At 76.8% G+C, this 56358-nt stretch carries 54 protein-coding genes (1 of these 54 only partly in view); 29 read left to right on the forward strand and 25 right to left on the reverse strand.

Annotated elements, in window-relative coordinates:
* A partial coding sequence (locus tag ACI780_RS04835; protein ID WP_457001153.1) for a helix-turn-helix domain-containing protein occupies positions 1–951 on the reverse strand: 951 nt, incomplete at its 3' end.
* Between the two features lie 49 nt (positions 952–1000).
* Between ACI780_RS04835 and ACI780_RS04840 the strand changes: the two genes are divergently transcribed.
* The 6 genes from ACI780_RS04840 (at position 1001) to ACI780_RS04865 (ending at position 5267) form a co-directional block, all read left to right on the forward strand.
* A complete protein-coding gene (locus ACI780_RS04840) occupies positions 1001–1891 on the forward strand; it encodes an alpha/beta fold hydrolase (protein ID WP_456868805.1) in 891 nt (296 codons plus the stop codon).
* 32 nt (positions 1892–1923) lie between these two features.
* Positions 1924–2556 (forward strand): class I SAM-dependent methyltransferase, encoded by a 633-nt coding sequence (locus tag ACI780_RS04845; protein WP_456868804.1) that lies wholly within the window; start codon positions 1924–1926, stop codon positions 2554–2556.
* Positions 2553–3110, forward strand: coding sequence for a hypothetical protein (locus ACI780_RS04850; RefSeq protein WP_457001155.1), 558 nt, complete (start codon positions 2553–2555; stop codon positions 3108–3110). The genes ACI780_RS04845 and ACI780_RS04850 overlap by 4 nt, the downstream gene beginning before the upstream one ends.
* A complete protein-coding gene (locus ACI780_RS04855; protein ID WP_456868802.1) occupies positions 3107–3487 on the forward strand; it encodes a DUF4267 domain-containing protein in 381 nt (126 codons plus the stop codon). The genes ACI780_RS04850 and ACI780_RS04855 overlap by 4 nt, the downstream gene beginning before the upstream one ends.
* 218 nt (positions 3488–3705) lie before the next feature.
* Positions 3706–4113 (forward strand): YciI family protein, encoded by a 408-nt coding sequence (locus ACI780_RS04860; protein ID WP_457001157.1) that lies wholly within the window; start codon positions 3706–3708, stop codon positions 4111–4113.
* Complete coding sequence (locus tag ACI780_RS04865; RefSeq protein WP_457001159.1) at positions 4110–5267, forward strand: RNA polymerase sigma factor; 1158 nt, start codon at positions 4110–4112, stop codon at positions 5265–5267. The genes ACI780_RS04860 and ACI780_RS04865 overlap by 4 nt, the downstream gene beginning before the upstream one ends.
* Before the next feature lie 84 nt (positions 5268–5351).
* On the opposite strand, the gene ACI780_RS04870 is transcribed toward ACI780_RS04865, so the two are convergent.
* Together ACI780_RS04870 and ACI780_RS04875 are read right to left on the reverse strand one after the other, a co-directional pair.
* Entirely contained in the window at positions 5352–5957 is a 606-nt protein-coding gene (locus ACI780_RS04870) for an NUDIX hydrolase (protein WP_457001406.1), read from the reverse strand.
* The gene (locus ACI780_RS04875; protein ID WP_456868799.1) at positions 5948–6727 is read right to left on the reverse strand and encodes a sporulation protein; all 780 of its coding nucleotides are present in this window, start codon (positions 6725–6727) and stop codon (positions 5948–5950) included. The genes ACI780_RS04870 and ACI780_RS04875 overlap by 10 nt, the downstream gene beginning before the upstream one ends.
* A 144-nt stretch (positions 6728–6871) precedes the next feature.
* Between ACI780_RS04875 and icmF the strand changes: the two genes are divergently transcribed.
* On the forward strand, positions 6872–10108 hold the full coding sequence (gene icmF, locus ACI780_RS04880; RefSeq protein WP_456868798.1) for a fused isobutyryl-CoA mutase/GTPase IcmF: 3237 nt from the start codon (positions 6872–6874) through the stop codon (positions 10106–10108).
* A complete protein-coding gene (locus ACI780_RS04885) occupies positions 10101–10859 on the forward strand; it encodes a helical backbone metal receptor (RefSeq protein WP_457001162.1) in 759 nt (252 codons plus the stop codon). The genes icmF and ACI780_RS04885 overlap by 8 nt, the downstream gene beginning before the upstream one ends.
* On the opposite strand, the gene ACI780_RS04890 is transcribed toward ACI780_RS04885, so the two are convergent.
* Positions 10837–11736, reverse strand: a complete 900-nt coding sequence (locus ACI780_RS04890; protein WP_456868796.1) for an SDR family NAD(P)-dependent oxidoreductase — start codon at positions 11734–11736, stop codon at positions 10837–10839. The two genes, ACI780_RS04885 and ACI780_RS04890, sit on opposite strands and share 23 nt — an antisense overlap.
* Positions 11737–11916: 180 nt before the next feature.
* Between ACI780_RS04890 and ACI780_RS04895 the strand changes: the two genes are divergently transcribed.
* Together ACI780_RS04895 and ACI780_RS04900 are read left to right on the forward strand one after the other, a co-directional pair.
* Positions 11917–12126 (forward strand): hypothetical protein, encoded by a 210-nt coding sequence (locus tag ACI780_RS04895; protein ID WP_456868795.1) that lies wholly within the window; start codon positions 11917–11919, stop codon positions 12124–12126.
* 2 nt (positions 12127–12128) lie between these two features.
* Positions 12129–12482, forward strand: coding sequence for a hypothetical protein (locus ACI780_RS04900; protein ID WP_456868794.1), 354 nt, complete (start codon positions 12129–12131; stop codon positions 12480–12482).
* Positions 12483–12493: 11 nt separating this feature from the next.
* On the opposite strand, the gene ACI780_RS04905 is transcribed toward ACI780_RS04900, so the two are convergent.
* From ACI780_RS04905 to ACI780_RS04915, 3 genes are read right to left on the reverse strand one after another with little or no spacing between them, the layout of a single operon-like run.
* The gene (locus tag ACI780_RS04905) at positions 12494–13033 is read right to left on the reverse strand and encodes a putative immunity protein (protein WP_457001165.1); all 540 of its coding nucleotides are present in this window, start codon (positions 13031–13033) and stop codon (positions 12494–12496) included.
* Between the two features lie 13 nt (positions 13034–13046).
* Positions 13047–13718: an enoyl-CoA hydratase-related protein gene (locus tag ACI780_RS04910; RefSeq protein ID WP_456868792.1), complete on the reverse strand. Its 672-nt coding sequence runs from the start codon at positions 13716–13718 to the stop codon at positions 13047–13049.
* 24 nt (positions 13719–13742) lie between these two features.
* On the reverse strand, positions 13743–14345 hold the full coding sequence (locus tag ACI780_RS04915; RefSeq protein ID WP_456868791.1) for a TetR/AcrR family transcriptional regulator: 603 nt from the start codon (positions 14343–14345) through the stop codon (positions 13743–13745).
* A gap of 317 nt (positions 14346–14662) precedes the next feature.
* Here ACI780_RS04915 and ACI780_RS04920 point away from each other — a divergent pair, with 317 nt between their 5' ends.
* Together ACI780_RS04920 and ACI780_RS04925 are read left to right on the forward strand one after the other, a co-directional pair.
* A complete protein-coding gene (locus ACI780_RS04920; RefSeq protein WP_457001168.1) occupies positions 14663–16036 on the forward strand; it encodes a vanadium-dependent haloperoxidase in 1374 nt (457 codons plus the stop codon).
* Between the two features lie 83 nt (positions 16037–16119).
* Complete coding sequence (locus tag ACI780_RS04925; protein WP_456868789.1) at positions 16120–16815, forward strand: hypothetical protein; 696 nt, start codon at positions 16120–16122, stop codon at positions 16813–16815.
* Between the two features lie 66 nt (positions 16816–16881).
* Here ACI780_RS04925 and ACI780_RS04930 read toward each other — a convergent pair whose 3' ends face one another.
* Positions 16882–17451: a hypothetical protein gene (locus ACI780_RS04930; protein WP_457001170.1), complete on the reverse strand. Its 570-nt coding sequence runs from the start codon at positions 17449–17451 to the stop codon at positions 16882–16884.
* Between the two features lie 57 nt (positions 17452–17508).
* On the opposite strand from ACI780_RS04930, the gene ACI780_RS04935 reads away from it, so the two are divergent.
* The 3 genes from ACI780_RS04935 (at position 17509) to ACI780_RS04945 (ending at position 19976) form a co-directional block, all read left to right on the forward strand.
* Entirely contained in the window at positions 17509–17949 is a 441-nt protein-coding gene (locus ACI780_RS04935; RefSeq protein WP_456868787.1) for a flavodoxin family protein, read from the forward strand.
* A 26-nt stretch (positions 17950–17975) separates the two neighbouring features.
* Positions 17976–19352: an FAD-dependent oxidoreductase gene (locus ACI780_RS04940; protein ID WP_456868786.1), complete on the forward strand. Its 1377-nt coding sequence runs from the start codon at positions 17976–17978 to the stop codon at positions 19350–19352.
* Positions 19353–19502: 150 nt separating this feature from the next.
* Positions 19503–19976, forward strand: coding sequence for a DUF3237 domain-containing protein (locus ACI780_RS04945; RefSeq protein ID WP_456868785.1), 474 nt, complete (start codon positions 19503–19505; stop codon positions 19974–19976).
* On the opposite strand, the gene ACI780_RS04950 is transcribed toward ACI780_RS04945, so the two are convergent.
* Positions 19973–21127 (reverse strand): MalY/PatB family protein, encoded by a 1155-nt coding sequence (locus ACI780_RS04950; protein WP_457001173.1) that lies wholly within the window; start codon positions 21125–21127, stop codon positions 19973–19975. The two genes, ACI780_RS04945 and ACI780_RS04950, sit on opposite strands and share 4 nt — an antisense overlap.
* 58 nt (positions 21128–21185) lie before the next feature.
* Between ACI780_RS04950 and ACI780_RS04955 the strand changes: the two genes are divergently transcribed.
* Positions 21186–22109: a diacylglycerol/lipid kinase family protein gene (locus ACI780_RS04955; protein ID WP_457001175.1), complete on the forward strand. Its 924-nt coding sequence runs from the start codon at positions 21186–21188 to the stop codon at positions 22107–22109.
* Here the strand turns inward: ACI780_RS04955 and ACI780_RS04960 are convergent.
* Both ACI780_RS04960 and ACI780_RS04965 read right to left on the reverse strand, forming a co-directional pair.
* Entirely contained in the window at positions 22095–23111 is a 1017-nt protein-coding gene (locus ACI780_RS04960; protein ID WP_457001177.1) for an LLM class flavin-dependent oxidoreductase, read from the reverse strand. The genes ACI780_RS04955 and ACI780_RS04960 overlap by 15 nt on opposite strands.
* A 32-nt stretch (positions 23112–23143) precedes the next feature.
* Complete coding sequence (locus ACI780_RS04965) at positions 23144–24601, reverse strand: M1 family metallopeptidase (RefSeq protein ID WP_457001179.1); 1458 nt, start codon at positions 24599–24601, stop codon at positions 23144–23146.
* A gap of 168 nt (positions 24602–24769) precedes the next feature.
* On the opposite strand from ACI780_RS04965, the gene ACI780_RS04970 reads away from it, so the two are divergent.
* Entirely contained in the window at positions 24770–25891 is a 1122-nt protein-coding gene (locus tag ACI780_RS04970) for an alpha/beta hydrolase fold domain-containing protein (RefSeq protein WP_457001181.1), read from the forward strand.
* Positions 25892–25922: 31 nt separating this feature from the next.
* Here the strand turns inward: ACI780_RS04970 and ACI780_RS04975 are convergent, their stop codons facing one another.
* From ACI780_RS04975 to ACI780_RS04995, 5 genes are all read right to left on the reverse strand, one after another.
* Complete coding sequence (locus ACI780_RS04975) at positions 25923–26510, reverse strand: peroxidase-related enzyme (RefSeq protein ID WP_456868779.1); 588 nt, start codon at positions 26508–26510, stop codon at positions 25923–25925.
* Between the two features lie 18 nt (positions 26511–26528).
* A complete protein-coding gene (locus tag ACI780_RS04980; RefSeq protein ID WP_456868778.1) occupies positions 26529–28130 on the reverse strand; it encodes a diguanylate cyclase in 1602 nt (533 codons plus the stop codon).
* A 76-nt stretch (positions 28131–28206) separates the two neighbouring features.
* On the reverse strand, positions 28207–29739 hold the full coding sequence (locus tag ACI780_RS04985) for an ATP-dependent DNA ligase (RefSeq protein ID WP_457001183.1): 1533 nt from the start codon (positions 29737–29739) through the stop codon (positions 28207–28209).
* Between the two features lie 93 nt (positions 29740–29832).
* A complete protein-coding gene (locus tag ACI780_RS04990; RefSeq protein ID WP_457001185.1) occupies positions 29833–30147 on the reverse strand; it encodes a DUF2795 domain-containing protein in 315 nt (104 codons plus the stop codon).
* Between the two features lie 39 nt (positions 30148–30186).
* A complete protein-coding gene (locus tag ACI780_RS04995) occupies positions 30187–31386 on the reverse strand; it encodes a transcriptional regulator (protein WP_456868775.1) in 1200 nt (399 codons plus the stop codon).
* Positions 31387–31489: 103 nt separating this feature from the next.
* Here ACI780_RS04995 and ACI780_RS05000 point away from each other — a divergent pair, with 103 nt between their 5' ends.
* From ACI780_RS05000 to ACI780_RS05020, 5 genes are all read left to right on the forward strand, one after another.
* Complete coding sequence (locus tag ACI780_RS05000) at positions 31490–33313, forward strand: flavin-containing monooxygenase (RefSeq protein WP_457001187.1); 1824 nt, start codon at positions 31490–31492, stop codon at positions 33311–33313.
* A gap of 135 nt (positions 33314–33448) precedes the next feature.
* Complete coding sequence (locus ACI780_RS05005) at positions 33449–33835, forward strand: DUF6394 family protein (RefSeq protein ID WP_089403525.1); 387 nt, start codon at positions 33449–33451, stop codon at positions 33833–33835.
* A 5-nt stretch (positions 33836–33840) separates the two neighbouring features.
* The gene (locus ACI780_RS05010; protein ID WP_456868773.1) at positions 33841–35628 is read left to right on the forward strand and encodes a potassium channel family protein; all 1788 of its coding nucleotides are present in this window, start codon (positions 33841–33843) and stop codon (positions 35626–35628) included.
* 23 nt (positions 35629–35651) lie between these two features.
* On the forward strand, positions 35652–36851 hold the full coding sequence (locus ACI780_RS05015) for a low temperature requirement protein A (RefSeq protein ID WP_456868772.1): 1200 nt from the start codon (positions 35652–35654) through the stop codon (positions 36849–36851).
* A gap of 148 nt (positions 36852–36999) precedes the next feature.
* Positions 37000–37404 (forward strand): hypothetical protein, encoded by a 405-nt coding sequence (locus ACI780_RS05020; protein ID WP_457001190.1) that lies wholly within the window; start codon positions 37000–37002, stop codon positions 37402–37404.
* Between the two features lie 210 nt (positions 37405–37614).
* Here ACI780_RS05020 and ACI780_RS05025 read toward each other — a convergent pair whose 3' ends face one another.
* Complete coding sequence (locus tag ACI780_RS05025; protein WP_457001192.1) at positions 37615–39114, reverse strand: DUF222 domain-containing protein; 1500 nt, start codon at positions 39112–39114, stop codon at positions 37615–37617.
* Positions 39115–39265: 151 nt separating this feature from the next.
* Between ACI780_RS05025 and ACI780_RS05030 the strand changes: the two genes are divergently transcribed.
* Positions 39266–39937 carry a hemerythrin domain-containing protein gene (locus tag ACI780_RS05030; protein ID WP_457001194.1) on the forward strand — a complete coding sequence of 224 codons (672 nt, stop codon included), beginning with the start codon at positions 39266–39268 and terminating at the stop codon, positions 39935–39937.
* Here the strand turns inward: ACI780_RS05030 and ACI780_RS05035 are convergent.
* On the reverse strand, positions 39912–42233 hold the full coding sequence (locus ACI780_RS05035) for an ATP-binding protein (RefSeq protein ID WP_457001196.1): 2322 nt from the start codon (positions 42231–42233) through the stop codon (positions 39912–39914). The two genes, ACI780_RS05030 and ACI780_RS05035, sit on opposite strands and share 26 nt — an antisense overlap.
* Positions 42234–42352: 119 nt before the next feature.
* Between ACI780_RS05035 and ACI780_RS05040 the strand changes: the two genes are divergently transcribed.
* The gene (locus ACI780_RS05040; RefSeq protein WP_457001198.1) at positions 42353–43897 is read left to right on the forward strand and encodes an APC family permease; all 1545 of its coding nucleotides are present in this window, start codon (positions 42353–42355) and stop codon (positions 43895–43897) included.
* Here ACI780_RS05040 and ACI780_RS05045 read toward each other — a convergent pair.
* Genes ACI780_RS05045 through ACI780_RS05055 form a run of 3 tightly spaced genes read right to left on the reverse strand, consistent with a single transcriptional unit; the run spans position 43863 to position 47063 of the window.
* Complete coding sequence (locus tag ACI780_RS05045) at positions 43863–45026, reverse strand: lycopene cyclase family protein (RefSeq protein WP_457001200.1); 1164 nt, start codon at positions 45024–45026, stop codon at positions 43863–43865. The two genes, ACI780_RS05040 and ACI780_RS05045, sit on opposite strands and share 35 nt — an antisense overlap.
* Positions 45023–45406 carry a YchJ family protein gene (locus tag ACI780_RS05050; RefSeq protein WP_457001202.1) on the reverse strand — a complete coding sequence of 128 codons (384 nt, stop codon included), beginning with the start codon at positions 45404–45406 and terminating at the stop codon, positions 45023–45025. The genes ACI780_RS05045 and ACI780_RS05050 overlap by 4 nt, the downstream gene beginning before the upstream one ends.
* 4 nt (positions 45407–45410) lie before the next feature.
* Positions 45411–47063, reverse strand: a complete 1653-nt coding sequence (locus ACI780_RS05055) for a glycoside hydrolase family 13 protein (protein WP_457001204.1) — start codon at positions 47061–47063, stop codon at positions 45411–45413.
* 213 nt (positions 47064–47276) lie between these two features.
* Between ACI780_RS05055 and ACI780_RS05060 the strand changes: the two genes are divergently transcribed.
* Together ACI780_RS05060 and ACI780_RS05065 are read left to right on the forward strand one after the other, a co-directional pair.
* Positions 47277–47432, forward strand: coding sequence for a hypothetical protein (locus tag ACI780_RS05060; RefSeq protein ID WP_176449906.1), 156 nt, complete (start codon positions 47277–47279; stop codon positions 47430–47432).
* Between the two features lie 141 nt (positions 47433–47573).
* The gene (locus ACI780_RS05065) at positions 47574–48602 is read left to right on the forward strand and encodes an LLM class flavin-dependent oxidoreductase (RefSeq protein WP_456868763.1); all 1029 of its coding nucleotides are present in this window, start codon (positions 47574–47576) and stop codon (positions 48600–48602) included.
* Between the two features lie 142 nt (positions 48603–48744).
* Here the strand turns inward: ACI780_RS05065 and ACI780_RS05070 are convergent, their stop codons facing one another.
* Complete coding sequence (locus ACI780_RS05070; protein ID WP_456868762.1) at positions 48745–49719, reverse strand: YihY/virulence factor BrkB family protein; 975 nt, start codon at positions 49717–49719, stop codon at positions 48745–48747.
* Between the two features lie 141 nt (positions 49720–49860).
* Here ACI780_RS05070 and ACI780_RS05075 point away from each other — a divergent pair, with 141 nt between their 5' ends.
* The gene (locus ACI780_RS05075; RefSeq protein WP_456868761.1) at positions 49861–50139 is read left to right on the forward strand and encodes a PspC domain-containing protein; all 279 of its coding nucleotides are present in this window, start codon (positions 49861–49863) and stop codon (positions 50137–50139) included.
* Between the two features lie 22 nt (positions 50140–50161).
* Here ACI780_RS05075 and ACI780_RS05080 read toward each other — a convergent pair whose 3' ends face one another.
* On the reverse strand, positions 50162–52924 hold the full coding sequence (locus tag ACI780_RS05080; protein WP_457001208.1) for an AAA family ATPase: 2763 nt from the start codon (positions 52922–52924) through the stop codon (positions 50162–50164).
* A 172-nt stretch (positions 52925–53096) separates the two neighbouring features.
* Between ACI780_RS05080 and ACI780_RS05085 the strand changes: the two genes are divergently transcribed.
* Positions 53097–53576, forward strand: coding sequence for a VOC family protein (locus ACI780_RS05085; protein WP_456868759.1), 480 nt, complete (start codon positions 53097–53099; stop codon positions 53574–53576).
* A gap of 5 nt (positions 53577–53581) precedes the next feature.
* Here ACI780_RS05085 and ACI780_RS05090 read toward each other — a convergent pair whose 3' ends face one another.
* Positions 53582–54325: a dienelactone hydrolase family protein gene (locus ACI780_RS05090; RefSeq protein WP_457001210.1), complete on the reverse strand. Its 744-nt coding sequence runs from the start codon at positions 54323–54325 to the stop codon at positions 53582–53584.
* 129 nt (positions 54326–54454) lie between these two features.
* On the opposite strand from ACI780_RS05090, the gene ACI780_RS05095 reads away from it, so the two are divergent.
* Positions 54455–55639: an FAD-dependent oxidoreductase gene (locus ACI780_RS05095; RefSeq protein ID WP_457001212.1), complete on the forward strand. Its 1185-nt coding sequence runs from the start codon at positions 54455–54457 to the stop codon at positions 55637–55639.
* 113 nt (positions 55640–55752) lie between these two features.
* Here the strand turns inward: ACI780_RS05095 and ACI780_RS05100 are convergent, their stop codons facing one another.
* Positions 55753–56358, reverse strand: the 3' portion of a protein-coding gene (locus tag ACI780_RS05100; protein WP_456868756.1) for an MFS transporter. Its footprint extends 591 nt past the window's final position; 606 of the gene's 1197 nt are visible here — the last part of the coding sequence; its start codon lies beyond the right edge, outside the window — the gene reads right to left on this strand; its stop codon occupies positions 55753–55755.

Genomic DNA, 56358 nt, shown 5'->3' on the forward strand with positions numbered 1-56358 from the left:
GTTGGTACCAGGACCCGGTCGGGGGGGGGGGCGCCCCCCTCCTCCCGGGGGGGTTTGTGCCGCGCGCCGAGGAAACCCCGGGGGGGGGGGGGGGCGCCCGCCCCCCCGCGGTCGGGCCTCGCCGTAGCGGGCGGCGAACTCGCCCGGCGTCATCCCGGTCACGCGGGCGAAGTCGCGGGTCAGGTGCGGCTGGTCGGCGTAGCCGAGGTCGGCGGCGACCTCGGCGAGGGTCACCGCGCGCTCCCGCAGCCGGCCGGCCGCCTCCTGCAGCCGGCGCCGCTGCACCAGCCACTTCGGGGTCAGCCCGAGCCGTCGGGACACCAGCCGCTGCAGCGCCCGCTCCGACAGCCCGGTCGCGGCGCACAGCTGGTCCACCCGGGTCAGGTCCGGCCGCGACTCCACCAGCGCCACCACCCGGTCGACCAGGAGCCCCTCCTCGTCCACCGGCAGGAAGCGGCGCAGCACGTCGGCGTAGGCGGCGGTCGCGGCGGCGTGCGCGGCGGGGGAGGAGGGGTCGGCGGCCATCGCCGCCCGGACCCGCCCGGCCAGCCGGGCGCCATCGTCGCCGAGCACCTCGCCGAGGTCGACCGACCGGTCGGTGAACGGGGCCACCGGACCGCCCGCGACCAGCGCGCCGGCGGCCGGGGTGAGCATGACGCCGGCCGCCCAGCCCTCGCCGGTCAGCGTCGTCGTGGACAGGCCGGTGACCACGCCGTGGAAGCGCGCCGAGTCGGGGGAGACGACCAGCAGGCAGGCGGGGTGCTGCAGCACCCGCTGCACCGACTCGCACCCGGGCGGGACCGACCACACCGGGATCCAGAAGCGCCGCACGAGCGCGGCCAGGGGCCCGTCGGCCGCGTAGCGGTGGACGACGGCGGTGGCGTCGCGCGGGTCGCGCAGGTGGGCGGGCTCGGCGGCGTCCAGCCGGCGCGGGGGCGTCTGGGGTCCCATCGCGCCCAGGCTGCCGCATGCGTCCGACGGCCGGGGGTAGCGCCCCGCCATGCACACCGGCAGCACCGACCCCGCCGACGGGCCCCGCGAGGGCCGGCTGCAGCTGCGCGACGGGCGCACGATGGCCTACGCCGAGTGGGGCGACCCCGAGGGCCGGCCGGTGCTCGGCTGCCACGGCTCGCCGAGCTCGCGCCTGGAGCGGCACGTCGAGGACCCCGCCGCCTACCGCCGCTGGGGCGTGCGGCTGATCGTCCCGGACCGGCCCGGCTTCGGCCGGTCCGACCCGCGGCCGGGCCGGCGGGTCACCGACTGGCCCGGCGACGTCGTCGAGCTGCTCGACTCCCTCGGCGTCGACCGGTTCGCCACGCTGAGCCTCTCCGGCGGTGCGGCGTACGCGCTGGCCTGCGCGCACGCGCTGCCCGACCGGGTGCACACCGTCGGCGTCCTCGGCGGCGCGCCGCCGCCGGACGTGCCCTGGCCCTGGCCGGGCTGGTTGCCGCCGACGGTCCGCGCCGCCGTGCACCGGCCCTCGCCGGCGACGTCGGCGCTGCTGCGGCCGGTCTTCGCGCCGCTGACCGTCCGCCCGGCGCTGCTGCCGCGCTACCTGCAGGTGCGGCTCAACCCCGCCGACCGGCGGGTCATCGGCCGCCCCGCCGTCCGCCGGGTGCTGGCCGCGACGTTCACCGAGGGGCTGCGGCAGGGTGCCGCGTCGCTGGCCGAGGACCGGGCGCTGCTGTTCCGGCCGTGGGGCTTCCCGGTCGGGGAGGTGCGCCAGCAGGTGCACGTCTGGCACGGCACCCAGGACTGGCAGGTGCCGGTCGGGCTGGGTCGGGTGCTGGCGGCCATGCTGCCCCGCTGCCGCGCCCACTGGTACGCCGGCGAGGGGCACTTCCTGGTCTTCGACCACGCGCGCGAGGTGTACGCCGCACTCGCGCCGTGACTGTCCCGCCGCGGACGGGGTAGCCGCGCGGCATGCGCCCCGACCTGCGCGGCAGCCGTGCCGTGCCCCCGACCTTCGTGAACGCCAACCGGCTGTGGGTGGACTCCCGCCTGCGGTACGAGATCGGGTACCGGGTGGAGGGTGCCGTCCTGCGCCGGCTCGGCGCGCACGGCGCCCGCGCGGTGGAGATCGGCACCGGCCGCCGGGGCCTGGGCGCGCGGGTCGCCGTCGAGCGGCTCGGCGCGACCGAGGTGACGGCGTTCGACGTCCACCCGGCCAGCGTCGGCCGCGCCCGGGTGCGCTGCGCCGACCTCGCCGACCGGGTCACCTTCCGGGTGGGCGACGCCACCGCGCTGCCGGTCGACGACGCGAGCGTCGACCTCGTCGTCGACTTCCACGCCCTGCACCACATCGCCGACTGGCGGGCCGCCGTCGCCGAGGCCGCGCGGGTGCTGCGGCCCGGCGGGCAGCTGGCGCTCACCGAGATGACCCGCCGGTTCGTCGACGCCCCGGCGCTGCGGGCGGTGTCGCGCCACCCGGCCGACCGGTTCTCCACCGACGAGCTGGTCGCGGAGCTGGCCGCCTCCGGCCTGCACGTGCCGGAGGGCCGGCTGCGGCGGGCCGCCGGCGACCGGTGGATCCAGGCCGTCGCGACCCGGGCGTGAGCGTCGGCGACACCGTCCGCGCGGCTCTGGCGCTGCTGCGCCGGCACGCCGGGCCGGTCTACGCCACCTCGCTGGCGGTCACGCTGGTCAACACCGTGCCCGACGTGGCGCGCCAGCTGCTGGTGTACGGCGACCCGAGCGCCGGCGCCGCGCTCCTGGTCGACGTCGTCGGCTTCACCACCGGCCTGCTGGCCCAGCTGTGGCTCACCGGCGCGCTCACCGACCTGCCCGGCGCCGGCCGGGTCCGCCCGCGCGGGGCGCTGGGCCGGGGGACCGCGACGGCGCTGCGGGCGGTCCGGGTCTCCCCGGCCGCGGTGCTGGCGGGGGTCGTGCTCGGCGGGTCGGTGTCGGCGCTGCTGACCCTGCCGGCGTCGGTGGCCGCGCTCGGCGTCGACGGCGTGCTCGGGCCGCTGGGTGCACCGTCGGCGGCGGCGTTCACCGTGGCCACGGTCAGCGACGTGGTGGCCAGCTGGGTCACGCTGCCCTTCCTCGCCGTCGTGCTGGTGCTCACCGCCGGTTCGAGCAGGCGGTTCGCGGGCAAGGGCCCGGCGTGAGGGATCGGGACTGGGACGTCACCCGCACGGCGGTCGGGTCGCTGTCGGTGTGGATCGGGACGGCGGCGCTGTTCGCGCCGCGGTGGATCGCCGGCACCCTCGGCGTGCGGCCCGACGCCGCCCGCGACGACGTCGCGCTGCCGCTGCTGGTGCGGCTGGGCGCGGCCCGCAACATCGCGATGGGCACCGCCCTGCTGGTCACCCCGGCACCGCAGGCCCGGCGCACCACCGAGGTGACGCTGCTGCTCACCGCGCTCGACGCGGCCGCGGTGTGGACCTCGCGCGCCACCGGCGACGTGCGCCCGCGCAGCGCCGTCCTGTCGGGGGTCGTGCTGGCGCTGGCCTCCTACGGCGCCGCCCGCTGGCACCGCCGCTGAGCGACCCGCCCCTGTCGGGCACTTCCGCGGAAGTGCACGGCACGGCCCGGGCACTTCCGCGGAAGTGCACCGCAGGAACCGGGCACTTCCGCGGAAGTGCACCGCAGGAACCGGGCACTTCCGCGGACGTGCACGGAGGGATGTCGAGAACCCCCGACCGGCTCCGTCCCCGGGGTGCACGCGGCCAGGATGGGCCGCACCCAGCGAGGAGAGACGACATGACCAAGTACCTGCTGCTCAAGCACTACCGCGGCGCCCCGGCGGCGGTGAACGACGTCCCCATGGAGAAGTGGACGCCGGAGGAGATCTCGGCGCACGTGCGCTACATGGACGACTTCGCGGCCCGGCTCGAGGGCACCGGCGAGTTCGTCGACGCCCAGGCGCTCGCCGCCGACGGGATGTGGGTCCGCTACGACGGCGAGGGCCGCCCGCCGGTGGTCGACGGCCCGTTCGCCGAGACCAAGGACCTCGTCGCCGGCTGGATGGTCGTCGACGTCGACAGCCGTGAGCGCGCGATCGAGCTGGCCGGCGAGCTGTCGGCGGCCCCCGGGGCCGGCGGCGAGCCGATCCACGAGTGGCTCGAGGTGCGCCCGTTCCTCGGCGCGGCCCCCACCGTCACGGAGTGACCCCTCCCCTGGACGAGGTCCTCCTCCGGAGCCTCACGCCGGGCGTGCTCGGCGTCCTCGTCCGCCGCGGAGCCGACTTCGCGGCGGCCGAGGACGCCGTCCAGGAGGCGCTGGTCGAGGCGCTGCGCGTCTGGCCGGCCGACCCGCCGCGGGACCCGAGGGCCTGGCTGGTCACCGTGGCCTGGCGGCGGTTCCTCGACGCCACCCGGGCCGACGCCGCCCGGCGCCGGCGCGAGGACCTCGTCGAGGAGGAGCCGCCGCCCGGCCCGGCCTCCGGGGTGGACGACACGCTGGCGCTGTACTTCCTGTGCGCCCACCCGTCGCTGACGCCGTCGTCGGCGGTCGCGCTCACCCTCCGCGCCGTCGGCGGGCTCACCACCCGGCAGATCGCCCGCGCGTACCTGGTGCCCGAGGCGACCATGGCCCAGCGGATCAGCCGGGCCAAGCGCACCGTCTCCGGCGTGCGGTTCGACCGGCCCGGCGACGTCGCCACGGTGCTGCGCGTGCTCTACCTGGTGTTCAACGAGGGGTACTCCGGCGACGTCGACCTCGCCGCCGAGGCGATCCGGCTGACCCGGCAGCTCGCCGCCGTCGTCGACCACCCCGAGGTGGCCGGGCTGCTCGCGCTGATGCTGCTGCACTCCGCGCGGCGGGCCGCCCGCACCGCACCCGACGGCAGCCTGGTGCCGCTGGCCGAGCAGGACCGGACACGGTGGGACACCGCGGCGATCACCGAGGGGGTCGCGATCCTGCAGGCCGCCCTCGCGCGCGACCGGCTCGGCGAGTTCCAGGCCCAGGCGGCGATCGCGGCGCTGCACGCCGACGCGCCCACCGCCGCGGAGACCGACTGGGTGCAGATCGTCGAGTGGTACGACGAGCTGGTGCGCCTCACCGACAGCCCGGTCGTGCGGCTCAACCGCGCGGTCGCCGTCGGCGAGGCCGACGGGCCGCGCGCCGGGCTGGCGGCGCTGGCGGAGCTGGACGACTCCCTGCCCCGCCACACCGCGGTGGCCGCGCACCTGCACGAGGCCGCGGGCGACCTGGACACGGCGGCACGGCTCTACGCCGAGGCGGCCCGGCGGGCGCCCGACCTCGCCGAGCGCGACCACCTGACCCGCCGGGCCGCCCGGCTCAACACCCGCGCCGGCCGCTGAGGGCGCTCGACGCCGAGCCGTGCACTTCCGCGGAAGTGCACCGGTCGGGACCGGGCACTTCCGTGGAAGTGCCCGCGGCGTGCGCTACCGCCAGGCGAAGACCGGCTGTTCGAGGTGGGCGACGCGGGTGTGCCGGCCGCGGCAGGCGACCTGGCAGAACTGGTGGACGACCGCCGCGGTGGGGGCGTGCAGCCACCCGCCCAGGAGCGGCAGCCGGATGACCGGCGCGTCGGACTCGGGGATGGTCACCAGCACCGGGTCGACGTCGAGGTCGGCCAGCGGCACCCGGTGCACCGCGGCCACCTCGGTCTCGGCGGGGGAGAGGTCGCCCACCTCGCCGGCCCACACCACCACCGGCGTCATCACGTAGCCCGACCGGGTCACGTAGTCGTCGAGCAGACCGAGCACGTCGTCGGGACCGCGGTGCAGCCCGACCTCCTCGGCCAGCTCGCGCAGCGCCCCGTCGACGGGTGTCTCGCCGTCGTCGAGCCGGCCGCCGGGCAGCGCCCACTGCCCGGCGTGGGCCCGCAGGCCCGCCGCCCGGCGGGTGAGCAGCAGCGCCGGCCGCTCCGGCGGCCCGGTCACGCAGACCGCGACGGCGGCCTGGCGCAGGTCGGGACGGGCGGCCGCGCGGCGCGGGAGGTCCCGCAGCCGCGCGGCCGCCGTCTCGCGGTCGAGCGTCAGAACCAGCCGCGCCGGCCGCCGAGCTGGCGCACGGCGGCGTCGAGCTGCGCGGCCACCGCGGAGACGTCGGTGTCGTGGTGGCCGAAGTGCAGCCGGCCGCCGACGTCGCGGCCCTCGGTGAGCAGCCCGCCGCGCCGGTCGACCTCGAGGACGACCTCGACGCCGTGCGGCGAGGCCAGGAAGGTCACCTCCAGCTCGTTGACCCGCCCGCGCAGCGACGACGGCGGCGCGAACTCGACCTCCTGGTAGAAGGGCAGGTCGCTGCCGGCCAGGCGGCCTTTCTCGACGTCGGCGCCGCGGAAGGTGAAGCCGAGGCCCGCCAGCGCCTGGATCACCGTGCGCTGCACCGGCAGCGGCTCGACGGTGACCGCGTCGAGGTCGCCGGGGTCGACGCCGCCGGGGACGTCGACCTTGGTGCGCAGGCCGATCTTCACCCCGCGCAGCGTCCAGCCGTCGAGCGTGGTGAAGGGGCACTGCCAGGGCACCGGGAAGCTGAACGGGACGGCCGCCCGGGCGCCCGCCTCGATCCGGCCGGCGCCGGCGATCACCGCGGTGCCGAAGGTGACGTTCTCGCGCCACTCGTGGTCACCGCTCTCCACCTCGACGGTGGCCTGCAGCGACACCCGCAGCTCGTTGATCTCCTGGGCGATCTGGCCGCCGGTGAGGTGCACGGTGCCGGTGACGGTGCCGCCGGGAGTGGTGACCGGGGTGTCGAGGACGGCGTCGACGGTGGCGTTGCCGGCGCCGAGCTTCGCCATCAGGTTGCGGAAGGCCATGGGGGAGGTGCTCCGTTCGGTTCGGGGACGGCGGGCACTCTGACACCACGCCCGGCGACTGGCGAGGGGTTCCCGCGCGGCGCGTCCGGGCGGGCTACCGACGAGTAGTTGGACGTCCTACTAAATCGCGCCTACCGTTCGGGCATGGCCTCCGCGGAGCTGCACGTGCCCGTCCACCCCGTCCGGTTCGTCACCGCGGCGAGCCTGTTCGACGGGCACGACGCGGCGATCAACGTCATGCGCCGGCTGCTGCAGAGCCAGGGCGCGGAGGTGGTGCACCTCGGGCACGACCGGTCGGTCGACGCCGTCGTCCGGGCCGCGCTGGAGGAGGACGTGCAGGGCGTCGCCATCTCCTCCTACCAGGGCGGGCACGTCGAGTACTTCAGCTACCTCAAGGAGCGGCTGGCCGAGGTCGGCGCCGGGCACGTGCAGGTGTTCGGCGGGGGCGGCGGCGTGATCGTGTCCGAGGAGATCGCGCTGCTGGCCGAGCGCGGCGTGCGGGTGTTCAGCCCCGAGGACGGCGCCCGGCTCGGCCTGCCCGGGATGATCAACGAGCTGATCCGGGCCTGCGACGTCGACCTCACCGCGCAGCGGCCCGACGTCGACGCGCTGCTCACCGGCGACCCCCGCGCCCTGGCCCGCACGATCAGCGTGCTGGAGGCCGGTGCCGACGCCGACCTCGCCGCCCGGGTCCGCGAGGCCGCCGCCGGGCGCACCGTGCCGGTCCTCGGGATCACCGGCACCGGCGGCTCGGGCAAGTCCTCGCTCACCGACGAGCTGCTGCGCCGGCTGCGCCGCGACCAGGAGGACAAGCTGCGGGTCGCCGTCGTCGCGATCGACCCCACCCGCCGCCGCGGCGGGGGCGCGCTGCTCGGCGACCGGATCCGGATGAACGCGCTGGAGTCCGGCGAGGGCGCGCACACCTTCTTCCGCTCGATGGCCACCCGCACCGCCGGCGCCCAGGTGCCCGAGCACCTCGACGACGTCATCGCCGCGGTGAAGGCCGCCGGCTTCGACCTGGTGGTCGTGGAGACGCCGGGCATCGGTCAGGGCGACGCGGCGATCGTGCCGTTCAGCGACGTCTCGCTCTACGTCATGACGCCGGAGTTCGGCGCCGCCTCGCAGCTCGAGAAGATCGACATGCTCGACCTCGCCGACGTCGTGGCGATCAACAAGTTCGAGCGGCGCGGCGCCGAGGACGCCCGCCGCGACGTCGCCCGGCAGATGGTGCGCAACCGCGAGGCGTTCGGCCAGCCGTGGGAGCAGATGCCGGTGTTCGGCACCAGCGCCGCCCGCTTCGACGACGACGGCGTCACCGCGCTCTACCAGCACCTGCTCGGCCTGCTGGTGGAGCAGGGGCTGCCCGCGGGCGCCGGTGTGCTGCCGCGGGTCGACGTCCGCGCCTCGACCGGGCTGAGCAGCGTCGTGCCGTCGTCGCGGGCGCGCTACCTCGCCGAGGTCGCCGACGCCGTCCGCGGCCACCACCGGGTCACCGAGGAGCAGGCCGCGCTCGCCCGGCGCCGGCAGCACCTGACCACCGCGGCCGAGGTCCTGGAGGGTGCGGCCGCCGAGGCGGCGCGGGAGGCGGCGGAGGCCGCCGCCCGGGAGCTGCTGCCCGACGTGCGCACGCTGCTGGAGGAGTGGCCGGCGCGGGTGGAGCAGTACTCCGGGGACGAGTACGTCTACACCGTGCGCGGCACGGAGGTCCGCACCCCGCTGACCCGCGAGACGCTCAGCGGGACGAAGGTGCCGCGGGTGGCGCTGCCGCGCACCACCGACGACGCCGACCTGCTGCGCTTCCTGCGGCGGGAGAACCTGCCCGGCTCCTTCCCGTACACCGCCGGCGTCTTCCCGTTCAAGCGCACCGGCGAGGCGCCGGCGCGGATGTTCGCCGGCGAGGGCGACGCCTTCCGCACCAACCGGCGGTTCCGGGTGCTGTCGTCCGGCGGCGAGGCCACCCGGCTGTCCACGGCGTTCGACTCGGTCACGCTCTACGGCCGCGACCCCGACCCGCGACCCGACGTCTACGGCAAGGTCGGCACCTCCGGCGTCTCGATCGCCACGCTCGACGACATGCGGGTGCTCTACGACGGGTTCGACCTGTGCGCCCCGACCACGTCGGTGTCGATGACCATCAACGGCCCGGCGCCGGCGATCCTCGCGATGTTCATGAACACCGCGATCGAGCAGCGGCTGGACCGCTTCCGGGAGGAGGAGGGCCGCGAGCCCGACGCCGCGGAGGCCGAGGAGATCCGCGCCTGGGTGCTGTCCACCGTCCGCGGCACGGTGCAGGCCGACATCCTCAAGGAGGACCAGGGCCAGAACACCTGCATCTTCTCGACCGAGTTCGCGCTGCGCTGCATGGCCGACATCCAGCAGTGGTTCATCGACCACCGGGTGCGCAACTTCTACTCGGTGTCGATCTCCGGCTACCACATCGCCGAGGCCGGGGCGAACCCCATCAGCCAGCTCGCCTTCACGCTGGCCAACGGCTTCACCTACGTCGAGGCATACCTCGCGCGCGGCATGGCGATCGACGACTTCGCGCCGAACCTGAGCTTCTTCTTCTCCAACGGCATGGACGCCGAGTACACGGTGATCGGCCGGGTGGCGCGGCGGATCTGGGCCGTGGCGATGCGCGACCGCTACGGCGCCAACGCCCGCTCCCAGCAGCTGAAGTACCACGTGCAGACCTCGGGCCGGTCGCTGCACGCGCAGGAGATGGACTTCAACGACATCCGCACCACGCTGCAGGCGCTGTGCGCGATCTACGACAACGCCAACTCGCTGCACACCAACGCCTACGACGAGGCCGTGACGACCCCGTCGGAGCACTCGGTGCGCCGGGCGCTGGCGATCCAGATGATCATCGACCGGGAGTGGGGTCTCGCCGGCAACGAGAACCCGCTGCAGGGCTCGGCGATCGTCGAGGAGCTCACCGACCTGGTCGAGGAGGCGGTGCTGGCCGAGTTCGACCGGATCGCCGAGCGCGGCGGGGTGCTGGGCGCGATGGAGACCGGCTACCAGCGCGGCCGGATCCAGGACGAGTCGATGCTCTACGAGCACCGCAAGCACGACGGCTCGCTGCCGATCGTCGGCGTCAACACCTTCCTCGACCCGCATCGCGACGAGACCCCGCCGAAGCCGCTGGAGCTCGCGCGGGCGACCGAGGAGGAGAAGGAGTCGCAGCTGCGCCGGCTCGCCGACTTCCAGGCCCGGCACGCCGACGAGGCACCGGCGGCGCTGGCGGCGCTGCAGGAGGCGGCGACGTCGGGCGGCAACGTGTTCGCCGCGCTGATGGACGCCGTCCGGGTGTGCTCGCTGGGCCAGATCAGCGAGGCGTTCTTCGAGGTGGGCGGCCAGTACCGCCGGAATGTCTGAGGACGACCTCGGTCACCCGGTCGAGCTGCCGCGGCCGCCGCGGCGGATCGTGTCGCTGGTGCCCTCGCTGACCGAGGCGCTGGCGGTCACCGTGCCCGACCGGCTGGTCGGCGCCACCGACTGGTGCACGCACCCGGCCGACCTGGACGTGGCCCGGGTCCGCGGCACGAAGAACCCCGACCGGGCGGCGATCGCGGCGCTCGCGCCCGACCTCGTCGTCGGCAACCGGGAGGAGAACCGGCGCCTCGACGTCGACCGGCTGCGGGCGGCGGGCACCCCGGTGTGGGTGACGGTGATCGAGTCGGTGGACGAGGCGCTGGCCTCGATGCGGCGGCTGTTCGCCGAGGCGCTGCAGGTGCCCGAGCCCGGCTGGCTGACCACCGCCGCCGCCGAGTGGGCGCGGCCCGTGCCCGCGCCGCCGCTGCGCTGCGCCGTCCCGGTGTGGCGGGACCCGTGGATGGTGGTGGGCCCGCGCACCTTCACCGGGGACGTGCTGGCGCGGCTGGGGCTCGTCAACGTCTTCGGGGCGGGGGAGGACCGCTACCCGCACGTGGCGGTCGACGACGTGCTCGCGGCCGCGCCCGACGTCGTCCTGCTGCCCGACGAGCCCTACCCGTTCACCGCCGACGACGGCCCCGAGGCGTTCCCCGGCGTCCGCTCGGTGCTGGTGTCCGGGCGGGCGCTGACCTGGTACGGGCCCTCGCTGGCCACCGCCCGCGCCGACCTGCTCACCGCCCTCGGCCCCCGCTGAGGCGCCGGCCGGGGACGTCGACCCCCTCCGGAGGTGCCGCTGCGCCGGTGGCCACCCGCAGATCGGGGTCGCGGGCGGCGAGCGCCTGGGACAGGCGCAGGAACAGCGACGGCGACAGGCGCATCAGCCGCCACGCGATCCGGGCCTGTCGGGGCGCGACGACGATCGCCCGGTTCCGGTCGACCCCGCGCAGGACGTCGGCGGCCAGGTCGTCGGCGTCGTAGAGCCGGCCTCCGTTCAGCTTCCGGATCACCGTCCGGACGTCGATCGCCTCGACGCTCGGCACTCGCGGGAGGTCCGGTGGCATCCCCCTGTCCAGCATCGGGGTGTCCACCCCGCCGGGACACACCACGGTCACCCGCACCCCGCGGGAGGCGGCCTCCGCGCGCAGCGCGAGCGAGAGCCCGACCACCCCCCACTTCGTCATGGCGTAGGGCGCGAACCCCGGGTTGGGCAGCAGTCCGGCCACCGACGCGGTGTTCACGATGTGCCCGGACCCCTGGCGCACCATCACCGGGTAGGCGGCGTGCACGCCGTGCACCACGCCCCGCAGGTTCACGTCGACGGCCCGGTCCCAGTGGGCCAGGGACAGCTCGTCGGTGCGGCCGCCGATGCCCACGCCGGCGTTGTTGACCAGCAGGTCGAGCCGGCCGTACCGCGACGCGGTGCCCGTCACCAGGGCGCCGACGGCCGCCGCGTCGCGCACGTCCACGGTCATCCCGGACGCCGTGCCTGATCCGTCCGCGGCGACCTGCTCGGCGACCCGCGCCGCGGCTGCGCCGTCGGTGCCCGTGAGGACCACCGTGTCGCCGCGGCGCACCAGCGCCGCGCTCAGCGCCCGCCCGATCCCCGAGGTCCCGCCGGTCACGATCGCCACGCGCGGCACGGTCCACCTCCGGTCGCCCGGCTCCGTCGACGTCCCCCGCGCCGGCCAGCCTGGTCCGCCTCCCGGCCCCGGGCAACCGCCCCGGCCCGGCGGGCACGCGGCGGTGACGCGGCGGTGACGCGCCCTGCAGATGATCGGACGGGCGCATCGGGTCGACGTCCGGGAGGCGAGATGGCGCGGTCGGGCTGGCGAGACGAGGACAACGGGTCCTTCGCGCCCGTGCGGTCCGAGCTGTACGAGACCGGGCCGGGCTTCGAGCCGGCCGAGGCCGGGACGGCGGAGTCGACGGACGGGCGCCACCGGCGGCGGGAGCCGTCCGAGGTCCCCGACGCGATGCGCAGACCGCTGGCCGAGCGCATCCGCGAGCAGGACGGGGGCTGACCGTGGCGGACGTGCGGTTCACCAACTCCCACGGCAGCAGGGTGTTCGTCGCCTACATGCGCCTGGACCACGACTGCGGCTTCTGCGGTGACCCGTGGGACGTCCGCGGGTGGGTCGTCCTGGACCCGGGCGAGACCGAGACGCGGCCGAACGACACGGGCAACCGGTGGTTCTACTACTACGCCGAGGGCGAGGACGGCTCGGTGTGGTCGGGGTCCTTCCCCGCGGAGGTCCGGCAGGCGCGGTTCGACAAGTGCGCGTGCCTCGGCGTCCTGCAGGGCGGCGTCAACCCGTACCACCAGGTCGGCATGCGGCAGCTGGACCTCGGCCGGTTCGGGGGCGTCACCTTCACCTGACCCCGACCGGGTCACCGCAGGGACGCGTCCAGCGCGCGCAGCAGTTCGCCGACCCGCCCGCCGCCGGCCGGGGCGGGCGGGTAGCGGCGCAGCACGTCGACCACGACGGGACCGGCGAGGTGCCGCGCCTGCGCGACGTGGTCGGCACCGTCGGCGGGGTCGTCCCCCGCGGCGAGCTCGAACGCCCGCGCGGTGTGCGCGGCCGCCCCCAGGACGTGCCGGACCTGGGTGGCCTTCGCCAGCGGGTGCAGGAACGCCGCACCGGCGGCGTCCAGCGCCGCCCGCGCGGCGGCGTCCGCCGCGGCCAGCCCCGCGTCGCGGGCCTCCCGCGCCGCCCGCTGCGCGTCCCACGCGCGGTCCCGGAGCGCCGTCGTCCGCTCCGCTCCGTCGGCGAACGCCTGCGCGGCGTCGACGGCGGCCCGCGGGCGCGGGTCGCCGGGGCGGTCGCGCTCGAAGACCGCCAGCGCCGGCCGCGCGCAGGCCGCCGCGAAGGCGGCGACCGCGCGCAGCTCGGCCCGGCTCAGCTCGATCGTCGCCGGGTCGCCCGTCACCGGACCCGGCCGCTCAGCCGACGGGCGCGGTGCCGCCGCGCAGCAGCGCGAGGACCGGGCCGTACAGGCGGGACTTGATCGTGCCGAGGACGGGGCCGGCCTTGCCGGCGTGCGCGGCGGCGACCTCGACGGCGGCCGAGCGGACGGCGTCCTCGGCGACGGCGGCGTCGACGATGCCCGCGGCCAGCGCGTCGGAGCCGCCGTAGCGGCGTCCGGTGGTCATCGTCACGTGCGCCACCTGCGGCGTCAGCCGGGCCTGGATCAGCGCGGACATGCCGGGGCTGAACGGCAGGTCGATGTCGATCTCCGGCAGGCACCAGAAGCCGCGGTCGGCCCGCATGACCCGCTGGTCGTGCGCCAGGGCGAGCATCGCGCCGGCGGCGAACGCGTGGCCCTGCACCGCGGCGACCGAGAAGACGGGGGAGCACAGCAGGCGGGCGAACAGCCGCTCGACGGTGCCGAGGTAGGCGTCGCGCTGGTCGGCGTGGTCGAGCAGCCAGGCCAGGTCCAGGCCGTTGGAGAAGAACTTGCCCGTGGCCGCGGTGACCAGCGCGCGCGGCCCGTCGGCGCGTTCGACCTCCTCCAGGGCGGCGTCCACGGCGGCGAGCCAGTCGGGGGAGAAGCGGTTCTCCCCGTCGCCGAGGTCGAGCACGAAGACGTCGTCGTGGCGGTCGAGCGTGGGCACGGGGGCTCCTCGGGTCGGTGGGGGTCAGGAGGGCAGGCCGCAGTCGACGACGGCGGCGACGGCGGCGGCGAGCTGGGCGCGGGTGTGCGGCCGCACCCGCCCGGCGCGGATCTCGGGCAGCAGCAGCGCGGTGGGCAGGCGGACGACGCAGACGGTGACGACGCCGACCGCGGCGCCGTCGTCGCGGCCCCACACCGTGCGGGCGAGCAGCTGCAGGGTGTCGAGCAGGGCGGTGTCGAGCGCCCGCAGGCCGTCGGCGACCTCAGGGGCGACGGCGTCGGTGAGCAGCTCGTCGCGCTGCAGGCGGAACAGCAGCTGCGCGGCCCGCAGCTCCCGCGCGGCCAGCCGGGCCGGGGTGTCGGCGGCGGCCTGCACCGCCCGCCGGCCGTCCCGGCCGGCCTCCGCCACGGCGACCCGCTGCAGGTCGAGGAACTGCCGCGCGCGGCGCAGCCAGGCGGCGCCGGCGACGGTCTCCAGGGATCCGAAGGCGTGGTAGATGCTGCCGTTCGAGGCCCCGGACCGGGCCGCCAGCGCCCGGACGGTCAGCTGCGCCCGGCCCTGCTCCACCAGCAGCTCCTCGGCGGCGTCGAGCACCGCACCGGGCGCGTGCACGCGGGGCCGGGGCACCGGCGGCTCCTCGGGGTCAGGTGGAGAGGGGTTGCCACAGCTTAGTGGAGCGTCTGCTCCACAAGCGTCCGGCTCGGTCGGCACCGTCCCGCCGAGGCGGTGACGACCACCCGGAGGGCCGGTCCACGACCGACCCGCCGGTCCGCGGCCGGAGGCAGGTGTCTGAGTCGCGACGTGCAACTGACCGTGTTCAGTCGGTAACGAAAAGATAACGCGACGTGGCGTCCCTCTCCCGGCGGGTGTGCTCTCCGTCACGATCCGATCACGGAGGAGCGCGCCGGAGATCCCGGGAGTGCTCGCCTCCGCGGAGGAGCGTCATGCCCGGTCCGGTGTCCCGACGACAGGTGCTCCTCGCGGCCCTCGGCACGGGAGCGGCCGCGGTCGCGCTCCCGCGGACGGCGGCCGCCGCGCCGCCCAGCGTCCCCGGCCCCGGAGGGGTGACCGTGGCGGGACACCTCGCCGACGAGGCGTTGAGCTGGGTGCAGACCACCTACGACCTGGTGCTCGCCGAGAACCTCAGCCCTCCGGCCGCGGCCCGCGTCTACGCCCACACGGCGATCGCCATGTACGAGGCCGCCGTCCGGGGGATGCCGGCTCACCGGTCCCTGGGTGGTCAGCTCCGGGACCTGCCGGTCCCCGCACCGCCCCCCCTGGCCGCGCTCGTCGACTGGCCGGCCGCCGTGGTGACGTCGGCCGCGGCCGTGCTCCGTCAGGTGCTGCCCTTCGCCGGCGCCGGCACCCGGGAGCGGCTGGACGTGGCCGAGGCCGGCGCGCTGCTGCGGCGCCGCGCCGCAGGGGTGTCCGAGCGGGCGCTCGAGGCCTCCACCGCGCACGGGAGGGCGGTCGCGGGGCACCTGGCGTCGTGGATCGCGGCCGACGGGCACGCCGGGACCCTCGGCCGGCTCTACACACCTCCCGCCACCGAGCCGTGGCACTGGGTCTCGACGCCGCCCAACTTCCGGCCGGCCGTCGAGCCGTACTGGTCCGAGGTGCGCCCCATGGTCCTCGCGAGCGCCGACGAGGTGGAGCCCGAGCCGCCCCTGCCCTTCTCCACCGAGCCGGGATCGGCGTTCCACGCCCAGGCGACGGCGGTCCACCGTCAGTCGGCCGCCAACACCGACGAGCACCGGGCGATCGCCCGGTTCTGGACCGACAACCCCGGCTCGTTCACCCCGCCTGCCGGCACGCCGACCGGTCTGCCGTCCGGCCACTGGATGCTCATCGCCGCCCAGGCGCTGGCCCTCCGCGGCGCACGGCTCGACCTCGCCCTCGACACGCTCGCGACGACCGGCATCGCCCTGCACGAGGCGTTCCTCAACTGCTGGACGTGGAAGTACCGGTACCGGCTGCTGCGACCGGTCAGCTACGTGAACCGTCACATCGACCCGGGCTGGACGACGTACGTCAACAGCCCGCAGTTCCCCGAGCACACGTCGGGGCACAGCGTCGCGTCCCCGGCCGCTGCCGCCGTGCTCACCGACCGGCTGGGTGTCTTCCCCTTCACGGACCGGTCGCACGACGCCCGTGGTCACGCGCCGCGCACCTTCGCGTCCTTCGCCGACGCCGCCCGCGAGGCCGCGGACTCGCGGCTCTACGGCGGCATCCACTTCCCGCACGCCATCGAGGCCGGCCTCGTCCAGGGTGCGCAGGTCGGCGCCCTGGTCCTGCAGCGGATCCGAACCCGCCGCTGAGGCCCGTCGTCCCGATCCGGGGCGCCCGCCGGGCGTCCCGCCCTCCGCACGGCCCACCCGTGCGCTACCGAGAGAAGGTCTGCGTGTCCGCCTCCACCCTGCGCCGTCTGGGGACGGTCGCCGTCTCCACGGCGGCCCTCGCCGTCGTCGTCGCCCCGTCGCCCGCGCTGGCCGGTGACCTCTTCTTCTCCAAGAGCTCGGGCACCATGGCCTCCGTCACGTGGCTCGAGGTCGGGGAGCTCCCGCCGGCCGCTGGGGCTCCGGGCAACGCCCACTTCGGCGACCTCTACGTCGAGGACCTCGGCAACGGCCGGGCCTCGGTGTTCGGCAGCGTGTCCGACGTCGAGTGCGACGCAGGTGCGACGCCCTACCTGCCCGGTGGGGGGCACGGCGAGCCGGCGCCCGAGGACGGTCCCTGCCGGCTCCTCGGCGTCCGCTTCGTGGAGGGCGGTCAGGTCACCTTCACCGTCGACAAGAAGTTCACGACCGCGACCCTCACCGGCACGCTCGCGGTGGGCAGCGGGCACGGGGACACCCCGACCAGCGCACCGCCGGTGTCGATCACCTGGACGGGTGTGGGCGACGTGTTCAGCGAGCGGCAGAGCGGCACGTTCGTCGACGAGTACGGGACCTCGACCTACCGGTACGACTTCACCGGCCGGGAGGCCGCCGTGACGGCGGGCAGCCGGATCGGGCCGATGGTCTTCGACGACGAGCCCGGCGAGTCCTCCGAGTCGCTGCTCGGCAAGTACCGCTCGTCGAGCCGCCAGCGCTCCTGACCCGCGGTCCCGCCGGGCCGACTCCGGGCGGCCCGGCGGCCAGGGCAGCCTCGCGGCACGGCCAGCTCAGCGTCCCGGCCGGACCCCGGCCAGGAAGCGCTCGACGACGGTCGTCCACCACGCGCGGGCGGCGTCGTTCGCCTCCAGGGTGGGCAGCCCGACCTGGGTCGCCACCAGCGACGCCGTCCCGTCCTTCTTCGGCTCGCTGGTGACCACCACCGACGAGCCGTCGGCGGCCCGGGTCCGCCAGGTGGTGCGCCGGTCGGTGCCGCTCACCCGCACCTCGCCGCCGGCGACGACCTGCTGCACGGCCGCGTCGCCGTCGGCGAAGGTCCGCCAACGCTCCATCAGCTCGGTCATCCCGAGCGGTGTCGACCGGCTCACGCTGGTCTGGAACGTGCCGTCGGACCGCTGGCCCGGGATCCGCCGGCCGATGTGCTGCTCGTAGGCGACGGTCACCGACTGGGTCCACCAGCCGCGCTGCTCGACGGTGTCGCCCAGCTCGTCGTAGACCCGCAGCGCGATCTGCCGGTGGTCGAGGTCCGGCGCGCCGATGGCGTCCATGAAGCGGAGCCACTCGTCCCACGACCGCTTCGTGGCCCGCTCGACCGGTCCGATGCGGGGGTTCGTCGCCATGCCCGGACCGTAGCGAGGGGAGCCGCCGCCGGGCCGTCCGCGGGCACGATGGCGGGCATGCCCCGGCTGCTCGTGGTCCACCACACGCCCTCGCCCAACCTGCAGGCGGTGCTGGAGGCGGTGCGCGAGGGCGCGGCGATGGTCGAGGAGGTGGAGCTCGAGGTGCGCCCGGCGCTGTCGGCCGGACCGGCCGACGTGCTCGCCGCCGACGGCGTGCTGCTCGGCACCCCGGCCAACATCGGCTACATGAGCGGGGCGCTCAAGCACTTCTTCGACACCGTCTACTACCCCTGCCTCGACGCCACGGTCGGCCTGCCCTACGGCGTCTACGTGCACGGCGGCGACGACACCGCCGGGGCGCTGCGGGCCATCGGCACGATCACCGGGGCGCTGCGGTGGAAGCAGGTCGCCGCGCCGCTGTCGCTCACCGGACCGCCCACCAAGGACGACCTGGAGGCCGCCCGGGAACTCGCCGCCACCGTCGCGGTGAGCCTGTAGCCGCCGGCGGTCCTAGCCTGCGGGGGGTGAGCACCCGACTGGTCGTCATCGGCGGCGACGCCGCCGGAGGCAGCGCGGCGTCCCAGGCCAAGAAGCGGCGTCCCGACCTCGACGTCGTCCTGTTCGAGCGCGGCCGCGCCACCTCCTACTCCGCCTGCGGCATCCCGTACTGGATCTCCGGCGCCGTCGAGCGCGAGGCCGACCTGGTCGCGCGCACCCCCGAGCAGCACCGCGCCAACGGCCTCGACGTCCGGATGCGCACCGAGGTCGTCGGCATCGACACCGACAAGGGGGTCGTGCACTGGCACGACCTCGACGCCGGCACCGAGGGCACCGAGCCCTACGACGAGCTGGTGTACGCCACCGGCAGCGTGCCGATGCGCCCGCCGGTCGAGGGCATCGACGCGCAGGGCGTCTACGGCGTCCAGGTGCTCGACGACGGCGTCGCGCTGCGGGCCGAGCTCGACAGCGGCCGGGTGCGCCGGGTGGTCGTCGTCGGCGGTGGCTACATCGGCCTGGAGATCGCCGAGGCGTGCAAGGAGCGCGGCCTCGACGTCACCGTCGTCGACCGCTCGGCCACCCCGGTGGGCACCTTCGACCCCGACGTCGGCCGGTTCATCGCCGACGCCGTCCGGGAGGAGGGCGTCGACCTGGTGCTCTCCGACGGCGTCGCGGCGATCGACGTCGGGCCCGACGGGCGGGCCCGCGCGGTGGTGACCGCCAGCGGCCGGGAGCTGCCCGCCGACCTCGTCGTCCTCGGCCTGGGCGTGCGGCCCAACGTGCGGCTGGCCCGGGAGGCGGGCATCCCGCTGGGCACCTCCGGCGGCATCGCCGTCGACGCGCGGATGCGCACCGAGGTGCCCGGCGTGTGGGCTGCCGGCGACTGCGTGGAGTCGGTGCACCGGCTCTCCGGGCAGCGGATCGTCGTCGCGCTGGGCACCCACGCCAACAAGCAGGGCCGGGTGGCCGGCATCAACATCGGCGGCGGGTACGCCACCTTCCCCGGCGTCATCGGGACGGCGATCACCCGCACCTGCTCCATCGAGGCCGCGCGCACCGGACTGGCCGAGCACGAGGCGGAGGCGGCCGGCTACGAGTTCGTGACCGCCGCCGTCGACTCCACCACCAAGGCCGGCTACTTCCCGGGTGCCAAGCCCATCCGGGTCAAGATGACCGCCGAGCGGCGCACCGGGCGGCTGCTCGGCGCCCAGATCGTCGGCAAGGAGGCCGCCGGCAAGCGGATCGACGCCCTCGCCATCTGCATCTGGAACGAGATGACCGTCGACGAGGTCCTCTCCCTGGACCTGTCCTACGCGCCGCCGTTCGCCCCGGTCTGGGACCCGGTGCTCATCGCCGCCCGCAAGGCGTCCGAGGCGGTGGAGGCCGACCTGCGCGCCTGCTGACCGGGGGCGTCACCGGCCGGCGGGCCGCGGGTACGCGCCGTGTCGGGAACGCCCGGGCGGGTTCGGGTCCCTTGACGGCCGGTGCCCCGCGGCGGACCGTCCCCGTCCCGGGCGGGCTCCCGGCCCGCCCCCGTCCCGGGGAGGGACGCCATGGCCCATCTCGTGCCGGAGTTCGACTACCACGCCGACGTCGAGCCCCACCCGGTCGGGCCCGGGCCCTACGGGAACCGCATGGAGGGCACCATCACCGCCGGGGAGATCTCCGGGGAGCGCCTGGAGGCCTCGGTCGTCGGCGGGGGCGCGGACTGGATGCTGGTCGGTCCCGACGGGTTCGCCCGGCTCGACGTGCGCACCACCGTGCGGACGGTGGACGGCGCGCACGTCTACGTCCAGTACGGGGGGATCTGGGAGTTGACCCCGGCCGTGCTCGCGCTCATGCAGGGTGGGGACACCCCCACCGAGTTCGGCGAGGGCTACTTCATCACCACCCCGCGGCTGGAGACCGGCGACGAGCGCTACGCGTGGGTGAACCAGACGGTGTTCGTGGCGGAGGGCCGCCTGGTGCCCGGGCCCCGGGTGGAGTACCGGGTCTACCGGGTCGCCCCGGGGGACGCGGCGCCCTAGGCGAGGACGGTGGCCATCCGCTCGACGATCGCGGCGAGCACCGACTCGGGCGTGGCCAGGTCCATCCGCACCGCGCCCCGGCCGGCGGCCCCGCACCGGGCGCCGTCGACGACGGCCACGCCGGCCCGCTCGAGCAGCAGGTCGCCGGGCGCGTCGACGGGGAAGCCCTCCAGCCAGGCGAGGTAGGTGCCCTCGGGCGGGCGGTACCAGATCCCGGGCAGCGAGGCCGCGACGAGGTCGGCGAGCAGCCGGCGGTGCCGGTCGAGGACGGCGAGGAACTCGTCGAGCCAGGCGACGCCGTCGCGGTAGGCGGCGGCGTTGGCCACCGCGCCGAGGGTCGAGGCGCCGTGCTCGACCGGGTGGCCGACCTCCGCCCACAGCCGCGCGTCGGCGTCGTTGCTCACCACCAGCTGCGCGCACTTGAGGCCGGCGAGGTCCCACGCCTTCGACGCGCTGGTGGCCGTGATCGCGTGCCCGGCCGGCACCTCGCCGAGCGAGGCGTAGGGCACGTGCCGGTGGCCGGGGAAGACCAGCGGGGCGTGCACCTCGTCGGCGAACACCCGACCGCCGTGCCGGTCGACGACCTCGGCGACGGCGAGCATCTCGGCGGGCTCGAGCACCCGGCCGATCGGGTTGTGCGGGTTGCACAGCACCAGCAGGTGCCCGCCGGCGCGGAAGGCGGCGTCGAGCGCGTCGAGGTCGTAGACGTAGCGGTCGCCGTCGCGGGCCATCGGCACCTCGAGCACCTCCCGGCCCAGCGCCGGCGGCACCTCGAGGAAGGGCATGTACGCCGGCGTGGGCAGCACCACCGGCGAGCCCGGCCGGGACAGGTGGGTGATCGCCGCGGCCAGCCCGGCCAGCACGTCGGGCAGCGGCCGCACCCGCTCCGGCGGCACGTCCCAGCCGTAGCGGTCGCGGGCGAACCCGGCGAAGGCGGCGGCGACGTCGTCGGCGAGCCAGTCGGGCAGGTAGCCGAACAGCCCCCGGGCGACCGCGTCCTGCAGCGCGGCGGTGACCGCGGGCGCGGTGCCGAGGTCAGACTCGGCCACCCACGCGCCGAGCGCCTCGGGGTGCCGGGTCCACTTGAGGCTCCCGCGCCGACGCAGGCCCGCCACCACGGCCCCCAGCCGGTCGTCGGCGTCGCTCGTCACGGTGGCGATCCTGCCCGGGGGACGCCCGGGCGGCGCGCGGGCTGGGAGGGTGCACCCCGTGGACCTGCTGGTGGTGGCCAACCGCAACGCCGGGAGCGCCGACGAGGAGCGCCTCACGAGCGCGCTGGAGGTGCTGCGCGCCGGTGCCGCCGTCGAGGTCGCGGCGACCGCCGACGCGGCCGACCTCGACCGGGTCGTCGCCGCCCGCGCGGGGCGCCGGCTGGTGGTGGCCGGCGGCGACGGATCGGTGCACGCGGTCGTGGCGGCCCTCGACCGCGCCGGGGCGCTCGACCCCGCCGACCCGCTGGGGGTCGTGCCGCTGGGCACCGGCAACGACCTCGCCGGCGCCCTCGGGCTGCCCGACGACCCGGCCGGCGCCGCGCGGTGCGTCCTCGACGGCGACCCGCGCCGCCTGGACCTGCTGCGCGACGACGCCGGCGGCGTGGTGGTCAACGCCGTGCACGCCGGCATCGGGGTGCGCGCCGCGGACGAGGCCGCCGGGCTCAAGGAGCGCTTCGGCGCGCTGGCCTACCCGATCGGCGCCGCGGTCGCCGGGCTCGCCGGGGCCGAGCAGCGGCTGCGGGTCACCGTCGACGGCGCCGTCGTCACCGCCCCCGCCGGCTGGGCGGCCGACGGCGGCACGCCGCTGCTCATGGTCGGCGTCTGCAACGGCCCCACCATCGGCGGCGGGACGGCGCTGGCGCCCGGGGCCGACCCCGGCGACGGCCTGGCCGACGTCGTGGTCAGCGCGGCCACCGGCCCGGCCGCCCGCGCCGCCTACGCGCTGGCCCTCACCACCGGGCGGCACGTCGACCGCGACGACGTCGTCCGCGTCCGCGGCCGGGAGGTGGCCGTGTCGGGGGAGCCGGTGGCCCTCGACGCCGACGGCGACCTGCTGCCGCCGGTGCCGGCGCGCACCTGGCGGCTGGCCGCCGGCGCCTGGTCGGTGGTGCTGCCGCGGGCGGCGTCAGGCCGCCGGTGACCAGCCCAGCAGCGGGCCCAGGCGGGTGGCGACGTCGGTGAGGATCTGCTCGTAGTCGGCCTCGGCGAAGCTGAACGGCAGCGCGAAGACCACCTCGGTGACCTCGCGGAACCCCTCGTGGGCGTACAGCGCCTCGGCGATCTGCTCGCTGGTGCCCAGCAGGTCGGGGGCGAACAGCAGCCGCGCCGGGCCCTGCGGGACGGCGGTGCGGGGCGTGCGGGCCTCGACGTAGGCGGCGTAGCGCTCGCGCTGCCCGGGTGTGGCGCCGTCGGTGGGGATGACGACGAGGCCCTGGGACACCCGGCCGGTGCCGCCGGCGTCCCGGTAGGCGCGGATCTGCCCGGCCTGGATCGCGGCGAAGTCGGTGCAGTCGTCCTCGGCGCGCACCACGCTGCTGGTCAGCAGGTTCGTCCCCGCTTGGCCGGCCCACCGCGCCGAGCGGGTGCTGCCCCCGCCGTACCACATCCGGCCGCGCAGGCCGGGGGAGTGCGGCTGCACCCGGTCCGACCACTCCTCGACGACGCCCTCGCGCCCGGAGAAGGTGGCGGCCGGCTCGCCCGCGACGAAGCGCAGCAGCCGCTCGACGCGGGTGTGGGTGAAGTCCTCGGCGTCGGCGGTGTCGGGGTAGAGCGCGCCCTTGACGTCGTCCCAGTGCATGGGCGGCCCGACGCTCACGCCGGGGTTGAGCCGCCCGCCGGAGAGCACGTCGACGGTGGCGAGGTCCTCGGCCAGGCGCAGCGGGTTCTCCCACGCCAGCGGGGTGACGGCCGTGCCGAGGGCGATCCGCGACGTCCGCTGGGTCAGCGCCGCCAGGACGGCGACCGGGGAGGAGATGCCGTACTGCAGGTGCCGGTGGCGCAGCCAGGCGCTGTCGAGGCCGAGCCGCTCGCCGAGCTCGACCACCCGCAGCGTGGCCTCGTGGCCGGCGCGGGGGTCGGCGGGGTCGAAGGAGCCGATGGTGAGGAAGCCGAGGTGCTCGAGGGGGGTGCCGGGGGCGGGCATGACGACGATCCTGCCCGCCCCCGGCGTCCGGTTCAGTACCCGACGGGCTTGGCGGGGGTGCCCACCCAGTCGGTGAAGAAGCCGTCGAGCTGCTGCCCGCTGACCTCCTCGGCCAGGGCGACGAAGTCGGCCGTGGTCACCGTGCTGTCGGCGTTCTCGGTCGCCCACCGCTCCAGCAGCACGAAGAACGTCTCGTCGCCGATCTCGTTCCGCAGGGCGTGCAGCGTGGCCGCGCCGCGGTCGTACACCGCGGCGGCGAACAGGCCGGTGGGCCCGGGGTCGCTGACGACGAGCGACCAGAACTCGTCGTCGGCCGGGGTGGCGTACACGGCCTCGTACAGCTCCTGCGCCGTCTCCCGTCCCCGCTCCTCCGACCACAGCCACTCGGCGTAGGTGGCGAAGCCCTCGTTGAGCCAGATGTCGGCCCACCGCTCGGGGCTGACGCTGTCGCCGAGCCACTGGTGGGCCAGCTCGTGCGCCACGGTGCCCTCGGAGGCCTGCCGCGAGTACACCGGCCGCGTCTGGGTCTCCAGCGCGTAGCCGACGGTGTCGTCGTCGACGATGGCCCCGAAGGACGTGAACGGGTAGGGCCCGAACAGGTCGTCGAAGTAGTCGATCATCGCCGGCTGCAGCGCGAGGCTCGCCTCGGTGGTCGCCCGCCGGGTCGGGGTCAGCCCGGTCTCGACGTAGTTCAGGATCGGCAGCCCGTCCGGGCCCACCTGGGTGCTGACGGTGTAGTCGCCGATCGACGCCGTCGCCAGGTAGCTGGCCATCGGGTCGGTGGCGCGCCAGGTGAACGTGGTGCGGCCGTCCACGGTCACCGGCTGACCCACCGGCTCGCCGTTGGCGATCGCCGTCTTGCCCTGGGGCACGGTGATCCGGAAGTCGTAGGTGGCCTTGTCCGACGGGACGTCGTTGACCGGGAACCAGGTCGGTGCGCCGTCGGGCTGGTTGGCGACCAGGACGCCGTCGGCGAAGGTCACCCAGCCGTAGAGCGAGCCCTCGAGGTCGGTGGGCCGCCCCGGGAAGCCGGAGTAGACGACGGTGACCTCGTGCGTGGTGCCGGCCTTGAGCTTGGGCGCGGCCTGCACGACCAGCTCGCCGCCGAGGCCGTCCTCGCCCGGGGGCAGCTGCGAGTAGCGGGCGGGCTTGCCGTCGACCAGCACCGAGGACACCGTCAGCCGGCGCAGGTCGAGGGAGAAGCTCGCGAGGTCGGCGGTGGCGGTCAGTGTGATCACGGCGGTGCCGTCGAGCCGGCTCTCGGCGGGCGTCGCCCCGGGGTACCAGGACAGGCCGAGGTCGTAGTGCTGCACGTCGTAGCCGCCGTTGCCCGCGGCCGGGAAGTACGGGTCGCCCCCGGAGGTGCTGCCGTCGGTGTAGCGGGGTGTGCCCGGCGCGCCGGGGGCGGCGGCGGCCGGGCCTGCTGCGGCGACGAGGGCGGCTGCCGCGACGAGCACGGCGGTGGTGCGGGCTGTCCGGGGTGTGCGCACGGATCTCCTCCTCCGCCGGCCCACCGTGGGCCGGCCCGGTCACCGTAGGGCCAGGTCACGGATCCGTCACGGGCCGGTTCCGCGCACCACCGCCGGCCGGGACCTGGCCCCGGTGTGACCCCCGCCACTACCGTCGTCCGGTCCCCGACCCCCGCCCGAGGAGGAACCGTGACGACGACGTCCGACCCGACGACCGGCACCACCACCCCCCAGCCCGGCCGGCTGGGGGACCCGGCCGCCGAGTACCGCACCGACGACCGCGCCGACCGCGGGCTGCGGGAGGCCCTCGCCCGGTACGGCCTCGACGCCCCCGCCGCGCCGCCTCCGCTCCCGCGGAACGCCCCGCTGGAGGACCGGCTGGCCTTCGTCCGCGGCGCCCACGACGCCTTCGAGCAGCTCTACGCCGCGGTCGCGGCGGAGGAGACCCACCGCGACGACGTCACCCGCACCACCGTCACCGCCCCGGGCCGCGAGGGCACCGCGATCCCGCTGTACGTCTTCCGGCCGGCCGGCAGCGAGGGGCGGCGGCTGCCCGGGCTGGTCTACCTGCACGGCGGCGGCATGACCATCCTCGACTGCGCCAACCGCCTGCACACCCGCTGGTGCGAGGACCTCGCCGCCACCGGGCTGGTCGTCGTCGCCGTCGACTTCCGCAACGCCGTGACCACCGACGGCCACGCCCCCTTCCCGGCCGGCCTGCACGACTGCGCCGACGCGCTCACCTGGCTGCACGCCCACCGCGACGAGATCGGCGCCACCTCGCTGGTGCTGCAGGGGGAGTCCGGCGGGGCGAACCTGTGCCTGGCCTCGGCGCTGCTGGCGAAGCGGGAGGGCCGGCTGGACACCGTCGCCGGGGTCTACGCGATGGTCCCCTACATCTCCGGCGGCTACGGCTGGGACGACGACGCCAAGCGCGCGGAGCTGCCCTCGCTGGTCGAGAACGAGGGCTGGTTCCTCAACACGCTGATGATGGACCTCCTCGTGTCGGCCTACGACCCCGCCGACGAGCACCGCCGCGACCCGCTGGCCTGGCCGTACTTCGCCACCGTCGAGGACCTGACCGGGATGCCGCCGCACGTGGTCACGGTCAACGAGCTCGACCCGCTGCGGGACGAGGGCATCGCCTACTACCGCCGGCTGCAGGCGGCCGGCGTGCGCGCGACCGGGCGGGTGAACCTGGGGCTCACGCACGGCGGCGAGCTGATCTTCAAGACCGCCGTCGGGGACGTCTACGACGCCACGATCGCCGACATCTCCCGGTTCGCCCGGAGCCTGGCCCCGGCCGGGTGAGCCCGGCCCCGGCCGGGTGAGCCGCCCGGCGTCAGCGGGGGAGGCGGCCCAGCAGGTGGAACTCCGGGTTGGGCGGGATCGCGGCGAAGTGGGCCAGCCGGTTGGACAGCGCGAAGAAGGACGTGATCGCGCCGACGTCCCACACGTCGTCCTCGGACAGGCCGGCGGCGCGCAGCCGGTCGAGGTCGGTGGCGGTGACCGCGGCCGGGTCGGTCGCCAGCCGGACGGCGACGTCGAGCACGGTGTGCATGCGCTCGTCGAGGGGTGCCTTGCGCCAGTCGACGGCGACGAGGTCGGCCAGCAGCGGGTCGCGGGTGCGGATGCGCGCGATCGCCCCGTGCGCGACGACGCAGTAGGCGCAGTCGTTGGCCGCGCTGGTGGCCACCACGATCAGCTCCCGCTCGCCGGTGGACAGGCCGGGCGTGTCCTTGTCCATGAGCGCGTCGTGCATGGTGAAGAAGGCGCGCGCCTCCTCCGGACGCCAGGCCAGCGCGGCGAAGACGTGCGGCAGGAAGCCCGAGCGCTCCTGCACGTCGGCGTAGCGCTCGGCGAGGTCGGCCGGCAGGCCGGCGGGGTCGGCGAGGGGGAAGCGGCTGATCGGGGTCTGCTCGGCGGTCACCCGGCCAGCCTGCCGCGTTCAGCCGTCGACGACGACCCGGTCCCGGCCGGCCCGCTTGGCGCGGTAGAGGCGGGCGTCGGCGAGGCCGAGCAGCTGCGCCGGCGTCCGGTCGGTCACCTCGGCGGTGCCGGCCGCGCCGACGCTGACCGTCACCGGCAGCCCGCGGGTCAGCCCGTCCCACGGGTGCGCGGAGACGGCGCGGCGCACCGTCTCGAGGTGGGCGGCCGCGGCGCCGGCGTCGACGTCGGGGAGGACGAGGAGGAACTCCTCGCCGCCCAGCCGCGCCGCGAACGAGCCCGGGCCGCCGGGGGCGCCGGTCTCCTGCAGCAGCGTGGCCACCGCGCGCAGCACCTCGTCGCCGACGGCGTGCGAGCAGGTGTCGTTGACCCGCTTGAAGTGGTCGAGGTCGAGCAGCGCCACCCACAGCCGGCCGGCGCCGTCGGCGAGCATCCGGGGGAGCTCCTCGTCGACGTAGCGGCGGTTGTAGAGGCCGGTGAGCGGGTCGCGCAGCGACAGCTCGCGCCAGCGGCGGCTCTGCCGGCGCGCCTCGGTGGTCTCGTACACCGCCTGCAGCGCGCGGGCGCGGGCCTCGCGCTGCGCCGACTGCAGCTCCACCAGTTCGGCGACGTAGCGCTTGTGCTCCTCGAACGCCGCCCGGTGGTCGCCCCGCGCGGCGTGCAGCTCGGCCTGCTCGGCGCGGGCCCGCACCCGGATCGAGGTCAGGCCGTGCAGGTCGCAGCGCCGGACGCACTCGGCCAGGGTGTCCTGCGCGCGCTCGACCTCGCCGCGGCGGCGCTGCACCTCGGCCAGCGTGAGCAGGAAGTCCGCGCCGGCGTCGCCGTCGGAGGAGGTGTCGAGCACCTCGGGCGCGAGGCCGAGCCGCAGCGCCGCCTCCGCCTCGACCAGCCGGTCGGCCCCCATCAGCGCGCGGGCGACGGTGTCGAGGTCGCCGACGTCGAGCGGGCGGCCGTGCGCCCGCGCGAGCTGCTGCAGCCGGTCGCTGTACTCGAGCGCGTCGTCGAACCGGCCGGCCAGCGTGTCGGTGTAGGCGCGGTTGTTGAGGATGCGCAGCTGCCGGTCGACGTCGCCGAGCTCCTCGGCCAGCCGCAGCACGGCGGTGTAGCGCTCGGGCGCCGCGGGATCGCGGGCCAGGCCGAGGACGTCGGCCAGCCGCACCAGGTGGTCGATGCGCAGCGCCGGCAGGGCGGTCTCGTCGAGCAGGTCGACCGAGGAGACGGCGTGCTCCAGGGCGCCGGCCAGGTCGCCGACCTCCTGGAGGACGGCGGTGAGCACGAAGGAGCTGCGGGCCAGCAGGTACCGGTCACGGGTCTCGCTGGCCCAGCGGTGCACCTCCGAGGCGGTCCGGCCGGCCTCGGCGACGGCGCCCCGGCGGCGCTGCAGGTCGGCGCGGACCAGCCGGGCGCGCTGCTCGAGATCCGGGCGGCCGAGGGCGCGGGCGGCCTCGGCGGCGGCCTCGGCGCGCTCCGGCGCGGACCCGGCGGCGAAGCGGGACAGGGTCTCCAGCTCGTCGAGGGTCGCCCGCAGCGCGGTGAGCGCACCCGTGGTGGGCTCCGCGTCGCCTCCGGGGGCGGCGTCCTGCTCGACGGCGAGACCGGTCACGGCCGTCGCATCGGCCGTGCCCTCGGTACCCGTGAGCCCAGCCGGGCCGGCGCCACTCCTCCGGGTGAGCACCGCCTCAGCCCCCCGCCAGCAGCGCGCGCACCGCGTCGACCGTGTCGGCGTCGGCGGGGCTGCGGTCGGGGCGGTACCGCAGCACCCGCGCGAAGCGCAGCGCGACACCGCCGGGGTAGCGGGTGCTGCGCTGGGCGCCGTCGAGGGCCACCTCGACCACCACCTCCGGCCGCAGCTCCAGCCCCCACGGGTGCTCGGCGCGCGCGTGCCCGGGGAACGTGCGGGTCTGCCAGTCGAGCAGCTCGTCGGTCATGCCCTTGAACGTCTTGCCGACCATGAGCGGGGCGCCGCCGTCGGGGTCGCGGGCGCCGAGGTGGATGTTCGACAGCTTCCCGCTGCGGCGGCCGTACCCCCACTCCACGCCGAGGACGACGAGGTCGAGGGTGTGCACCGGCTTGACCTTCTGCCAGGCGCGGCCGCGCCGGCCGGCGGCGTAGGGCGCGTCGAGGGCCTTGACCACCACGCCCTCGTGACCGGCGGCCAGCGCGCCGTCGAGGACCTCGGCGGCCTGCTCGGCGCTGGGCCGGCGGACCCCGGGCATCCGCAGCGGCGCGGCCTCCTCCGCGGCCAGCAGCCGGTCGAGGACCTCCAGGCGGGTGGCGAGTGGCTCGTCGAGCAGGTCGCGGCCGTCGAGGTGCAGCACGTCGAAGAAGAACGGCGAGAGCAGGACGCCGGCGTCGGCCTCGTCGCTGCCGAAGCGGCTCATCGTGTCCTGGAACGCGCGCGGGCGGCCGTCGTCGTCGAGGGCGAGGGTCTCCCCGTCGAGGACGGCGGTGCGGCAGGGCAGCGCGCGCACCGTCTCGACCAGCTCGGGGACCCCGTCGGTGACCTCCCGCAGCGTGCGCGTCCACACCCGCACGACGTCGCCGTCGCGGTGCACCTGGACGCGGGCGCCGTCGAGCTTGTGCTCCACGGTGACCTCCCCGCCCAGGTCGGCGAGGGCCGCCTCGAGCGAGGAGCCGGGGCTGGCCAGCATCGGCCGCACCGGGCGGCCCACCCGCAGGCCGACGGCGGCCAGCGCCGGCTCCCCGCCGGTCAGCGCGGTGGCGGCGGTCTCGTCGAGCCGGCCGGTGAGCATCGCCGCGCGGCGCACCGCGGCCGGCGGCACCCGCGCCGCGGCGGCCACGGCGTCGAGCAGGACGCCCTCGAGCGCGCCCTGGCGCAGCTCGCCGCCCAGCAGCCGGACGAGGAAGCGCTGCTCTCCGGCGGTGGCCGCCGCCAGCACCTCCCCGAGCAGTGCCTCCCGGCGGGCGGTGGAGCCGGGACCGGTGGTGGCCGCGAGCGCGGTGAGCGCGGCGTCGACCGCCGCGACGGTCAGCGACGGCGCGGGCGCGGGGTCGGGCAGCGCCCGGGACAGCGTGCGCCAGCCGACGCCGACCCGCCCCTGCGGCAGCTCGCCGGCCAGCCACGCGGCCACCGGCCCCACCTCGCCCGGCCCGGCGGCGCGCAGCGCGGCCGCGATCGCAGCGGCCTTCGCCGTGCGGGCGCGGGTGGCCGCCACCTCGGCGGAGGCGGCCACGACGTCGGCGAGCAGCACGCGGACATGCTGACAGCCGGGTACGACACCGGGCAGCCACCGCGCCGTGCCGGCCGCCCCTCCGGGGGAGGCCGGACCCCGGCGCGGCCGGCGTCAGCCGGAGGTCCCCCCGCTCCCGGACCCGGCGTCGTCCGGGTGCCCGGTGAAGGCCGCCCGGGCGTCGGCCCGGGCCGCCTCGGCGGCGTGGCCCTCGGTGTCGGAGCGGGGGACGGAGGTCGGCCGCAGCGAGCGGACGAGCTCGTCGACGTTGGCGAAGTCGACCCCCGGCGGCACCGTGCGCAGGGTGCGCAGCACCTCGTCGGGCGCGCCGTGCCGCTGGGCGGCGTCGAGCAGCGCGTCCTTCTCGGCGGGGTAGTCGACCTCGCCCAGGTGCGCGAGCACGTCCTGCACGGGAACGGTGTCGGCCACGGGATCTCCTCGGGACTCGGGACGGGACTCGGGGCGGGGCTACCCGCCGCCGGGACCGGTACGCACCGTCAGCGCGACGCCGTCGGCCAGCCGGTAGGGGCCGGTGGCGACCAGGTCGCCGACGACGCGGCGCAGCCGCGACACCTCGGCGCGCGCGGCGACGACGTGCCCGTCGTCGCCGTAGAGGCCGCGTCCCAGGGCGGCGGCGTCGAGCCCCCGCCGCCCGGCGCCGGCGACGAGCGCGAGGACCTGCCCCTGCCGCCGGGTGAGCGCGGCCGACCAGGAGTCCTCGCCGCCGGAGACCCGCAGCACCGGCGCGGCGGTCAGGTCGAGCTCGGCGGTGACCGGCGCGCGCGACTCCGGCGGGCGCAGCAGCCAGCCCTCGCCCAGTCGCTCGGGGGTGCACAGCCCCAGCCCGGGCACCGCCACCGGCCGCCCGGCGCGCGGGACGGCCACCCGCGGGCCGGCGGCGATGCCCGACCGCGCGGCCACCCAGCCGTCGTCGTCGACCACCAGCAGCGGGCCCCGCACCGTCCCCAGCACCGGCTCGGCGCTGCGCCGCAGCCGGTCGAGGTGCTGCTCGTGCCGCCGCCACAGCCCGGACTCGGCCAGCCGCACCGAGGTCTCCACCAGCGCGCCGATGGCCGGGTGCAGGGTGAGCGCCGGGCCGCTGACGTCGACGACGCCGAGCAGCTCCCCGGTGACCGGCGAGTGCACCGGCGCGGCCGAGCAGTACCAGGGGTGCTGGGCGGACTCGAAGTGCTCGGCGGAGAACAGCTGCACCGGCGCGGCCTCGGCCAGGGCGGTGCCGATCGCGTTGGTGCCCACCGCCGACTCGGTCCAGGTGGCGCCCTCGGCGAAGCCGAGCCGGTCGGCGTGCCGCCGGGTGGCCACCGCGCCCTCCCGCCACAGCACGACGCCGTCGGCGTCGGTGACGACGACGAGGCCCTGCGAGGCGTCGGCGACGCCGACCAGCACCCGGCGCAGCTCGTCGACGACCAGCGCCAGGCCCGAGCCGTGGCGGCGCGCCTCCACCGCGTCGGCGGGCAGCGGGTCGCGGCGGCGCGGGCGGTCGGGGTCCATGCCCAGGCCCAGCACGCGCGACCAGGACCGCTCGACCACCCCGCGCGGCCGCACCGGCGGGCGCCCGCCGGCGAGGACGGCGTCGTGCACGCGGGAGAGCACCCGGGCGTGCGTGGACAGGTCGGTACCGGGCGCGACCGCCGACCACGGGGGCACCGGCGCCTCCTCGGGCGTGCAATCCGCTGCAACGCTCCCGCTCCGGCCCGCGGGGCGCTGTGCTGGACATCACACCACGTCCTGACCACGAGGAGGTCCCTCCGTGACGCAGACGCTCGACGCACCCCCGGAGAGCCCCGCACGGCGCGCGGCCGACTGGTTCGCGGCGCTCGAGGACGCCCTGCGCGCCCGCGACGTCGAGCGCGCCGCCGGCCTGTTCGCCTCCACGAGCTACTGGCGCGACCTGGTCGCCTTCAGCTGGAACATCACCACCGTCGAGCACCGCGCGGGCGTGGCCGACCTGCTCACCGCCACGCTGGACCGCACCGACCCGTCGGGCTTCACCGTCACCGAGGAGCCGGAGGAGGCCGACGGCGTCACCACCGCCTGGTTCACCTTCGAGACGGCGGTCGGCCGCGGCAAGGGCCTCGTGCGTCTCGTCGAGGAGGACGGGCAGCCGCGGGCGTGGACGTTCCTCACCACCCTGTACGAGCTCAAGGGGCACGAGGAGCCGCGGGGCCCGGGCCGGCCGATGGGCGCCGAGCACGGCGTGAACCGGCAGCGGCAGACGTGGTCCGAGCGCCGGGAGCGGGAGGCCACCGAGCTCGGCCGCACCACCCAGCCGTACGTGCTCGTCGTCGGCGGCGGGCAGGGCGGCATCGCGCTGGGCGCCCGGCTGCGCCAGCTCGACGTGCCCGCGCTCGTCGTCGACCGGCACGCCCGTCCCGGTGACCAGTGGCGCAGCCGCTACAAGTCCCTCTGCCTGCACGACCCCGTCTGGTACGACCACCTGCCCTACCTGCCGTTCCCGGACAACTGGCCGGTGTTCTCGCCCAAGGACAAGATCGCCGACTGGCTCGAGTCCTACGTGAAGGTCATGGAGATCCCGTACTGGGGCAGCACCGAGGTGCGCCGCGCCGAGTACGACGAGGCGGCCGGCGAGTGGACCGTCGAGGTGGTGCGCGACGGCGAGGAGCTCACGCTGCGCCCGAAGCAGCTGGTGCTGGCCACCGGGATGAGCGGCAAGCCGAACGTGCCGGTGCTGCCCGGGCAGGACGTGTTCCGCGGCGAGCAGCACCACTCCTCGGCCCACCCCGGCCCCGACGAGTACGCCGGCAAGAAGGTCGTCGTCGTCGGCAGCAACAACTCCGCCTTCGACATCTGCGGCGCGCTGTGGGAGCACGGCGCCGACGTGACGATGGTGCAGCGCTCCTCGACGCACATCGTGAAGAGCGACAGCCTCATGGAGATCGGCCTCGGCGCGCTCTACAGCGAGCAGGCGGTGGCCGGCGGCATGACCACCGAGAAGGCCGACCTCACCTTCGCCTCGCTGCCCTACCGGATCCTGCACGAGTTCCAGATCCCGGCCTACGAGCAGATGAAGGAGCGCGACGCCGACTTCTACGACCGGCTGGAGAAGGCCGGGTTCTGGCTGGACTGGGGCGACGACGGGTCGGGCCTGTTCATGAAGTACCTGCGCCGCGGGTCGGGCTACTACATCGACGTCGGTGCCGCCGACCTGGTGGCCAACGGCGACGTGGAGCTGGTGCACGGGCAGGTCGACCACCTGACCGAGGACGCCGTGGTGCTCGACGACGGCACCGAGCTGCCGGCCGACGTCGTCGTCTACGCCACCGGCTACGGCTCGATGAACGGCTGGGCCGCCGACCTCATCTCCCCGGAGGTCGCCGACAAGGTGGGGAAGGTGTGGGGCCTGGGCTCGGACACCACGAAGGACCCCGGCCCGTGGGAGGGCGAGCAGCGCAACATGTGGAAGCCCACCCGGCAGGAGGGGCTGTGGTTCCACGGCGGCAACCTGCACCAGTCGCGGCACTACTCGCTCTACCTGGCGCTGCAGCTCAAGGCCCGGCAGGCCGGCATCCCGACGCCGGTGTACGGCCTGGCGGAGGTGCACCACCTGCGCTGAGCCACCGAACCGCTGAGCCAGTGAGGCGCTGAGCCGCCGAGCCGCCCGGCGCCGGGGAGTCCGGTCTCCCCGGCGCCGGTGCGTGTCCGGCGCTAGGGTCGGCGCGGTCACCACCGGGCAGGCCGCGGGAGCCGCATGAACCTCGAGAAGGTCGTCTTCGGGTTCTTCGTGCTGCTCGCCGCCACGCTGAACTTCGGCTTCTTCCTCGGGGACATCTCCGACCCCGCACTGCACAACGTCTACGAGCTGTTCGCCGCGCTGGTGGTCAGCCTCATCGCCACGGTGCTGAAGTTCGGCGACCGCACGCAGATCGGCGCGGTCCACCTGGCCACCAGCCTCGTCGCCGACCTGCAGCTGGTCGCGGCCACCATCACCTGGGCCTGGGCGGTGCACGTCTCCGCCGAGGGCCTCACCGACGTGACGACGGCGAGCATGGTCTCGCTCTCCGGAGGGGCGCTGCTGGCCAACGTGGTCTCGGTGGTGCTGCTCGTCGTCGAGACCGTGTCCTTCCAGCGCCACTGACCGCCGTGGAGTCCGCCCCGCCACCCCCGGTCACCACCCGCGGCCGGCGCCGGCGCCGGCGGGCCCCGGTGGTGCCGCGCGCGGAGGGGTCGGCGACGGTGTTCGTCGTCCTCCGGCGGATGCGCGCGCCGCTGATCACGCTCATCGTCATCTTCTTCGTCAGCGTGCTCGGGCTCTCGCTGATCCCGGGCGTCGACCCGGAGGGCCGGCCGGCCCGCCTCAGCCTGTTCGACGCCTTCTACGTCATGAGCTACACGGCGACGACGATCGGCTTCGGCGAGATCCCGTACGCGTTCAGCTACGGGCAGCGGCTGTGGGTGACCGGGACCATCTACCTGACCGTCGTCGGCTGGGCCTACGCGATCGGGTCCCTGCTGGCGCTGCTGCAGGACCGCGCGTTCCGCCAGGCGCTGGCCCTGCGGCACGTGTCCCGCAAGGTCAGCGCCCTGCGCGAGCCGTTCCTGCTGATCTGCGGCTTCGGGCAGGCCGGCGAGACGCTCGCGCGCTCCCTCGACGCCCTGGGCCGCCGGTTCGCCGTCGTCGACTGCTCGGAGAACCGGATCGACGCCCTCGAGATCGCCGGCCACCGCGCCGACGTCCCCGGGGTGGTCGGTGACGCCCGCGACCCGCACGTGCTCGGGGTGGCCGGGCTGGGCCACCCCTACTGCGAGGGCGTGCTGGCCGTCACCGGCGACGACGAGGCCAACCTCGCGGTCACGATGGCCGCGGCGCTGCTGCGACCGGAGCTCCCGGTGGTGGCCCGCACGACGTCGGCGACGGTGGCCGAGCGGATGTCCGGCTTCGGGTCCCCGACGATCATCAACCCCTTCGACCGGTTCGGCGACCACCTGCGGTTGGCGCTGCGCACCCCGGCCTCCTATCAGCTCATGACCTGGCTGGAGAGCGGCCCGGGCGCCGAGCTGCCGCCCCGCGGGAAGGCGCCCGCTCCGGGCCGGTGGGTGGTCTGCGGCTACGGCCGGTTCGGCCGGCACTTCGCCACCGACCTGCGCGCGGAGGGCCTGGAGGTGACCACGGTCGACCCCTCGCCGGAGGAGGAGCCGACCATCGTCGGGGACTCCGCGGACCCCGAGATCATCCGGCGGACCGACCCCGCCTCGGCGGTCGGCCTGGTCGCCGCCACCGACAACGACACGACGAACCTCTCCCTGGTGGCCGAGGCGCGGCGGCTCAACCCCGACCTGTTCGTCGCCGCCCGCCAGAACCAGCCCGCCGACGCCGCCCTGTTCGCCGCGATGGACGTCGACGCGCTGCTGGTGCCCACCGAGGTGGTCGCGCACGACGCCTACGCCCGGCTCAGCACGCCGCTGCTGTGGCGGTTCCTGCGCGAGCTGCCCGGGCAGACCGACGAGTGGTCGGCCGGCCTCATCGAGCGGCTCCTCGGCGCGTGCGGCGCCCACCTCGAGGCGCTGTGGAAGGTGCGGCTCACGCCGGAGGAGGCGCCGGCGCTGCACCCCCACCTGGCCGGCGGGCGGTTCCGGCTGTGCGACCTGCTGCGCGACCCCGCCGACCGCGACGAGACGCTGCTGGCCGTGCCGCTGATGGCGCTGCGCGGGGACCAGGCGCTGCTCGCGCCCGACGGCGGCCTCGTGCTCGAGCCCGGCGACGAGCTCCTCTTCGCCGGCCGGGCCGCGGTGCACCGGGAGGTGGAGGCCACGATGTTCCTCGACGGCGTCGCCGACTACCTGGTCACCGGCCAGCGGGTGCCGTCGAGCTGGATCTGGCGGAAGCTGAGCCGGTCGAGGCCCGTGCCGGACGCGACCGCCGCGCCCTGACCGGCCCCGACGGGGGGAGCCACATGGCCGGCGTCCGGACCCTCTTCGGCGGCCGCGGCGGCGACCCCGTCCGGCCGCCGCGGCTGCGCACCGACGACCACCGCTCCGCCTCGCGGCTGGAGCTGTTCTTCGACCTGGCGTTCGTCCTCGTCGTGGCCGAGCTGGCGATCGCGCTGCGCGAGGACGTCACCCCGCACGGGTTCCTCGTCTTCGCGGGGTTGTTCGCCACGGTCTGGTGGTCGTGGGTGAGCTCGACGCTCTACGCCAACCGCTTCGACCACGACGACGTCGTCTACCGGCTGTACAAGCTCGCCAGCATGGCCGCCGTCGTGGGGCTGGCGGCGTCGGCGTCGGAGGCGACGGGGGAGCGGTTCACCGCCTTCGTGCTCTGCCACGTGGCGCTGCGGGTGCTGCTGCTCCTGCAGTACCGCCGGGCGCACGTGCACGTGCCCGAGGCGCGGCCGATCACCCGGCTGTACCTGCTCGGCGCCGGCGCCGGCGCGACGCTGTGGGCGGTGTCGCTGGCGGTGCCGCGGCCGGCCGCCTACGCGCTGTGGGCCGCCGCGGTCCTGGCCGAGGCGCTCGTGCCGCTGCTGGCCACGCGGTCCTCGGCCGACGTGCCGCTGCACGTCGAGCACCTGCCCGAGCGGTTCGCGCTGTTCGTCATCCTCGTGCTCGGCGAGCCGGTGGCCGCCGTCGCGCACGGCCTCTACGACGCGAAGTGGTCGGGGGCCGCGCTCCCGGTGGCCGTCCTGGGGTTCGTGCTCGCGGCGGCGCTGTGGTGGAGCTACTTCGACCTCGCCGGCGCGCGGGCGAAGAAGCTGCTGGGGGAGGCCGGGGAGTCCAACGGCGCCCACTCCCACGACGTCTACGTCTTCGGGCACCTGCCGCTGACGCTGGCGCTGGCGTCGGTGGGCGCCGGCCTGGAGCTCGCCGTGGTGGAGGCCGCGGCCGGGGAGGTGCCGGCCGGGACCCGGCTGCTGGTGGCCGGCGGGGTGGCGGTCTACCTGGTGGCGGCGAGCGTCACGGCGTCGGCGATGACGGGGCAGGCCGGGCACGGGTGGTGGTGGCCGCTGCTGGCCGCGGTGGTGGCCGCGCTGGACGCGCTGCTGGAGCTGCCGGCCTGGGTGGTGATCGGCGCCCTGGCGCTGCTGGTGTCGCTGGTGGTCGTCGGGGGCCTGGTGCAGCGCTCGTCGGGTCGGCTGGAGACCGAGGAGGTCTGACCGCCGGGGTCCGAGCGCCGCGTGCCGCAGGGACCTCCGACCCTGCCCCCGTCCGGCGGTGCGGCGTGCACTGGACCCCGGTGGCCGCGAGGACCGGTCGAGCGGGACGGCGCCCGGGCGGCGGGCGGGCACCGGCAGGAGGACGGCCATGGCCACACCCACCACCCCCACACCCGGCGACGACCGGCGGCCGGAGATGTCGCCGGACGAGAAGCTGATCGCCCAGTGGGAGGCGCAGCACGACGTCGCCGCCCGCGGGCACCGCGGCGACCCGCTCGGGCTGCAACGCTCGCTCACCCGCGAGCGCCTGGCCGACTGCGCTCGCCGGGGTGCCACGGCGTCGGGCGCGGGATCGAGGGGCGCCGCGGCCGCACCCCGGCCGGCCCCCGACGACGCGGCGGGCACGGGTGAGGGCATGGGGGAGGGCATGGGGGAGGACGACGTGTGCGTCGCGCCGTGGGCGGCCGCGAAGGCCGGCGAGCCCGCCGAGGAGCCCGCGCCGTCCCGCCGCCACCCGTGGCGGCGGTTCCGGCACCACGCCTCGGAGCACTGACCCCGGGCCGGTTCCCCGGCGCCACTGGGGAACCGCTCTGTCGCCATGTCGACCCGGCGACTGGTCGACGCGGCGACTGGTCGAGGTGTCCGCACGTCGACCAGTCGCCGAGTCGAGTCGTCGGCTCGTCGATCAGTTGTCGAGTCGAGTGGTCGGCACGTCGACCCGGTGAATGGTCGGCTCGTCGACCGGTCGACCCTCGAGCACCGCTCAGAAGGGCGGTGGGTCGTCGTTCGGGTCGGCCGGTTCGTCGGCTGGTGGTGGTTCCGGTGGCGGTGGTGGTCGCAGGCCCGGTGGCCGGGTGGTCCGGGTGATGCCGGACGGGGTGGTGACGGTCAGCGTGCCGTCGGGACCCATCTCGAAGCGCCAGCCGCGGGCGAAGGTCTTCACCCGGTGGTGGCTGCGGCACAAACAGCACAGGTTGGCGCAGTCGGTGGCCCCGCCGTGGGCGTGGGGGAGGACGTGGTCGGTGTCGGCCCAGCCGACCCGCTGCCCGCAGGTCGGCATCCGGCAGGTGCGGTCGCGGGTGCGCACGAACGCCTGCTGCGCCGCCGAGGGGGTGTAGCCGTCCCGGCTCGCCGGCCGGTCGAGCACCGCGCACCCGCAGTCGCCGTCCTCGTCACCGCCGGGGTGGTGGGGGCAGCCGCGGGCGGCCAGCCGGCGCAGCCGGTCCAGCGTCGCGGTGACGCGCAGCGTGCCGTCGTCCTCGGTGAGTGCGACGGTCACCGAGCCACCGTCGGGGGCCTGCACACCCAGCGCGTCCAACTCGCGCAGCAGCTCGCGCAGGTGCGCGGCGGTGATCGGTAGCCCGTTCACCTCCCCGGCCTCGCTCGATCGGCCGGACAGGGCGGTGAGGGTCGCGATGATCTGCAGGTGCGCGGTGACCGCCATCCCAGCCTGCCAGGGACGCTGCAGCAGGTCGGCGAACACGGCGGTGCGCAGCTGCCCGATCGGGCGGGGATCGCCGTCGGCCTTCAGCATCCGGGCCAGCGCGTCGACGGTCGCGTGGCAGGCCGCGGCCACGTCGGTGGGCAGGTCGGCGGCCAGCGTGCTCATCCCGTCCGACGGCGACGCGTAGACCCGCACGTCCGAGCGCCGTTCGGCGGTGCTGCGCCGTTCGTCGATGGCCTCCGAGTCGGCTTCCAGCAGGAGTTCGAGGGCGCGCTTCTTCAGCTTGCCCACGGTCAGCTGCGCCGCCTCGGGCAGCACGGCGGCCTCGATGCGGCGGGCGAGGGCCGGGGCGGTGTGCTGCAGCACGTCGACCAGCGCCTTCGCGCGGGCCTCGTCGAGCTCCCCGGCGGCCAGTGCGGCCCAGGTGGCGGGCAGGCGTTCGCGGTAGGTCCAGGCGCGGGTGGCCAGGTGGTTGGCGCTGCCCCGGCCGCAGTTGAGCACCAGCGCCAGTTCGGCGGTGAAGAACTCCGACACCCCGGGCAGCTCGGTGTCCGGCGCCCACGACCCGCGCCGCCTGGCACCGGGCGTGCCGGGTGCGGGGTCGTCGTCGGAGGGGCGGGCCTCGGCCAGCCGCAGCACCAGCTCGGCTTCGTAGGCCGCCTCCATCGCCTTGCGGGCCTGCAGCCGCTGCAGCTCGGCGGCGGCCTGCTCGTCGGAGAGCAGGCTCACCGGCAGGCGGGCAAGGCGCACCGGCTGCTCGACGAGCCACCCGGCGAGCGCCCGCTCGACGGGTGACACGTACTCCGCGACCTGCTGCACGACCCCGAACCTACGGCCGGGGTATGACAGTTTCCGCAGGTCGGCGGGCAGGATCCACCCGCTGGCGGAGACTGGGCTGTCCCGGAGTGTGGGCGAGGCGTGGGTGCGCTGTGGGTGTCCCGTGCCGCGGGGCGCCGACAGGCTCGCTGCCATGACCGACACCCTCCCCACCCCCGTCCCGATGGCCGACGTCCGCGACATGTACGTCGTCCACCGCGCCTTCCGCCGCGAGTTCCGGCTGCTGCCGGAGCTGATCCGCGCCGTCGCGCCGGGCGACACCGACCGCGCCGCCGTCCTCGCCGCCCACGCCCGCCTCGTGCTGCAGGGGCTGCACCTCCACCACACCGGCGAGGACGACCTCCTCTGGCCCAAGCTGCTCGAGCGCTGCCCGCCCGACGCCGCGGTCGTCCACCGCATGGAGGCCCAGCACGAGCAGGTCGAGCACCTCACCGAGCAGCTCGGCCCGGCCCTGGACCGCTGGGAGGTCGAGGCCCGGCCGGCCGTGGCCGAGGAGGTCGCCGGCACCCTCGACGCGCTGCGCGCCGTCCTGCTCGAGCACCTCGCGGAGGAGGAGCGCGAGATCCTCCCGCTGGCCGAGCGGCACGTGACGCAGGAGGAGTGGGCCCGGCTCGGCCAGCACGGCGAGGGCACGATGGCCACGAAGGACCTGCCGATCCTCTTCGGCGCGCTGCTCGAGGAGTGCAGTCCCGAGGAGCGGCAGATGATGCTGCACGTCGTCCCGTTCCCCGTCCGCGTGCTGCTGCGCACGGTCTTCGCCCGGCAGTACCGCCGCTACGTCAGCCGGGTGCGCGGGACCCGCTGACCGCCGGGCCGATCTGCCGGGCCAGGGCCGGGACGTCGCCGGGGCGCAGCAGCCGGCCGGCGTCCCAGGCCCGCCCGAACGCCTCCTCGCCCAGCGTGGCGCGCACCTCCGGCAGCACCAGCCGGGCCAGCTCGACGTCGGGCGGGAACGCCACCGCCACCGACGCCGCCTCCGCCGTCGCCGAGCCCGCCGCGAACAGCCGGGCGGCCAGCTCCGGCGACCCGCGCCGGGCGGCGACGACGGCGAGGCCCGGCAGCGTGTACGCCAGCGTCCAGGTGGTGCGGACCTCCGCGGCGAGGTCGGCGGCCTCGGTCCACCGGGCCAGCGCGGTGTCCTCGTCGCCGGCCAGCTGCGCGAGCGAGGCCTGCACGTTGAGCACCGTCGCCAGGGTGAACGGGCTGCCCAGCTCCCGCGCCAGCCGCTCGGCGACGGCGAGCTCGGCGGCTCCTGCGGCGTGGTCGCCGGACTGCAGCAGCAGCTGACCCCGGGCGGTCACCGCGTGCGCCCGCGCCCAGGGCTGCCCGGTCTCCTCCGCCAGCCGCAGCGCCTCACCGAGGTCACCGGCGGCGGCCGGCAGGTCGCCGAGGAAGACGGCGGCCGAGCCGGTGAGCACCAGCGCCAGGGCCCGGAGGTCACCGGCGCTGGCGACGGCGGCCAGCCGGGCGGCGTCGTCGGCGGCGGCGCGGGTCCCCGGGATGTCTCCCGACGCGTAGCGCAGCGCGGCCAGGCCCAGCAGCAGCCGGGCGTCGTCGGCGGGGGCCAGCCCGTCCCGGGACACCCGCGCCACCCAGCCCAGCCCCTCGGCGGCGTTGCCGCGCACCGCCCAGTACAGCCAGGTCGCCTCGGTCAGCCGGGCGACGTCGGCCGCGCGCCCGGCGGCCACCAGCCGGCCCAGCGCGGCGGCGAGGTTGCCGTGGTCGCGCTCGAGCCGGTCGAGCCAGGCCCCCTGCCCGGGACCGGTCAGCCCGCCCCGGGCGCCGTCGGCGAGGTCGAGCACCGCCGCGGTGGCCCGCTCGGCGACGGCGTCGGCCTCGCCGGAGGCGGCCAGCCGCGTCGCGGCGTACTGGCGCACCGGCTCCAGCAGCCGGTAGCGGGCGGCCGGTCCGTCCTCGACGACCACCAGCGACTGCTCGACCAGCCCGCCGAGCTGCGGGACGACGTCGGCGCCGCCGGCGACCGCCCGCGCGGCGTCGAGGTCGAACCCGCCGGCGAACACCGCCAGCCGGCGCAGCAGCGCCTGCTCGGCCGCGGTGAGCAGCTCGTGGCTCCAGTCCAACGCCGCGCGCATCGTGCGCTGCCGCTCGGGCAGGTCCCGGGAGCGCCCGGCGCCGAGGGCGTCGTCGAGCCGGCCGAGCAGCGCCGACGGCGGCAGGTAGCGGGCGTGAGCCGCGGCGAGCTCGAGGGCCAGCGGCAGCCCGTCGAGGCGGCGGCAGATCGCCGCGACGTCGGCCGCGGCGTCGTCGAGGGCGACCGTGCGGCCGGCGGCGGCCGCCCGGTCGAGGAACAGCCGCGCGGCGGGCGAGGCGGCCACCGTCGCGGCGTCCGGGCGCTCCGGCACCGGCAGCGGGCCCAGCGGCCGCTCGCGCTCGGCGCGCACCCGCAGCGCGGCACGGCTGGTGGCCAGGACGGCCAGCCCGCCGCAGCGGGCCAGCAGCGCGGCGACGGCGGGGGCGGCGTCGAGGACGTGCTCGACGTTGTCCAGCACGACCAGGTGCCGGCGCCCGCCCAGCCGCGCGGCGACGGCGTCGGCGACGTCGCCGGCCAGCTGCCGGCCGCCGAGCGCGCGGGCGAGCTCGGGCAGCACCAGCCGGGCCTCGCGCACCGGCGCGAGCTCGACCAGCGTGACGCCGTCGGGGAAGTCCGGTGCCAGCGCCCGCGCCGCGGCCAGCGCGAGCGTCGTCTTGCCGACGCCGCCGGGGCCTGTGAGCGTCAGCAGCCGGGTCGCGCCCGACCGCAGCAGCCCGGCGACCTCGGCGAGCTCGGCGTCCCGGCCGACCAGCGGCGCGGCCGGCAGCGGCAGCACCGGGACCGGCGCGGGCGGCCCGTCGGTCGTGGCGCCGGGCCGGGCGGCCGCGGTCAGCGCCGCGCGGTCGGCGTCGTCGAGGCCCAGGGCGTCGGCCAGCGCGCGCAGGGTGTGCGGGTAGGGCCGGCGCCGCTCCCCGCGCTCCAGCGCGCTCACCGCCTTGGCGGTCAGCCCCGCCCGGGCGGCGAGTTCCTCCTGGCTGAGCGCCGCCCGCTCCCGCCACCGCCGCAGCAGCCCGGCCAGGGAGCCGGTGCCGGGCGGGGAGGCGCTCATCGGCGGGGAGGGTAGCCCGGCGCGACCCCTCCGGGCCGGTGTCCCCGGCTCGCCACGGTCCGTGCCGTCGGCGACAGTGGTGCGGCCCCAGCACCCCACTCCCGGAAAGGCCCCTCGACGTGCCCCCCTCGGACGACGGCGACCCGCACCTCGCGGAGTTCGGCTACCGGCAGCACCTGGACCGCAGCATCGGGCGGTTCTCCAGCTTCGCGGCCGGCGTCAGCTACATCTCGATCCTCACCGGCACGTTCCAGCTGTTCTACTTCGGCTTCGGCGCCGGCGGGCCGGCCTACGTGTGGTCCTGGCCGCTGGTCTTCGCCGGCCAGCTGATGGTGGCGCTGTGCTTCGCCGAGCTCGCCGCCCGCTACCCGGTGGCCGGGTCGCTCTACAACTGGACCAAGCGGCTGGGCAGCGCGACGACGTCGTGGCTGGCCGGCTGGGTGATGCTCACCGCCTCGATCGTGACGCTGGCGGCGACGGCGCTGGCCTACCAGATCACGCTGCCGCAGCTGTGGTCGGGCTTCCAGGTGGTCGGCGACGGCACCGGCACCTACGACGTCGCCGTCAACGCCGTCCTGCTGGGCGGGCTGCTCATCACGTCCACCACGCTGGTCAACGCCTTCGGCGTGCGGCTGATGTCGCGGATCAACAGCGCCGGGGTGTTCATCGAGCTGGTCGCGGCGGTGCTGATCGTCGTCGTGCTGGCCCTGGCGGTCACCCGCGGGCCGCAGGACGTCCTGCTCGACACCGGCGGCCGCGGCGAGGGGCAGCCGCTGGGCTACCTCGGCGCCTTCCTCGTCGCGGCGCTCGCCTCGGGCTACGTCATGTACGGCTTCGACACCGCCAGCTCCCTCGGCGAGGAGACCAAGGAGCCCTCCCGCACCGCGCCGCGGGCGATCCTGCGGGCGATCACGGCGTCGTTCGTGCTGGGCGGGCTGATCCTCCTCTTCGGCCTGATGGCCGCCCCCTCGCTCACCGACCCCCAGCTGTCCTCGAGCAGCGGCGGCCTGCAGTACGTCCTGCTCTCGGTGGCCGGCACGGGGCTGGGCAAGGTGTTCCTCGTCTGCATCGTCGTCGCGGTCACCGTCTGCTGCCTGGCGGTGCACACCGCGGCCATCCGGATGACCTTCGCCATGGCCCGCGACAACGCCCTGCCGGTCGGCATGCGGCTGGCCCACGTCGACCCGCGGCGCCGCACGCCGGTCGTGCCCGCCGTCCTGGTCGGGGCGCTGGCGGTCGGCGTGCTGCTGCTCAACGTCCGGCAACCGCAGGTGTTCACCGCCCTGACCAGCATGGCCGTGGTGATGATCTACCTCGCCTACCTGCTGGTGACCGGCCCGATGCTGGTGGCGCGGCTGCGCGGCCGCTGGCCGGGCCCGGCGCAGCCCGGCCGGTTCTCCCTCGGCCGCTGGGGGCTGCCGGTCAACGTGCTCGCCGTCGCGTGGGGCACCGGCATGGCGGTGAACCTGGCCTGGCCGCGGCGCGAGATCTACAACGCCACCGGCCCGCAGCACTGGTACCTGCAGTGGGCCGCGCCGCTGTTCATCGGCGCGATCGTCGCCGTCGGGCTGGCCTGGTACCTGCTGCGCCAGCGCAAGCGGACCGGCGTGCTGCCCGAGCACGCCGCCGTCATCGACCCGACCCCGCCGCCCACGCCCGCGTGAGCCGCAGCGCCCCCCGGGCCACCCCGCCCAGCAGTCGCGCGCGCTGGGCGGGGGACAGCGCGGCGAACACCCGCGCCATCGCCGCCGCCACGGCCGGCGACGGCGACCCGACGTCGAGGTAGGCACGCCACGCCCGCTCGGGCAGCGTGAAGAACGCGGCGAAGAAGGCGTCGGTGGCGGCGGCGTCCAGGGGCAGCAGCACCTCGCGGCCCAGCGCCAGCAGCGCCGCGCTCGTCCGGGGCCGCGCGGCGCGCACGACCGCGTGCGGGTCGCGGCCCGCCGCCAGCGCCGCGGCCACCTGCGGCCCCAGCCGCAGCGACGAGGCCACGCTGTAGCCGGTGGCCGGGTGCACCAGCCCGGCGGCGGCGCCCAGGCGGGTGGCCGTCCCGGCGCCGCGCGGCGCGCCGTCGAGGGGGATGGCCACCCGCTCGGCCGCCCCGGCCGGGCGCAGGCCGCGCGCGGCGAGCAGGGCGGCCAGCCGGTCGCGCAGGCCGGGCAGCGGCAGCGGCGGCCGGGCGGCCAGCGAGGTGGCCTCCAGCAGCACCGTGCCGTCGTCGAGGGGCAGGCCGTAGAGGAAGGCCGGCTGTGCGCCGGGGGCGGCCAGCGCCGTCCAGTCCATGAGCAGCGCGCCCCCGGGCGGCACCAGGTCGGGGACGGGGCCGGCGACCACCTCGCCCCAGGCCCGCTGCTGCGCCGTCCCCGGGCCGCTGCCGCGGGCGTCGAGGACCACCCGCGCGGTCAGGCCCGCCCCGCCGGCGAGGACGGCGGTCCGCCCGGCGACCGCCGTCACCCGGTCGGGGACCACCGTCCCGCCGGACGCGCGGAACCGCTCCAGCAGCGCGGCGTGCACGACGTCGTTGCGCAGCCGCGCGTAGCCGCGCGCCAGCCGCCGCTCGCCCCCGGCCGCGGTGCGCACGACGGTGGGGGAGTACCGAGCCGCGGCGGCGGCCGGGTCCAGGCCGAGCGGGCCGGCGGCGGCGTCGAACTCGTCGGCCCACAGGCAGTAGGTGGCCGGCCAGACGCGCAGCGACGGCGCGACCAGCGCCGTCCGCAGGCCCGCCGCGGCGCAGCTCGCCGCGGCGGACAGGCCGGCGGGACCCGCGCCCGCCACCAGGACGTCGAGGCTCACGCCGGGTCGCCGTCGACGTACACCCAGCGGCCGTCGACCCGGCGGAACCGGCTGCGCTCGGCCTGCACGTGCTGCTCACCGCCGGCGCGGGCGTGCGCGCGGAAGGTCACGGTGCCCTCGGCGTCGAACAGCCCGCCGCCGGTCGTCCCCAGCACCTCCAGCCCGGTCCAGCGCACGTCCGGGTCCAGCTCGAGCGTGCGCGGCCGGGTGGCCGGGTCCCACGTGGCCAGCAGGTACGCCGGGTCGCCGACGGCGAAGGCGCTGTAGCGCGAGCGCATGAGCTGCTCGGCGGTCGCCGCGGCCGCCGTCCCGTCGTGGAGGCGGCCGCAGCACTCCGCGTAGGTGAGTCCGGATCCGCAGGGGCAGCGACGGGGAGGCACCCCGTCAGTCTTCAGCGATCCAGACGGCGGTGTCGGGCGGGAGCGCCACGGAGCGGGCCGAGGTGTGCACGCCGGGGCCGGACTCGAGCAGCACCTGCCCGCGCGAGCGGACCAGCGCGGTGCCGGTGCCCATGTTGACCACGCAGCGCACCGTGCGGCCGCCGCCGGTGCAGCGCACGGTCAGCACGTCGCCGCGGGTGCTCACCGTCGCCTCGCCGGTGCCCAGCGCGGGGTGCTCGGCGCGGACGGAGAGCGCCTGGCGGTAGAGGTGCAGCACCGAGTCGGAGTCGCGGGTCTGCCGGGAGACGGCGTGCCGCTTCCACTCCGCGGGCACCGGCAGCCACGGCTTGGCCGAGCGGTCGCGGGAGAAGCCGACGCCGGCGGTGGCGTTCCACGGCATGGGCACGCGGCAGCCGTCGCGGCCGGCCCGTGCGCCGTTGCTGCGCAGGAAGATCGGGTCCCGCTTGGCCTCGTCGGGCACGTGGGCCTGCGGCAGGCCGAGCTCGTCGCCGGCGTAGACGTAGGCCGAGCCGGGCAGGGCCAGCAGCAGCAGCGCGGCGGCGCGGGCGCGGGCCAGGCCGGTCTCCCCGCCGCCGAAGCGGGTGACCATGCGGTCCTTGTCGTGGTTGCCCAGCACCCACGACACCGGGGCGCCCACCCGGCCGAAGGCGTCGAGCGCGCTGCCGATGGCCTCGGCGAAGGCGGGGGTCTCCCACCGCGACTTGAGCAGCCGGAACGACAGCGACTGGTGCATCTCGTCCGGCCGCGAGTACAGCGCGACCTGCTCGAGGTCGGCCAGGCAGACCTCGCCCACCAGCATGGTGTCCGGGTACTCGTCGCAGATCGCCCGCCAGCGGCGCCACACGTCGTGCACCTCGGGCTGGTTCCAGGTCATCGCCTGCTCGGGACCGTGGCCGAACAGGGTGGGGGAGTACTCGCCGGGGTTGTCCCGCAGGCCGGCGTCCTTGTAGAGGCCGTAGGCGACGTCGACCCGGAAGCCGCTCACCCCGCGGTCGAGCCAGAAGCGCAGCGTCCGCTCGAAGTCCTCGGCGACGACGGGGTCGCGCCAGTTGAGGTCGGGCTGCTCGGGGGCGAACAGGTGCAGGTACCAGCGGCCGTCCGGGGTGCGCGACCACGCCGGGCCGCCGAACAGCGACCGCCAGTTGTTCGGCGGCTCCTCCGACGGCGGCGCGAAGTGGTACCGCGAGGCCTCGGGGGCGTCGGGGTCGGCCAGCGCCGCCCGGAACCAGGGGTGCCGGTCGGAGGTGTGGTTGGGGACGACGTCGAGCACCACGCGCAGGCCGAGCCGGCGGGCGTCCTCGACCAGCGCCTCCACGTCGGACACGTCGCCGTACTCGGGGTCCACGGCCCGGTAGTCGACGACGTCGTAGCCGCCGTCGGCGCCGCCGGAGGGGTAGTGCGGGTTGATCCAGAGCGCGTCCACGCCGAGCCACGACAGGTACGGCAGCCGCGCCCGCAGCCCCGCCAGGTCACCGATGCCGTCGCCGTTGCCGTCGGCGAACGAGCGCAGGTAGACCTGGTAGACGACGGCCGAACGCCACCACGGGGAGTCGGCCTGCTGCTCCTGCGCGGGAGCCGGCCGGGACCACGGCTGCTGGCCGGCGGCGGTGCCGGCAGCGACGAGTCGAGCGGACATGCGCCCAGGATCGGCACTCTCCGGTGTGGTGAGGTGCCCCCCTGACGCCAAAGAGTGGTGTCGTCCTCGTCACGTTCTGCCGAACGTGCAGGTCCGAAGCACCCGATGGTGTCGTCGCGCACACCCGGATGGGCGAGTGGCATGGCGACGTTGCACCAGCCGTCCCACGAGTCACGAGCCGCCGCAGCGCCGGCGGCAGGGAGTACGACCGCCATGAGCAGCTCGATGGCCGACCGCGCCGTCTGTCACCGTCACCCCCGGCACGTCTGGATCGCCAGCTGCCCCGACTGCACCTCCTGGCACCTCGCCGGCCTCCGCGCCCGCCGCGGGGAGGACGCGGCGGCGGGCAGCCCCGTGCGCGCCGCCTGAGTCCTCCTGCCCCGACGCCCCTCCGGTCCCCGCGGCCGGAGGGGCGTCGTCGTCCCCGCCGCGCCGGGCGGCCCGGACCGCCCGGCTGGTTCACTGGTCGTTGAACGCTCGACCACCCGTTCCGACTGCAGGAGGACCGCCGTGCACCTGGGCATCGACAGCTTCGTGGCGGCGGTGACCGACCCGGCCACCGGCCGCGCCATCGGGCCGGAGGAGCGGATGGCCGACCTGCTGGAGGAGATCGAGACCGCCGACCGGGTGGGGCTGCACTCCTTCGGCATCGGTGAGCACCATCGTCCCGAGTACTACGACTCCGCTCCGCCGGTCATCCTCGCCGCCGCGGCCGCCCGCACCTCGCGGATCCGGCTGAACAGCGCGGTCACGGTCCTCTCGGCCGCCGACCCGGTCCGGGTGTTCCAGCAGTTCGCCACCCTGGACCTGATCAGCCGGGGCCGCATCGACCTCGTCGTGGGGCGCGGTTCCTTCACCGAGGCGTTCCCGCTGTTCGGCCTGTCGCTGGCCGACTACGACGAGCTCTTCGACGAGAAGCTCGACCTGCTGCTGCGCATCCGGGCCTCGGAGCGGGTGACCTGGTCGGGCCGGCACCGCCCGGCCCTCACCGGGCAGGGCGTCTACCCGCGGCCGCTGCAGGACCCGCTGCCGGTCTGGATCGGCGTGGGCGGCACCCCGACGTCCTTCGTCCGCGCCGGGCTGCTCGGCCTGCCGCTGATGGTCGCGATCATCGGCGGCCAGCCCCGGCAGTTCGCGCCCCTGGTCGACCTCTACCGCCAGGCCGGGGAGCAGGCCGGGCACCCGCCGGAGCGGCTGCGGGTGGGCCTGCACGTGTTCGGCTTCGTCGCCGAGACCACGCAGGCCGCGGCCGACACGATCTACCCCGGCTGGCACGAGATGTTCACCAAGGTCTCCCGGGAGCGCGGCTTCCCGCCGCCCAGCCGCGCGCAGTTCGACGCCACCAGCGGCCCGGACGGCGCCTTCTTCACCGGCGACCCCGACACCGTGGCCGAGAAGCTGGTGCGCATCTCCGGGCAGCTCGGCGGCGTCGACCGGGTGTCGATCCAGATGACCAACCCGCGGCTGGCGCACGCCGACCTGCTGCGCGGCATCGAGCTGCTGGGCACCGAGGTGGCGCCGCGGGTGGCCGGCGCCTGACCGGTCGGCCCGTCCGCGCCGCCGAGTGCGCAGGCCGCCGAGTGCGCAGTCCGTGCCGCCCGGCGCGGCGTGGCGGCGCGTGTCGCCGACCGCGACTGCCCACCCGGCAGCCCCGGGGGACGCCGGGGCCCGACCGGGCCGCTCAGGGCTCGCCGCGGAAGGGCGGGGCGTCGTCGGCCACCACCGCGCCCCGCTCGCCGCGCGGCCGCTCGGGCCCGACGGTCGAGTCGCGCTCGGTCTGCCGCTCGGCCTCGGCGTTCACCGTCGCGCCCAGGACGACCAGGAACACGGTGAGCCACAGCCACACCATGCTGATCGCGACGCCGGCCAGGGAGCCGTAGGTGGCCGTGTAGTCCCCGAGGCTCTGCACGTAGGCGAACAGGCCGGCCGACGTCGCCAGCCACAGGACCGTGGTGAGCACCGCGCCGCCGCTGATCCAGCGCCAGCGGGCCTGCCGCCGGTCGGGCCCGACCCGGTAGAGGACGGCGAGCACGAGGACCACGAGCGCGGCCAGGGCGGCCCAGGTCAGCACCGGCTCGAGGGCGCGGACCGGGCCCGGTGCCGCGGCCACCGCCGACGACAGGAGGGCAGCGCCGGCGATCACCCCGCCCAGCAGCGCCGCCCCGCCGAGCACGACGGCCAGGCCGAGCCCGCTGCGCCGGAGGAAGCCGCGGGTCTCCCTCTCGTCGTAGGCCAGGGTGAGCGCGTCGACGAGGTAGGTGGCGGCGGTCGTCGCCGTCCACAGCGCCGCCACCAGCCCGCTGATGCCGCGCCAGGTGAGCACCTGACCCGACGCGGTGGTGATGCTGGTGAGCTGGTCGGCGACGAGGGGTTCGAGGTCGTCGGGCAGCACCGCGGCCATGTCCGACAGCTGGTCGAGGGCCTGCTCCGGGGTGTTGACCGCGCCGTAGATCGACAGCGCCGTCACCAGCACCGGGGCGATCGACAGCAGGGCGAAGAAGGCGACCGCCGAGACCTGCACCATCAGCCGCTCGCCGAACGCCTGCCGGGCGGCCCGGCCGAGGACGTGCCCCCACTCCCGGAGCGGGATGTGGTGCGGGGAGCGGGCGTCGACGCCCGCGCGCTGCGCCGGGGCCCCGTCGCTCGCGTCAGCCATGCCCGGGAGTCTGCCCACTCCCGCCACCCGGCACGCCGTCCCCCGACACACCGCCCGGGGATCCCCCGAGCCGCAGGACCAGGGACGGGTCCGGGCGTCTCCGGATACCCCGCGGACCCGGCGGCCGGGAGGCTCTGTGCCATGACATCGATCCCCACCACCCCCCGTCCCCAGCTGCGGCGCACCCGCTCCGGCGCGATGCTCGGCGGCGTCAGCACCGGCCTGGCCGACTACACCGGCGTCGACGCGGTGATCTGGCGGGCCGCCTTCGTGGCCCTCACCCTCGCCGGCGGCGTCGGCCTGGTGCTCTACGCGGTGCTGTGGGTGCTCGCCCCGGCCGAGCCCCTGGCCCCCGGCGAGCAGCCCCGCCCGGTGGACCGCTGGGTCGACCGGCTCGCCGGCCGGGACGACGTGGCCTGAGACGCGGCCCGGGACGCACCGTTCAGCTGCCCGGCGGCACCAGCCGGGCCAGCTGGACCCGGGACCGCAGCCCGCGCTTGCGGTAGACGCTGGTCAGGTGGTGCTCCACGGTCTTCGGGCTGAGGAACAGCTCCGCGGCGATCTCCCGGTTGGACGCACCCCCCGCCGCCAGGACGGCGATCCGGGTCTCCTGCGGGGTGAGCGGCTCCTCCGGCAGCGGGCGCCGCGGCCGCGCGGTGCGGCCGGTGGCCGCGAGCTCGTCCTCGGCCCGCCGCGCCCAGTGCACGAGGTCCATCGCGGCGAAGGCGTCCGCGGCCGCGGCCAGCTCCTCCCGGGCGCGCGTGCGCCGCCCCGCCCGGCGCAGCCGCTCGCCGAACAGCAGCCGGGTGTGCGGGGTCTCGAAGGCGTCCGGCGCCAGGGCGTGCGCGGCCAGCGCGCGCTCGAACAGCGCCGCGGCCTCGTCGTCGTCGGGGCAGGCCAGGGCCCGGCAGCGGGCGACGAGCGCCGCGGTCGGCGGCAGCGGGGACCGCGACACCCGCTCGTACTCGGCGGCCAGCGCGGCGGCCTCGGCCCGCCGGCCCAGCCCGGCCCAGGCCTCGACCAGCAGCGGGGCCACCCCGAGCGGCTCGCCGAGCGGACCGGCCCCGCCGTCGGCGGCCAGCCGGGCCTCCAGCAGCCGGGCGGCCGTCGCCAGGTCCCCGCGGCACAGGGCGCAGAAGGCCTCCTGGACCGGCAGGTGGGCCGCCACGGCCGCGGTCCCGGCCCGGGTGACCAGCTCGCGGGCGCGCTCCAGGTGCGCGGCCGCCTCCTCGTGCCGGCCGCGGGCGGCGGCCTCCCACGCCAGCAGCTCCAGGGCCGGGGCGGCGTCGGCGACGTAGCCCAGCTGCCCGGCGAGCTCCACGGCCTCCCCGGCGTCGGCGTAGGCGCCCGCGTGGTCGCCCAGCATCTCGGCCCGGCCGTGGGCGGTCATCGCCAGCACGCTCACCAGCACCCCGAGGGCGCCGAGGGCCCGGGCCTCCCGGATGCGCCGCTCCACGACGGGGACGGCGGCCAGCGGGTCGGCCAGCCAGCCCACCGCGAGGACGAGCAGCGGCAGCAGCCGGGGCTCGGCGCGCAGCTCCGGATCGGCCTCCATGCCCTCCAGGGCCTCCCGCAGCCGCGGCCGGCCGCGGTCGGGGTCGCCGGCGTGCAGCGCGGCGACCCCGGTGACCCACGCCGCGAGCACCTGCTGCAGGGAGTCGCGGGGGTCGGCCGCGGCGATCCGCCGCGCCGTCGCCTGCATCCCGGTCACGTCGCCGAGGCGGTGCTGGACGACGGCGAGGTCGGTGAGCACCCAGGCCGCCGTGCGGCCCGTCGCGAGCTCGCCCGCGGCCTGCAGCAGGTCGCGGGCGGCGGGCACCGATCCGGAGTCCTGTTCGACGCCGCCGAGCACGTGCAGCACCCCGGCGCGGGCCGCGGCCGGGGCGGGGGCGCGCAGCACCTCGCCGGCCAGCGCGCGGGCGCGGGCGGTGTCCCCGCCCACGGCCGCGTCCCGGACGGCGGCGGCCAGCAGCTCCGCCGCCCGGCCGGCGTCGGCGGTCAGGGCGGCGGCCCGCTCCAGCGCGGCCGAGGAGGCGGCGTACCCGCGCCGGGCGCGGGCCCGGCCGGCCACCTCCGCCAGCTCCCCGGCCAGCGCCTCGTCCGGGCCGGTGGTGGCCAGCGCCCGGTGCCAGGTGCCGACGACGTCGTCGCCGCTGCGGGCGGTCTCGGCCAGCAGCCGGTGGGCCCGGCGGCGGTCGGCGGGGGAGGCGCGGCGCCACACGAGGGTGCGCAGCAGCGGGTGCCGGAAGTCCAGGGCGTCGCCGGCGCGGACGACGACGCCGCGCTCCTCGGCGTCGTCCAGGGCGGCCTCGGCATCGACGCCGGCCCGGCCGAGGGCAGCGGCCACGGCGCCGGCCCGGCCGTCGTAGGCGGCGGCGAGCAGCAGCACCGCCAGCCGGCCGCCCGGGGACAGCGCGGCGATCTCCGGCTCGAGCGCGCCGGTCAGCGCCGGGCCGGCGGGCAGCAGCGCCGGGAGGGGCTCGGTGCCCGCCCGCTGGGCCGGGGTCAGCGCGGCGGCGACCTCCAGCAGGGCGAGCGGGTTGCCGCCGAGGCGGTCGGCCAGCCGGCCGGCCACGGGCGCCGCGACCGTGCCGGCCAGCAGCGCGCGGGCCGCCCCGGGGTCGAGGCCGGTGAGGCGCGCGGTGTCGGCGCCGGCCGCGGGGTCCGTGCCCGGGCGGCAGGCGACGACGACGGCCACGCGCTCCCCGTGCAGCCGGCGCGCGGCGAAGAGCACCGCGCCGGCCGACTCGCGGTCGGCCCACTGCAGGTCGTCGACGACCACCAGCAGCGGGCCGGTCCCCGCCGCGGCGGCCAGCAGCGACAGCGTCCCCGCCGCCACCAGGTGCCGGTCGCCCGGGACGTCGGCCGGACCCCAGCCCAGCGCCGCCGCCAGGGCCGCGGCCTGACCGGGCGGCACCTCGCCCAGCAGGGCGCGCAGCGGCGCGAGCAGCTCGCCCAGGACCGCGTGCGGCAGCGCCGCATCGGACTCGATGCCGCGCGCGACGAGCCGGGTGGACCTCCCGGCCCGGGCGGCGGCAGCCCGCAGCAGCGCCGTCTTGCCGACGCCGGCCTCGCCCTCGACGACCAGCAGCCCGGGGCGGCCGGCGCGGGCGCCGTCGAGGAGCCGCCCGATCCGGTCGAGCTCGGCCGCGCGGCCGACCAGGTCGGGGGTTTCCCCCGACGCGACGGGGTGCCCGCCGGCCACACGCTCGTCCGGCAGGAGCCCCTCGGGAGGACGCCATGACCACGACACCGGCCCGGAGCCTAACGCCGCTGGGGGTGCAGCTGAGGTGGTTCGCCTTCTGGCTCGGCGCCCCGCTGGACCCGCGGCTGCTGCCGCGGCGGTGGTCCCGGTGAGGGCCCCGGTGAGGGCTCCGGTGACCGCCCCGGCGGTCGACCACCTGACCCTCACGGTCACCGACCTCGACCGCAGCCAGCGGTTCTACTGCGCGGTCCTCGACCTGGTCCGGCTCGCCGACTTCGGCGACGTCCGCGTCCTGGTGCACCCGGCGAGCGGCTTCACGCTCTCGCTGGCCCGGCACGGCGACGGCGGCGGGCGCTTCGACGAGACCCGTCCGGGCCTGGACCACCTCGGCCTCGTCGCCGCCTCGCGGGAGGAGCTGGCCGCCCGCGAGGCGCAGCTGGCGGCGATGGGGGCGACGTACACGCCGGTCCGGGAGATGGCCTTCGGCTGGCACCTCAACCTCCGCGACCCCGACGGCATCGCGCTGGAGTTCACCGTCCCCAACGCGCGGCTCACCGAGGCCTACGCCGAGCTGCGCGACACCGCCCTGACCCCGGAGCAGATCGAGGAGCGCGCGCGGGAGGTGCTGGCCGAGGCCGGCGTCAGCCCCTGAGGTGCTCAGCCCCCGAGGTGGGTGGCGAACCAGGCCTCCGTGCGGGCCCAGGTGTCGGCGGCCGCGGCCGGGTCGGGCCGGATGCGCAGCACGTTGCGCAGCAGCGGGCGCAGCGGCCGGGGGCCGACCGGGGCGTCGTGCAGGAACCCGTGGCCGACGCCGGGGTACTCGCGGACGTCGTGCGGGACGCCGAGCCTGCCCAGCACCGCCGTCAGCTCGGCGGCCGTGCCGCGCAGCCCCGGGTCGGCGCCGCCGTAGGCCGCGACGACGGGGCAGGCGCCGAGCAGGGCGGTGTGCGGGTCCTCCGGCAGCCGGGCGTAGAAGGCGGCGGCCGCGTCGAAGCCGCGGGCGGCCACGTGCAGGGCCAGGCCGCCGCCGACGCTGGACCCCAGCACGCCGAGCCGGCCGGTGCAGCCGGGCAGCGCGGCCAGGTGCGCGCGGGCGGCCTCGAGGTCGGCGAAGGGGCGGCCCTCGCCGGCGGCCACCGCCGTGAACGTCCGCACCAGGCTGCGGCGGGCGCCGCCGTCGCTGAACAGGTCGGGCATCAGCGCCAGGTAGCCGGCGTCGGCGAGCCGCTGCACCTGCCGGCGCATGACGCCGTCCACGCCGAAGGCCTCGTGCAGGAGCACCACCCCGGGCCACGGACCGGGTCCTCCGGGGACGCCGAGGACGCCGCGCAGCCGGGGGGAGCCGCCCGGCTGCGCGGGGATCTCCACGTCGCTGAGCGCGGCACGCTGCAGACCGGTCATGCGCCGATGCTGGCAGAGCGGCGCGCCGCCGCGCACCGGCTGCGCGCACGGAGGGGTTGGATCCGGCCGCGCCGTGTGAGGGGATGCCGGTACGCGCCCGACGGCGGGCGCCGGACCGGAGGTGCGCGGATGACACGGGCGATCGTCGTCGGCGGCGGGGTCGCCGGGCCGGTGGCGGCCATGGCGCTGCAGCGAGCGGGGATCGAGGCGACGGTCCACGAGGCCCACCCGGCGCCGGCCGGCGACGTCGGCGCGTGGCTCGGCGTCCAGGTCAACGGGCTCGACGCGCTGCGGGCGGTCGGCGCCGACGACGTCGTCCGGGACGCCGGCTTCCCGACCCCCGTCATCGAGTTCCGCAACGCCGCGGGCCGCGTCCTCGGCTCGGTGCCGACCAGCGGGCCCGGGCAGCCGCCCGGCGTCTCGCTGCGGCGCTCGGACCTCTACCGGGCCCTGCACGCCGAGGCGCTGCGCCGCGGGATCGAGGTCCGCTACGGCTCCCGGCTCACCGGTGTGCACGACACCGGCGCGGGCGTCACCGCGGAGTTCGCCGACGGCCGCACCGAGACCGCCGACCTGCTCGTCGGCGCCGACGGCGTCCGCTCGACGGTGCGGACCGTCGTCGACCCCGGTTGCCCGCCGCCCCGCTTCGTCCCGGTGCTCAACACCGCCGGCTACTCCACGCACACCCCGGACGACGCCGAGGTGGGCCGGCTGACCATGGTCTTCGGCCGGCGCGGCTTCGCCGGCTACCTGGCCGCGCCGACCGGTGGCACCTGGTGGTTCGCCAACCCGCCGCTGACGCGCGAGCCCGCGCCCGAGGAGGTGGCCGGCACCTCCGACCTGCGGTGGCGGGCCCGGCTCTACGACCTGCACCGGCACGACCGGTCCCCGGTGGTGGCGCTGGTGGAGGCCACCCCCGGGCCGCTGCGCGGCTGGACGACCTACGACGTCCCCCGCGTGGGCCGCTGGCACCGCGGGCGCACGGTGCTCGTCGGGGACGCCGCGCACGCCACCTCCCCGGCCGCCGGTCAGGGCTCGTCGCTGGCCGTGGAGGACGCCGTCGTCCTGGCCCGCTGCCTGCGCGACCTGCCGGTCGGTGAGGCGCTGCGGGCGTTCGAGGACCTGCGGCGGGCCCGCGCCGAGCGGGTCGTCGCGCAGGGCTTCGCCACCAGCAGCGCCAAGTCGCCGCCGGCCGTGGGCCGCCTCGTGCGCGACCTGGTGATGCCGCTGGTGCTGCGCCACCGCGACCCGACGGCGTGGATGCGCGCGCACGCCGTCGACTGGGACGCCCCCGCCGTACCGGTGCCCGCCTGACGCGGGCGCGGGCGGCCAGGGCCCCAGTGAGCACGTGTGGTCGGTGACACGGGCCGACACGCCGGGCCGGACGGCACCGACTGCTCACCGGGCAGTGGGGCCCCGCGGTCCGGTCAGGTCCGCGGCGCCGCGCGGGGGAGGGCCAGCGCCGCGACCAGCCCGGCGGCCACGACCGCGGTGCTCGCCGCGAACGCCACCTGGTAGGACGCGACGTCGGTGAGCCAGCCGGCCACCAGCGGGCCGGCGACGGCACCGAGGTCGGCCGCCATCTGGAACACCGCCACGACCCGGCCGCCCCGCGCCGGGCTCACGTCGCCGACCAGCGCGGCCGGCACGCTGGCCAGCAGCGCGGCGGCCAGGCCGTAGGTCGCCATGGACAGCAGGAAGACGCCGGTCTGCGGGGGCAGCACGAGCAGCGCCAGCGCCGCGGTGCCGGTCGCCGTCCCCAGCAGCAGGCTCGGCCGCCGTCCCCAGGTGTCGGCCAGCCGGCCCGACCGCAGCAGCGCCAGCGCCTGCGCCGCGGAGCCGGCCAGCAGGCCGGCGCCGGCCCACGCCGCGCTGCGGCCGAGCTCCTCGGTCACGTACAGCGGCACCAGCGAGTTGCGGACGCCGAACAGGACCCAGCCGATGCCGAGGTTGACCACCAGCGCCGCGACGTAGGCCCGGGAGCGCAGCGCGGCCCGCAGCGGCAGCGGCTCGGCGGGCGGCCCGGTGGGGTC

It is taken from the genome of Geodermatophilus sp. SYSU D00814 (assembly GCF_054050055.1).

Excerpts from the sequence above, each read along its gene's own strand:
- ACI780_RS05060 (WP_176449906.1), top strand. The coding sequence starts at position 47,277 with ATGAGCAGCTCGATGGCCGACCGCGCCGTCTGTCACCGTCACCCCCGG.
- ACI780_RS05005 (WP_089403525.1), top strand. The coding sequence starts at position 33,449 with ATGAACCTCGAGAAGGTCGTCTTCGGGTTCTTCGTGCTGCTCGCCGCC.
- ACI780_RS04945 (WP_456868785.1), top strand. The coding sequence starts at position 19,503 with ATGGCCCATCTCGTGCCGGAGTTCGACTACCACGCCGACGTCGAGCCC.
- ACI780_RS05030 (WP_457001194.1), top strand. The coding sequence starts at position 39,266 with ATGACCGACACCCTCCCCACCCCCGTCCCGATGGCCGACGTCCGCGAC.
- ACI780_RS04920 (WP_457001168.1), top strand. The coding sequence starts at position 14,663 with ATGCCCGGTCCGGTGTCCCGACGACAGGTGCTCCTCGCGGCCCTCGGC.
- ACI780_RS05015 (WP_456868772.1), top strand. The coding sequence starts at position 35,652 with ATGGCCGGCGTCCGGACCCTCTTCGGCGGCCGCGGCGGCGACCCCGTC.
- ACI780_RS05055 (WP_457001204.1), bottom strand. The coding sequence starts at position 47,063 with ATGTCCGCTCGACTCGTCGCTGCCGGCACCGCCGCCGGCCAGCAGCCG.
- ACI780_RS05095 (WP_457001212.1), top strand. The coding sequence starts at position 54,455 with ATGACACGGGCGATCGTCGTCGGCGGCGGGGTCGCCGGGCCGGTGGCG.
- ACI780_RS04860 (WP_457001157.1), top strand. The coding sequence starts at position 3,706 with ATGACCAAGTACCTGCTGCTCAAGCACTACCGCGGCGCCCCGGCGGCG.
- icmF (WP_456868798.1), top strand. The coding sequence starts at position 6,872 with ATGGCCTCCGCGGAGCTGCACGTGCCCGTCCACCCCGTCCGGTTCGTC.
- ACI780_RS04930 (WP_457001170.1), bottom strand. The coding sequence starts at position 17,451 with ATGGCGACGAACCCCCGCATCGGACCGGTCGAGCGGGCCACGAAGCGG.
- ACI780_RS05020 (WP_457001190.1), top strand. The coding sequence starts at position 37,000 with ATGGCCACACCCACCACCCCCACACCCGGCGACGACCGGCGGCCGGAG.
- ACI780_RS04895 (WP_456868795.1), top strand. The coding sequence starts at position 11,917 with ATGGCGCGGTCGGGCTGGCGAGACGAGGACAACGGGTCCTTCGCGCCC.
- ACI780_RS05090 (WP_457001210.1), bottom strand. The coding sequence starts at position 54,325 with ATGACCGGTCTGCAGCGTGCCGCGCTCAGCGACGTGGAGATCCCCGCG.
- ACI780_RS05075 (WP_456868761.1), top strand. The coding sequence starts at position 49,861 with ATGACATCGATCCCCACCACCCCCCGTCCCCAGCTGCGGCGCACCCGC.
- ACI780_RS04845 (WP_456868804.1), top strand. The coding sequence starts at position 1,924 with ATGCGCCCCGACCTGCGCGGCAGCCGTGCCGTGCCCCCGACCTTCGTG.
- ACI780_RS04840 (WP_456868805.1), top strand. The coding sequence starts at position 1,001 with ATGCACACCGGCAGCACCGACCCCGCCGACGGGCCCCGCGAGGGCCGG.
- ACI780_RS04885 (WP_457001162.1), top strand. The coding sequence starts at position 10,101 with ATGTCTGAGGACGACCTCGGTCACCCGGTCGAGCTGCCGCGGCCGCCG.
- ACI780_RS04960 (WP_457001177.1), bottom strand. The coding sequence starts at position 23,111 with ATGCCCGCCCCCGGCACCCCCCTCGAGCACCTCGGCTTCCTCACCATC.
- ACI780_RS05035 (WP_457001196.1), bottom strand. The coding sequence starts at position 42,233 with ATGAGCGCCTCCCCGCCCGGCACCGGCTCCCTGGCCGGGCTGCTGCGG.
- ACI780_RS04935 (WP_456868787.1), top strand. The coding sequence starts at position 17,509 with ATGCCCCGGCTGCTCGTGGTCCACCACACGCCCTCGCCCAACCTGCAG.
- ACI780_RS05070 (WP_456868762.1), bottom strand. The coding sequence starts at position 49,719 with ATGGCTGACGCGAGCGACGGGGCCCCGGCGCAGCGCGCGGGCGTCGAC.
- ACI780_RS04875 (WP_456868799.1), bottom strand. The coding sequence starts at position 6,727 with ATGGCCTTCCGCAACCTGATGGCGAAGCTCGGCGCCGGCAACGCCACC.